Annotated in this window: 50 protein-coding genes and 2 tRNA genes (2 of these 52 only partly in view); 10 read left to right on the plus strand and 42 right to left on the minus strand. The window is 73.5% G+C overall.

The features are described from left to right. Positions 1-1,527 carry the 5' portion of an NAD-dependent DNA ligase LigA gene (ligA, locus tag G6553_RS04020; RefSeq protein ID WP_166189390.1) on the minus strand. The gene continues 627 nt to the left of window position 1, outside the view, so only the first 1,527 of its 2,154 coding nucleotides appear in the window; it begins with the start codon at positions 1,525-1,527; its stop codon lies beyond the left edge, outside the window. Between the two features lie 163 nt (positions 1,528-1,690). Here ligA and G6553_RS04025 point away from each other — a divergent pair, with 163 nt between their 5' ends. Further along, positions 1,691-2,296, plus strand: coding sequence for a TetR/AcrR family transcriptional regulator (locus G6553_RS04025; protein ID WP_166189392.1), 606 nt, complete (start codon positions 1,691-1,693; stop codon positions 2,294-2,296). Between the two features lie 17 nt (positions 2,297-2,313). Then, the gene (locus G6553_RS04030; protein ID WP_166189394.1) at positions 2,314-3,969 is read left to right on the plus strand and encodes an MFS transporter; all 1,656 of its coding nucleotides are present in this window, start codon (positions 2,314-2,316) and stop codon (positions 3,967-3,969) included. Positions 3,970-3,979: 10 nt separating this feature from the next. Here G6553_RS04030 and G6553_RS04035 read toward each other — a convergent pair whose 3' ends face one another. From G6553_RS04035 to G6553_RS04085, 11 genes are all read right to left on the minus strand, one after another. Next, on the minus strand, positions 3,980-5,014 hold the full coding sequence (locus G6553_RS04035) for a methionine synthase (RefSeq protein ID WP_166189396.1): 1,035 nt from the start codon (positions 5,012-5,014) through the stop codon (positions 3,980-3,982). Next, positions 5,011-6,129, minus strand: a complete 1,119-nt coding sequence (gene mnmA, locus G6553_RS04040) for a tRNA 2-thiouridine(34) synthase MnmA (protein WP_166189397.1) — start codon at positions 6,127-6,129, stop codon at positions 5,011-5,013. The genes G6553_RS04035 and mnmA overlap by 4 nt, the downstream gene beginning before the upstream one ends. Then, a complete protein-coding gene (locus G6553_RS04045) occupies positions 6,126-7,313 on the minus strand; it encodes a cysteine desulfurase family protein (RefSeq protein WP_166189399.1) in 1,188 nt (395 codons plus the stop codon). The genes mnmA and G6553_RS04045 overlap by 4 nt, the downstream gene beginning before the upstream one ends. A gap of 315 nt (positions 7,314-7,628) precedes the next feature. After that, positions 7,629-8,633, minus strand: a complete 1,005-nt coding sequence (locus tag G6553_RS22010) for an endonuclease/exonuclease/phosphatase family protein (RefSeq protein WP_166189400.1) — start codon at positions 8,631-8,633, stop codon at positions 7,629-7,631. A gap of 10 nt (positions 8,634-8,643) precedes the next feature. Then, positions 8,644-9,759: a glutamate 5-kinase gene (proB, locus tag G6553_RS04055; protein WP_166189505.1), complete on the minus strand. Its 1,116-nt coding sequence runs from the start codon at positions 9,757-9,759 to the stop codon at positions 8,644-8,646. 16 nt (positions 9,760-9,775) lie between these two features. Next, positions 9,776-11,305 carry a GTPase ObgE gene (gene obgE / locus G6553_RS04060; RefSeq protein ID WP_166189402.1) on the minus strand — a complete coding sequence of 510 codons (1,530 nt, stop codon included), beginning with the start codon at positions 11,303-11,305 and terminating at the stop codon, positions 9,776-9,778. A 98-nt stretch (positions 11,306-11,403) separates the two neighbouring features. Continuing rightward, positions 11,404-11,658, minus strand: a complete 255-nt coding sequence (rpmA, locus tag G6553_RS04065) for a 50S ribosomal protein L27 (RefSeq protein ID WP_166189404.1) — start codon at positions 11,656-11,658, stop codon at positions 11,404-11,406. A 43-nt stretch (positions 11,659-11,701) separates the two neighbouring features. After that, entirely contained in the window at positions 11,702-12,010 is a 309-nt protein-coding gene (gene rplU / locus G6553_RS04070) for a 50S ribosomal protein L21 (RefSeq protein ID WP_166189507.1), read from the minus strand. 164 nt (positions 12,011-12,174) lie between these two features. Continuing rightward, the gene (locus G6553_RS04075) at positions 12,175-15,576 is read right to left on the minus strand and encodes an Rne/Rng family ribonuclease (RefSeq protein ID WP_166189406.1); all 3,402 of its coding nucleotides are present in this window, start codon (positions 15,574-15,576) and stop codon (positions 12,175-12,177) included. A gap of 296 nt (positions 15,577-15,872) precedes the next feature. Beyond that, a complete protein-coding gene (locus G6553_RS04080) occupies positions 15,873-16,601 on the minus strand; it encodes a TIGR03936 family radical SAM-associated protein (RefSeq protein WP_166189408.1) in 729 nt (242 codons plus the stop codon). 61 nt (positions 16,602-16,662) lie between these two features. Continuing rightward, positions 16,663-17,826 (minus strand): winged helix DNA-binding domain-containing protein, encoded by a 1,164-nt coding sequence (locus tag G6553_RS04085; RefSeq protein ID WP_166189409.1) that lies wholly within the window; start codon positions 17,824-17,826, stop codon positions 16,663-16,665. Between the two features lie 18 nt (positions 17,827-17,844). Here G6553_RS04085 and G6553_RS04090 point away from each other — a divergent pair, with 18 nt between their 5' ends. Genes G6553_RS04090 through G6553_RS04100 form a run of 3 tightly spaced genes read left to right on the plus strand, consistent with a single transcriptional unit; the run spans position 17,845 to position 21,425 of the window. Further along, the gene (locus G6553_RS04090; protein ID WP_166189411.1) at positions 17,845-18,840 is read left to right on the plus strand and encodes an endonuclease/exonuclease/phosphatase family protein; all 996 of its coding nucleotides are present in this window, start codon (positions 17,845-17,847) and stop codon (positions 18,838-18,840) included. Next, positions 18,837-20,048: an MFS transporter gene (locus G6553_RS04095; RefSeq protein ID WP_347565475.1), complete on the plus strand. Its 1,212-nt coding sequence runs from the start codon at positions 18,837-18,839 to the stop codon at positions 20,046-20,048. Before G6553_RS04090 ends, G6553_RS04095 begins: the two co-directional genes overlap by 4 nt. 33 nt (positions 20,049-20,081) lie before the next feature. Further along, positions 20,082-21,425, plus strand: a complete 1,344-nt coding sequence (locus G6553_RS04100) for a glycoside hydrolase domain-containing protein (protein WP_166189413.1) — start codon at positions 20,082-20,084, stop codon at positions 21,423-21,425. Between the two features lie 154 nt (positions 21,426-21,579). Here the strand turns inward: G6553_RS04100 and G6553_RS04105 are convergent, their stop codons facing one another. Next, positions 21,580-23,571, minus strand: a complete 1,992-nt coding sequence (locus G6553_RS04105; protein WP_166189415.1) for a TIGR03960 family B12-binding radical SAM protein — start codon at positions 23,569-23,571, stop codon at positions 21,580-21,582. An 80-nt stretch (positions 23,572-23,651) separates the two neighbouring features. On the opposite strand from G6553_RS04105, the gene G6553_RS04110 reads away from it, so the two are divergent. After that, positions 23,652-24,773, plus strand: coding sequence for an ionic transporter y4hA (locus G6553_RS04110; RefSeq protein ID WP_166189417.1), 1,122 nt, complete (start codon positions 23,652-23,654; stop codon positions 24,771-24,773). A gap of 144 nt (positions 24,774-24,917) precedes the next feature. On the opposite strand, the gene rodA is transcribed toward G6553_RS04110, so the two are convergent. The 7 genes from rodA to G6553_RS04145 all read right to left on the minus strand — a co-directional run bounded on the left by rodA (position 24,918) and on the right by G6553_RS04145 (position 32,272). Next, positions 24,918-26,147: a rod shape-determining protein RodA gene (gene rodA / locus G6553_RS04115; RefSeq protein WP_347565476.1), complete on the minus strand. Its 1,230-nt coding sequence runs from the start codon at positions 26,145-26,147 to the stop codon at positions 24,918-24,920. Further along, positions 26,144-28,312, minus strand: coding sequence for a penicillin-binding protein 2 (mrdA, locus tag G6553_RS04120; RefSeq protein ID WP_166189419.1), 2,169 nt, complete (start codon positions 28,310-28,312; stop codon positions 26,144-26,146). Before mrdA ends, rodA begins: the two co-directional genes overlap by 4 nt. Positions 28,313-28,331: 19 nt before the next feature. Next, on the minus strand, positions 28,332-28,844 hold the full coding sequence (gene mreD, locus G6553_RS04125; protein WP_166189421.1) for a rod shape-determining protein MreD: 513 nt from the start codon (positions 28,842-28,844) through the stop codon (positions 28,332-28,334). Next, positions 28,841-29,833 carry a rod shape-determining protein MreC gene (gene mreC, locus G6553_RS04130; RefSeq protein ID WP_166189422.1) on the minus strand — a complete coding sequence of 331 codons (993 nt, stop codon included), beginning with the start codon at positions 29,831-29,833 and terminating at the stop codon, positions 28,841-28,843. Before mreC ends, mreD begins: the two co-directional genes overlap by 4 nt. After that, positions 29,833-30,861: a rod shape-determining protein gene (locus G6553_RS04135; RefSeq protein WP_166189424.1), complete on the minus strand. Its 1,029-nt coding sequence runs from the start codon at positions 30,859-30,861 to the stop codon at positions 29,833-29,835. The genes mreC and G6553_RS04135 overlap by 1 nt, the downstream gene beginning before the upstream one ends. 291 nt (positions 30,862-31,152) lie before the next feature. Beyond that, positions 31,153-31,566, minus strand: a complete 414-nt coding sequence (ndk, locus tag G6553_RS04140) for a nucleoside-diphosphate kinase (RefSeq protein WP_166189426.1) — start codon at positions 31,564-31,566, stop codon at positions 31,153-31,155. A gap of 10 nt (positions 31,567-31,576) precedes the next feature. Continuing rightward, on the minus strand, positions 31,577-32,272 hold the full coding sequence (locus tag G6553_RS04145; protein ID WP_166189428.1) for a pyridoxamine 5'-phosphate oxidase family protein: 696 nt from the start codon (positions 32,270-32,272) through the stop codon (positions 31,577-31,579). Between the two features lie 68 nt (positions 32,273-32,340). Between G6553_RS04145 and G6553_RS04150 the strand changes: the two genes are divergently transcribed. After that, positions 32,341-33,690 carry a PLP-dependent aminotransferase family protein gene (locus G6553_RS04150; RefSeq protein ID WP_166189429.1) on the plus strand — a complete coding sequence of 450 codons (1,350 nt, stop codon included), beginning with the start codon at positions 32,341-32,343 and terminating at the stop codon, positions 33,688-33,690. Between the two features lie 24 nt (positions 33,691-33,714). On the opposite strand, the gene G6553_RS04155 is transcribed toward G6553_RS04150, so the two are convergent. Together G6553_RS04155 and G6553_RS04160 are read right to left on the minus strand one after the other, a co-directional pair. Further along, entirely contained in the window at positions 33,715-34,101 is a 387-nt protein-coding gene (locus G6553_RS04155) for a DUF4233 domain-containing protein (RefSeq protein WP_166189431.1), read from the minus strand. Continuing rightward, the gene (locus G6553_RS04160) at positions 34,098-35,477 is read right to left on the minus strand and encodes a folylpolyglutamate synthase/dihydrofolate synthase family protein (RefSeq protein ID WP_207619334.1); all 1,380 of its coding nucleotides are present in this window, start codon (positions 35,475-35,477) and stop codon (positions 34,098-34,100) included. The genes G6553_RS04155 and G6553_RS04160 overlap by 4 nt, the downstream gene beginning before the upstream one ends. Positions 35,478-35,544: 67 nt before the next feature. Between G6553_RS04160 and G6553_RS04165 the strand changes: the two genes are divergently transcribed. Then, positions 35,545-36,654: an NAD(P)-dependent alcohol dehydrogenase gene (locus G6553_RS04165; RefSeq protein WP_166189434.1), complete on the plus strand. Its 1,110-nt coding sequence runs from the start codon at positions 35,545-35,547 to the stop codon at positions 36,652-36,654. Between the two features lie 19 nt (positions 36,655-36,673). Here the strand turns inward: G6553_RS04165 and G6553_RS04170 are convergent, their stop codons facing one another. Further along, entirely contained in the window at positions 36,674-37,588 is a 915-nt protein-coding gene (locus G6553_RS04170) for a GNAT family N-acetyltransferase (RefSeq protein ID WP_166189435.1), read from the minus strand. Between the two features lie 79 nt (positions 37,589-37,667). Between G6553_RS04170 and valS the strand changes: the two genes are divergently transcribed. Then, the gene (gene valS, locus G6553_RS04175) at positions 37,668-40,298 is read left to right on the plus strand and encodes a valine--tRNA ligase (RefSeq protein ID WP_166189437.1); all 2,631 of its coding nucleotides are present in this window, start codon (positions 37,668-37,670) and stop codon (positions 40,296-40,298) included. A gap of 40 nt (positions 40,299-40,338) precedes the next feature. On the opposite strand, the gene G6553_RS04180 is transcribed toward valS, so the two are convergent. The 16 genes from G6553_RS04180 to metG form a co-directional block, all read right to left on the minus strand. After that, positions 40,339-40,917 (minus strand): hypothetical protein, encoded by a 579-nt coding sequence (locus G6553_RS04180; protein WP_166189438.1) that lies wholly within the window; start codon positions 40,915-40,917, stop codon positions 40,339-40,341. A 191-nt stretch (positions 40,918-41,108) separates the two neighbouring features. Continuing rightward, on the minus strand, positions 41,109-42,392 hold the full coding sequence (clpX, locus tag G6553_RS04185) for an ATP-dependent Clp protease ATP-binding subunit ClpX (protein ID WP_166189440.1): 1,284 nt from the start codon (positions 42,390-42,392) through the stop codon (positions 41,109-41,111). A gap of 86 nt (positions 42,393-42,478) precedes the next feature. Beyond that, the gene (locus G6553_RS04190) at positions 42,479-43,093 is read right to left on the minus strand and encodes an ATP-dependent Clp protease proteolytic subunit (RefSeq protein WP_166189442.1); all 615 of its coding nucleotides are present in this window, start codon (positions 43,091-43,093) and stop codon (positions 42,479-42,481) included. A gap of 4 nt (positions 43,094-43,097) precedes the next feature. Next, entirely contained in the window at positions 43,098-43,703 is a 606-nt protein-coding gene (locus G6553_RS04195; RefSeq protein WP_154616936.1) for an ATP-dependent Clp protease proteolytic subunit, read from the minus strand. A gap of 105 nt (positions 43,704-43,808) precedes the next feature. After that, positions 43,809-44,318, minus strand: a complete 510-nt coding sequence (locus G6553_RS04200; RefSeq protein ID WP_166189444.1) for an SRPBCC family protein — start codon at positions 44,316-44,318, stop codon at positions 43,809-43,811. Continuing rightward, positions 44,315-45,493: an alpha/beta hydrolase gene (locus G6553_RS04205; RefSeq protein ID WP_166189446.1), complete on the minus strand. Its 1,179-nt coding sequence runs from the start codon at positions 45,491-45,493 to the stop codon at positions 44,315-44,317. The genes G6553_RS04200 and G6553_RS04205 overlap by 4 nt, the downstream gene beginning before the upstream one ends. Positions 45,494-45,558: 65 nt before the next feature. Further along, entirely contained in the window at positions 45,559-46,959 is a 1,401-nt protein-coding gene (tig, locus tag G6553_RS04210; protein WP_166189448.1) for a trigger factor, read from the minus strand. A 59-nt stretch (positions 46,960-47,018) separates the two neighbouring features. Further along, positions 47,019-47,091: transfer RNA gene (locus tag G6553_RS04215), tRNA-Pro, on the minus strand. A gap of 36 nt (positions 47,092-47,127) precedes the next feature. Next, positions 47,128-47,198, minus strand: a tRNA-Gly gene (locus tag G6553_RS04220). Between the two features lie 104 nt (positions 47,199-47,302). Then, positions 47,303-48,394, minus strand: a complete 1,092-nt coding sequence (locus G6553_RS04225) for a PP2C family protein-serine/threonine phosphatase (protein WP_166189450.1) — start codon at positions 48,392-48,394, stop codon at positions 47,303-47,305. Between the two features lie 79 nt (positions 48,395-48,473). Continuing rightward, positions 48,474-49,316, minus strand: a complete 843-nt coding sequence (locus tag G6553_RS04230) for an Fpg/Nei family DNA glycosylase (RefSeq protein WP_166189451.1) — start codon at positions 49,314-49,316, stop codon at positions 48,474-48,476. 10 nt (positions 49,317-49,326) lie between these two features. Beyond that, positions 49,327-49,833 carry a ribose-5-phosphate isomerase gene (locus tag G6553_RS04235; protein ID WP_166189453.1) on the minus strand — a complete coding sequence of 169 codons (507 nt, stop codon included), beginning with the start codon at positions 49,831-49,833 and terminating at the stop codon, positions 49,327-49,329. 13 nt (positions 49,834-49,846) lie between these two features. Then, entirely contained in the window at positions 49,847-50,716 is an 870-nt protein-coding gene (locus G6553_RS04240; protein WP_166189455.1) for an alpha/beta hydrolase, read from the minus strand. 11 nt (positions 50,717-50,727) lie between these two features. Next, on the minus strand, positions 50,728-51,297 hold the full coding sequence (locus tag G6553_RS04245) for a hypothetical protein (RefSeq protein ID WP_166189456.1): 570 nt from the start codon (positions 51,295-51,297) through the stop codon (positions 50,728-50,730). Positions 51,298-51,362: 65 nt separating this feature from the next. Continuing rightward, positions 51,363-51,641, minus strand: coding sequence for a hypothetical protein (locus G6553_RS04250; RefSeq protein WP_166189458.1), 279 nt, complete (start codon positions 51,639-51,641; stop codon positions 51,363-51,365). Positions 51,642-51,658: 17 nt separating this feature from the next. Beyond that, on the minus strand, positions 51,659-53,455 hold the full coding sequence (metG, locus tag G6553_RS04255) for a methionine--tRNA ligase (protein WP_166189459.1): 1,797 nt from the start codon (positions 53,453-53,455) through the stop codon (positions 51,659-51,661). A 73-nt stretch (positions 53,456-53,528) separates the two neighbouring features. Between metG and G6553_RS04260 the strand changes: the two genes are divergently transcribed. After that, on the plus strand, positions 53,529-54,203 hold the full coding sequence (locus G6553_RS04260) for a GPP34 family phosphoprotein (RefSeq protein WP_166189461.1): 675 nt from the start codon (positions 53,529-53,531) through the stop codon (positions 54,201-54,203). A gap of 12 nt (positions 54,204-54,215) precedes the next feature. On the opposite strand, the gene G6553_RS04265 is transcribed toward G6553_RS04260, so the two are convergent. The 3 genes in view from G6553_RS04265 to G6553_RS04275 are tightly spaced (at most 60 nt apart) and all read right to left on the minus strand, a layout consistent with a single transcriptional unit that may run on beyond the window. Then, complete coding sequence (locus tag G6553_RS04265; RefSeq protein ID WP_166189463.1) at positions 54,216-54,818, minus strand: DsbA family protein; 603 nt, start codon at positions 54,816-54,818, stop codon at positions 54,216-54,218. 36 nt (positions 54,819-54,854) lie between these two features. Beyond that, on the minus strand, positions 54,855-56,207 hold the full coding sequence (gene chrA, locus G6553_RS04270; protein ID WP_347565477.1) for a chromate efflux transporter: 1,353 nt from the start codon (positions 56,205-56,207) through the stop codon (positions 54,855-54,857). 60 nt (positions 56,208-56,267) lie between these two features. Beyond that, a protein-coding gene (locus G6553_RS04275) for a CHAP domain-containing protein (RefSeq protein ID WP_166189465.1) crosses the window boundary here: on the minus strand, positions 56,268-57,186 show its 3' portion. 719 nt of this gene lie beyond the right edge of the window; only the last 919 of its 1,638 coding nucleotides appear in the window; its start codon lies off the right edge, out of view — the gene reads right to left on this strand; its stop codon occupies positions 56,268-56,270.

Here is a 57,186-nt window from a genome sequence, read left to right on the forward strand (position 1 = left end):
GACCGGTCCGTCGCCCTCGCCCTTCTTCGGCGCGCGGGTGAACAGCGGCGCCTTCAGCAGCGCCTCCTCGGCGAGGTCGAAGACGTCGCCCTCGTTGCCGATGACGCCGGCGTCGAGCAGCGCGGTCGCCGCCTCGTAGCCGAGCCCCTCGATGTCGAAGGCCCCTCGGCCGGCCACGTGGTAGACCCGCTCGCGCGCCTGGGCCGGGCAGAACTGGTGGTTGGGGCAGCGCAGGTCCCGGTCGCCCTCCTTCTGCTGGTAGAGCGGGGTCCCACAGGCCGGGCAGTCGGTCGGCATCTCCCACTCCGCCAGCCCCTCGGGGCGCAGCGCCAGCACCGGCCCGACGATCTCGGGGATGACGTCGCCGGCCTTGCGCAGGATCACGGTGTCGCCGGGGCGGACGTCCTTGCGGCGCACCTCGTGGGCGTTGTGCAGCGTCGCCTTCTCGACCGTCGAGCCGGCGACCCGGGTGGGCTCCATCAGCCCGAACGGCGAGACCCGGCCGGTGCGCCCGACCTGCACGTCGATGGCGAGCAGCCGGGTGTTGACCTCCTCGGGCGGGTACTTGAACGCGATCGCCCACCGGGGCGCCCGGCTCGTCGACCCGAGCCGCCGCTGCAGCCCGACGTCATCGACCTTGAGCACCACGCCATCGATCTCGTGCTCCACGTCGTGGCGGTGCTCGCCGTAGTGCTCGATGAACTCCTGCGCCTCGGCCAACGAGTCGACCACCCGCACCCGGTCCGACGTCGGCAGCCCCCACGCGCGCAACGCGTCGTACGCCGTGGACTGGGCCCGCGGCTCGAAGCCCTCGCGCTTGCCCAGGCCGTGGCAGACCATGCCCAGCGCGCGGGTGGCCGTCACGCGCGGGTCCTTCTGGCGCAGCGACCCGGCCGCGGCGTTGCGCGGGTTGGCGAAGACCGGCTTGCCCGCATCGGTCATCGCCTCGTTGAGCCGCTCGAACGCCTCGACCGGCAAGAACACCTCGCCGCGCACCTCGACCAGCCGCGGGACCGGGTGCTCGTCGGTGCCGGTGAGCCGGTCCGGGACGGTGTCGATCGTGCGGACGTTGGGCGTGACGTCCTCACCTGTGCGGCCGTCGCCGCGGGTGAGCGCGCGGACCAGCCGGCCGTCCTCGTAGAGCAGGTTGATCGCCAGGCCGTCGACCTTGAGCTCGCACAGCAGCGCCGGGTCGTCCACGCCGTCGCGCCGCAGGCGGGTGTGCCAGGACTCGAGCTCCTCGAAGGAGAAGGCGTTGTCCAGGCTCTCCATCCGCTGGAGGTGGTCGACGGCGGTGAACTCCGTCGAGACCGCCCCGCCGACCTTCTGCGTCGGGCTGTCCGGCGTGCGCAGCTCCGGGTGCTCCTCCTCGAGCTCCTCGAGCCGTCGCATCCGGGCGTCGAAGTCGGCGTCGGAGAGGGTCGGGGAGTCCAGGACGTAGTAGCGCCAGCGGGCGTCGTCGATCTCCTCGGACAGGCGCCGGTGCTCCTCGCGCGCGTCCTCGCTCGCCGGGGTCGGGTCGGTCATGGGCACATCTTGCCGGTGCCCGCCGACAGCCCGAGCAGGGCGCACCGCGACGGCGTACGACGCGCTGGTCCAGACCGGCGGAATGCGGCGAGCGGCGCCCCTGTTGCAGCCCGATGGAACGGAACCGTTCCGTTCCATCCCGGTGACGAGGAGCGAGTGGCCGATGAGCCCGACCGACGGCGACCAGATCCCCCGACCGCGCGTCGAGGGCGACCGCGAGCAGGAGATCCTCGCGGCCACGCTGGAGGTCCTCGGCGACGTCGGCTACGACCGCCTCACCATGGACGCCGTCGCGGCCCGGGCCCGGGCCTCGAAGGCGACCCTCTACCGCCGCTGGACGAACAAGGCCCGGCTGGTCGTGGACGCCCTCCACTCCACCAAGACCCCCAGCGAGGTGCCCGACACCGGCAGCCTCCGCGGCGACCTCGAGCAGCTCTTCTGCGGGGCCTCCCCCGGGGACGGGCTGATGGACCCCGCACAGGTCGCGCTGCTCGGCAGCGTGGTCACCGCGATCGCCCGCGACGCCGACTTCGCCACCGCGTGGCGCGAGCAGGTCGTGAGTGCCAAGCGCGCCGTCTCCCACCTGGTGTGGGAGCGCGCCCGCGAGCGCGGTGAGGTCGCCGCCGACGCCGACCTCGACCTCCTCGAGACCGCGCTGCCCGGGATCGTCCTGCACCGCGTCTTCGTCCTCGGCGACGAGCCCTCACCCGAGCTCGTCGCCCGCGTCATCGACCAGATCGTCCTGCCCGCCGCGACCCGCGGCACCTGAGAGGAAAGGGACCACCCATGTCCGACCCCACCACCACCGAGCCCGCCGCCGGCGGCACCGCGGTGGCCGAGCCCGCGTCGGGACGCAGCCAGCACCTGGGCTGGGCGCTCGTGCTGATCTCGGTCGCCCAGCTGATGGTCGTGCTCGACGCGAGCATCGCCAACATCGCGCTGCCCTACATCGGCGCCGACCTCGACATCGGCGAGGCCAACCTGACCTGGATCGTCACCGGCTACGCGCTCGCCTTCGGCGGGCTGCTGCTGCTCGGCGGGCGCCTCGGCGACCTCTACGGCCGCCGCCGGATCTTCATCCTCGGCCTCCTGGTCTTCTCGGTCGCCTCGTTGCTCGGCGGCTTCGCGACCAACGAGCCGCTGCTGCTCGGCGCCCGCGGGCTGCAGGGCCTCGGCGCGGCGCTCGCCTCCCCCGCCGCCCTGGCGCTGATCACGACGACGTTCCCGGCCGGCCCGAAGCGCAACCGCGCGTTCGCGGTGTACGCCGCGATGTCCGGCGCCGGTGCGGCGGTCGGCCTCATCCTCGGCGGCTGGCTGACCGGGCTGGACAGCGTCTTCGGCATCGACAGCCTCCTCGGCGTCGACCTCAACGGCTGGCGGCTGACGTTCCTCATCAACGTCCCGATCGGCATCGCCGCGGCGCTGCTCGCCCCGCGCTTCCTGCCCGAGTCCGAGTCGCACCCCGGCCAGCTCGACGTGCCCGGCGCCCTCGCCGGCACCCTGGGCCTGCTCGCGCTGGTCTTCGGCTTCACGCGGGCCGGCGAGGAGGCGCACGGCTGGGGTGACCCCACCACGATCGCCTCGCTCGCGGCCGGCGTCGTGCTGCTCGTGGTCTTCGCGGTCGTCGAGTCGCGGGTGAGCCACCCGCTGCTCCCGGTGCGCATCCTGCAGAGCCGCACCCGGGCCACCAGCTTCGTCGTCATGATGCTCGTCCCCGCGGCGATGTTCGCGATGTTCTACTTCCTCAGCCTGTTCATCCAGCAGGTCGTGGGCTACAGCCCGCTGCGGACCGGCTTCGCGTTCCTGCCGTTCTCCCTCGGCATCGTGCTCGGCGCGGGCATCTCCTCGAACCTGGTCAGCCGGATCGACGCCCGCTACATCGCCGGCACCGGCACGCTGATGGCGGCGATCGCGCTGTTCGGGTTCTCCCGGCTCGACGTCGACGACTCGGCCTCGGCGCTGCTGCAGGCCGCGGCCGCCAACGGCCACGTCGGCTCGGACCTCAACTACTGGACCTCGCTGTTCCCGTTCATCGTGCTGATGGCGGTCGGCATGGGGCTGACCTTCGTGCCGATGACCCTGACCGCCGTGCACCACGTCAAGGCGGAGGACTCCGGGATCGGCTCGGGCGTGCTCAACACCATGCAGCAGGTCGGCGGCGCGCTTGGCCTGGCGGTCCTCAGCACCGTCTCCCTGCACTTCGCCACCCGCACCGGCGACGACCTGGCCCCGCGCCTGGCCGAGGCGTCGGGCGGCAGGCTCGACCCGGAGGCCATCGGCGGGCTGACGTTCGTCGGGTCGTTCACCGACGGCGCCTCGGCGGCGTTCCTCACCGGCTCGGTGATGATCCTGATCGGCTCGGCGCTCATCTGGACGCTGCTGAACGTCAAGCACACCGAGCTGGCCACCGACGGCCCCGAGGGCGGGGTCCACGTCGGCTAGCGACGGAGGCTCAACCCGACTGCACGTTCGCGGCGCTCGTCCTGACCAGGGCGAGCGCCGCGCGTGCGTACGCCGCGTCCGCGCCGGCCAGCCCGCAGGCCGGGGCGACCACCAGGCCCGGCACCTCGGCCGGGTCGAGGCCGAGCATGTCGAGCCAGCGCAGCACCCGCTCGGTGACCTGCGCGTCGCTCGGGACCGCGGCCGGGCGGGTGCCGGGGACCACGCCGAGCGCGACGGACTCCCCCGCCTCGAGCGCCTCGGCGAGCACGTCGTGGTCGGCCGCGTCGAGCACGCCCAGGTCGACCGACAGCCCACGCGCACCGGCGCCGCGCACCAGGCCCCACGGCGTACCCGGCGCGCAGGCGTGCACCCACGGCTCCGCCCCGGCCTCGGTGACCGCGGCCAGGACCCACTCGAGCGCCTGCGAGGCCTCCGGCAGGTCGACCGAGCGGTGGCGGGAGAAGCCCGACGCGGTCGGCACGGAGCCGGACAGCACGGCGGCCAGCGCCGGCTCGTCGACCTGCACGACCAGTCGATCGAGCGACGGCAGCCGGCGGCGCACGTCGGCGACGTGGGCGCCCACGCCCTCGGCCAGTGCCTGCGCCAGCTCGCGGCGGGCGCCATGGTCGGCGAGCACCTTGTCGCCGCGGGGGCGCTCGACGGTCGCCGCGAGCGTCCAGGGGCCGGCGACCTGGACCTTGAACGTGCCGCCCGTCGCCGGCAGCACGTCCCCGGCCTGCTCCTCGAGGGTGTCGAGGTCCTGCGCGAGCAGGCTGCGCGTCCGGCGGTGGTCGACGCCCGGCGAGCCGGAGGAACCGGTGAGTCGCCAGCCGGCCGGCTGGAGGTCCGCGTCGAGGCCGTCGAGCACGGCCAGCCCGCGGCCGGTCATCGTGGCGGTGGCGCCGCGGCCGGGCACCTCGGGGAGGTACGGCAGGCCGGGGTCCTCCCCCAGCTCGCCGAGCACCACGCGGACGGCCTCGTCGAAGGCGTGCTGGTCCTCACCCGGGTGCGAGCCGACGCCGGTGGCCGTGGTCGTGGCACTCATGCGGGGACCCGCTCGGTGGCGGCGATGGTGGCCGAGCCGACGACCCGCGTGCCGTCGTAGACGACGACGGCCTGGCCGGGGGCGATGCCGTACGCCGGGTCGAGCAGCTCGACCTCCACCTGGGTGTCGGGGCCGTCGGGCGTGACGACGACGCGGGCGCGGTGCTCGTCGCCGTGGGCGCGCAGCTGGACGGTCACGCCCGGCCCCTCGAGGGTGCCGGGCACCGTGCCGCACCAGCGCGGGCGGATGCCGCGCAGGCCGGTCACGGCGAGCCGCTCGCGCGGGCCGACGCGGACGGTGCCTGCGACCGGCTCGATGTCGAGGACGAAGCGCGGCTTGCCGTCCGGTGCGGGCGTGCCGATCCGCAGCCCCTTGCGCTGGCCGATCGTGTAGCCGTAGGTCCCGCCGTGCTGTCCGAGCACCTCGCCGGTCGCGTCGTCGACGATGTCGCCGCCGTGGTTGGGGGCGCGGTCGCCGAGCTTCTCGCGCAGCCAGCCGGCGTTGTCGCCGTCGGCGACGAAGCAGATGTCGTGGCTGTCGGGCTTGTCCGCGACGAGCAGCCCACGGCGGGCCGCCTCCACGCGCACGAGCGCCTTGGGGGTGTCGCCGAGGGGGAAGAGCGAGTGCCGCAGCTGCTCCTGGTCGAGCACGCCGAGCACGTAGGACTGGTCCTTGCCGCCGTCGACCGCGCGGTGCATCTCGACCAGGCCGTCGGCGCCGGTGCGCAGCTGCGCGTAGTGCCCGGTCGCCACCGCGTCGAACCCGAGGGCGAGCGCCCGGTCGAGCACCGCGGCGAACTTGATCTTCTCGTTGCACCGCAGGCACGGGTTGGGCGTGCGCCCGGCGGCGTACTCGTCCATGAAGTCCTCGACCACGTCCTCGTGGAACCGGTCGCTCATGTCCCAGACGTAGAACGGGATGCCGATGACGTCGGCCGCGCGGCGCGCGTCGTTGCTGTCCTCGATCGTGCAGCAGCCGCGGGCGCCGGTGCGGTACGACGCGGGGTTGCGCGAGAGGGCCAGGTGCACGCCGGTGACCTCGTGACCGGCCTCGGCGGCCCGCGCGGCGGCGACGGCGGAGTCGACGCCGCCGGACATGGCGGCGAGAACCCTCATGCGCGTGCGGCCCGCGCCCGCTCGACGACGGGCGCGATGGCCGCGACGACCGCGTCGACGTCCGCCGCGGTGCTGGTGTGGCCGAGCGAGAAGCGGAGCGAGTGGCGGGCGGACTCCTCGTCGCAGCCCATCGCCAGCAGCACGTGGCTGGCCTGCGGCACGCCCGCGGAGCAGGCCGAGCCGGTCGAGCACTCGATGCCGCGCGCGTCGAGCAGCATCAGCAGCGAGTCGCCCTCGCAGCCGGGGAAGCCGAGGTGGGCGTTGCCGGGGAGCCGGCCCGTCCCCGCGCCGTCGAGCGGGGATCCGTGCAGGTGGACGTCCGGCACCTCCTCGACGACGCGGCGGACCAGGTCGTCGCGGAGGGCGGAGACGCGAGCGGCGTGCTCGGCCTGGTTCTTGACCGCCAGCTCGACCGCGGCGGCGAAGCCCGCGATCGCCGGCACGTCGAGCGTGCCGCTGCGGATGTCGCGCTCCTGCCCGCCGCCGTGGACGATCGGGGTCACGCCGAGCTCGCGACGCACGACGAGCGCGCCGACGCCGCAGGGACCGCCGAGCTTGTGCCCGGTCAGCGTGAGCGCGTCGACGCCGGTGCGCGCGAAGTCGACCGGCACCTGCCCGACGGCCTGGACGGCGTCGGTGTGCACGGGGATGCCGTGCGGGCCGACGATCGCCACGACCTCCTCGAGCGGCTGGAGGCTGCCGACCTCGTTGTTGGCCCACATCACCGAGACGACCGCGACGCTGGCAGGGTCGCGGTCGACCGAGGTCCGCAGCGCGTCGAGGTCGAGCACGCCGTGGGAGTCGACCGGGAGCAGCTCGACCTCGGCGCCCTCGTGCTCCTCGAGCCAGTGGACGGTGTCGAGCACGGCGTGGTGCTCGATCGCCGTGGTCAGCACGCGGGTGCGGCGCGGGTCGGCATCGCGGCGGGCCCAGAAGACGCCCTTGACCGCGAGGTTGTCGGCCTCGGTGCCGCCGGAGGTGAACACCACCTCGCCGGGCCGGCAGCCGACCGCCTGCGCGATCGTCTCCCGCGACTCCTCCACGACCCGGCGCGCCTGCCGGCCCGAGGCGTGCAGCGAGCTGGGGTTGCCGACCTCGAGCATCCGGGCCGTCATGGCCTCGACCGCCGCGGGGACCATCGGGGTGGTCGCGGCGTGGTCGAGGTAGACGGTCCTGCTGGTCATGACGCCCCCAGCCTACGGCGCCCCCTACACCCCCGCCGAGGTGGCACTCCCGCAGGGCCGAGGTGGCGCTCCCGCAGGGCCGAGGTGGCGCTGGCGCAGGGCCGAGGTGGCGCTCCCGCAGGGCCGAGGTGGCGCTCCCGCAGAGACCGGACCTGCCGTCCTGCCACCCCGACCCTGCACGGGTGCCACGTCGACCCTGCACGGGTGCCACGTCGACCCTGCACGGGTGCCACTCCGACCCTGCACGGGTGCCACTCCGACCCTGCACGGGTGCCACGTCGACCCTGCACGGGTGCCACTTGGGCGGGAAGGGGGCTACTTGCGGGCAAGCTCGGCGACGACGGCGCGGTGGTCGGTGCCGCCGAGGGCGACGGTGCGGGCGGAGCGGGCGGCGAGGTCCTCGCCGACGAGCACGTGGTCGATCGCGACGAGCGCGGGGAGGAACCGGAGCGGGCCGAAGAGCCCGTTCTCCGGCCAGGTGGGCTGGAAGCCGGCGTTGGCGAGCTCGACCGCGTCGCGGTAGCCCGCATCGACCAGCCGCCGCAGCGGGGTGTGGTCGAGGGTCGCGTTGAGGTCGCCGACGACCAGGTCGGCGTCCGACCGCACGGCCGCCCGGCGCACGGTGCGGTGGTCGCGACGCCAGTCCGCGGCGTCCGTCGGCGCGGAGGGGTGCACCGCGAGCAGGGTCAGCCCGCCCGGTCCCCCGACGTCGACCTGGTACGACGCCAGCGGGGTGTCGAGCCGGACCGCCTCGGACAGCGGGACGCGGCTGAAGACCATCGTGCCGACGGTCGGGTCCGCCTCGGGCCGGCCGACGGAGTACGGCAGCACGTCGGCCAACCCCGCCGCGCGCATCCGTCGCAGCGCCGGCCCCGTGACCTCGTTGACCACGAGCAGGTCGGCCTGCTCGGCGCTCGCCAGCTCGACCAGCCCGAGCGCGTCACCCTCGCCCCCGAACAGGTTCGACGTGACGACCACGATCGGCTCGGCGCCGCCTGGAGCGGGCGGGTTCGGGCCGAGCCAGTACGGCGCGACCCACCAGCCGTGCGCGGCGAGGCCGGCCGCGGCGAGCACCACCGGCACGAGCCGCAGCCTGGTCCGCCACCGGGCGTGGCCGATCCCGGCGACGACCAGCGCGGCGGCGTACACCGGCAGGGCGTAGGGGACGAAGGACGTCAGCCGCACCGCCGGTCCCCAGGTGGCGTCGGTCAGCCGCAGGGTCGTGAGCACCGCCGCGGGGAGGAGCAGCAGGAGCAGGACCACCGGGCCGGCGTGGTCGCGCAGCCACCACCCGACCGCCGCGAGCGCGCGTCGGACCACCGGGCGGGCCTCAGACCAGGACGAGGTCGTCGCGGTGGACGACCTCGCGCTCGTACGCCGCGCCCAGCTCGCGTGCCAGGTCGTGCGAGGAGCGACCGAGCAGGTCGGGCAGCTCCTCGGCGTCGAAGTTGACCAGCCCGCGGCCCACGACGGTGCCGTCGGGGCCGACCACGTCGACCGGGTCGCCGGCGTGGAACGAGCCGGTCACGCCGGTGATCCCGGCCGCGAGCAGCGAGGCACGGCGCTCGACGACCGCGCGGACCGCCCCCGCGTCCAGCACCAGCGAGCCCATCGGCTCGGTCGCGTGCGCCAACCACAGCAGCCGGGTCGGGCGGCGCCGACCGGTCGCGTGGAACAACGTGCCGACCTGCTCGCCGGCCAGCGCCGAGCCGGCCCGGTCGGCGGAGGTGAGCACGACGGGGATGCCGGCTCCGGTGGCGATCCGCGCGGCGTCGACCTTGGTCCGCATGCCGCCGGTGCCGACGCCGGCCGTCCCGGTGCCGCCGATGTCGACCGCGGCCAGGTCGGCGTCGGAGACCACGTCGGCGAGCAGCCGGCTGCCGGGGCTGGACGGCGCGGCGTCGTACAACCCGTCGACGTCGGAGAGCAGCACCAGCAGGTCGGCGTGGACCAGGTGGGCCACCAGCGCGGCGAGGCGGTCGTTGTCGCCGAAGCGGATCTCGGTGGTGGCGACCGTGTCGTTCTCGTTGACGATCGGGAGCACGCCGAGCTCGAGCAGCTTGGCGAAGGTCTGGTGAGCGTTGCGGTAGTGCGAGCGCCGCGTCACGTCGTCGACGGTGAGCAGCACCTGGCCGGCGACGACGCCATGCCGCGCGAGCTCCTCGGTGTAGCGGTGGACGAGCAGTCCCTGCCCCACCGACGCGGCGGCCTGCTGCGCCGCGAGGCCGCGCGGGCGCTTGCGTAGCCCCAGCGGGGACAGCCCCGCCGCGATGGCGCCGGAGGAGACCAGCACGACCTCGGCACCGCGGGCCCGGGTCGCCGCGAGCACGTCGACGAGCCGGCTGACCCGCTCGGGGTCGATCCCGCCGGCCGCCGTGGTCAGCGACGACGAGCCGACCTTGACCACCACGCGGCGCGCGTCGGTGACCGCCGCACGGTCCGCCACGGCCGTGCTCACCGGCTCACTCACCCGGGTCGTCCTCGGCCCAGTCGGGGTCGTCCGCGCTGCCGATCTCGTACGACGTCGGGCCGCCCGGCCGGTCGAGGCGGCGGGCCACGTCGGCGCGCGTCTCGTTCTCGTCCCGCTCGTCCATCAGCTCGTCGATCGCCCGGCGGCGGCGCGCCGCCGGTCGCGACTCGTCGAAGCGCTGGTCCTCGCCCCGGCGGCCGAGCATCTCCGCGCCGGCCTCGATGCCCGGCTTGAAGTCGAAGACGACGGCGTTGTCCGGGTGGCCGATGAGGACGGTGTCGCCCTCCTCCGCGCCGAGCTTGACCAGCCGCTCCTCGACGCCGAGGCGGTTGAGCCGGTCGGCGAGGAAACCGACGGCCTCGTCGTTGCTGAAGTCGGTCTGGCGGACCCAGCGCTCGGGCTTGGTGCCTCGGACGCGCCAGCCCTCGTTGGTCGCGGTGACGGTGAAGTCGTCGCCGCCGTCGACCGCGGCCGGGCGGATGACGATCCGCTCGCCCTGCACGACCGGCTTCTCGGCGCGAGCGGCCTCAACGATGCCGGCCATGGCGAAGGTCAGCTCGCGCAGCCCGGCGCCCGAGGCGGCCGAGACCGGGATGACCCGCAGGCCGCGGGCGCGGAGGTCGTCGATGGTGATGTCGGCGAGGTCGGAGCCGTCGGGGACGTCGGTCTTGTTGAGCGCGACGAGGCGGGGCCGGTCCTCGAGGCCGCCGTACCGCGCCAACTCGTTCTCGATGACGTCGAGGTCGTCGAGCGGGTTGCGGCCGGGCTCGATGGTGGCGGTGTCGACGACGTGGACGATCGCCGCGCACCGCTCGATGTGGCGCAGGAAGTCGTGGCCGAGGCCGCGGCCCTCGCTGGCGCCCTCGATCAGGCCGGGCACGTCGGCGACGGTGAAGGTGGTGTCGCCGGCGGTGACCACACCGAGGTTCGGCACCAGCGTGGTGAACGGGTAGTCCGCGATCTTGGGCCGGGCCCGCGAGATCGCGGCGATCAGGCTGGACTTGCCGGCGCTCGGGAAGCCGACGAGGCCGATGTCGGCGACGACCTTGAGCTCGAGGACGATGTCGAGCTCCTCGCCGGGCTCGCCGAGCAGGGCGAAGCCGGGCGCCTTGCGCTTGCTGCTGGCCAGCGCCGCGTTGCCGAGCCCGCCGCGACCGCCCTGGGCGATGACCAGCTCGGTGCCGGCGCCGACGAGGTCGGCGAGGACCGTGCCGTCGCGCAGGCTGACGACCGTGCCGTCGGGGACCGGCAGCACCAGGTCGGCACCGTGGCCGCCGTTGCGGTGCGCGCCCGCGCCGTGGCCGCCGTGCTCGGCGCGGCGCTTGGGGCTGTGGTGGTAGTCGACCAGCGTGGTGACCTGCGGCTCGACGCGGAGGATGACCGACCCACCCGGGCCGCCGTTGCCGCCGTCGGGGCCGCCCAGCGGCTTGAACTTCTCGCGGTGGACGGACGCGACGCCGTTCCCACCGCGCCCGGCTGCGACGTGCAGGGTCACGCGGTCGACGAACGTGGGGACGGCCATGGTGCTACCTACTTCGGGGAGAAATGACGGAGGGCGCCCCGGAACCGGGGCGCCCTACGGTGGTCGGCACGGGCCGACCGACGATGTGTCGCCTCAGGTCACTCGCCCGGGACGATGTTCACGACGCGACGACCACGGCGGGTGCCGAACTCGACCGCACCGGGAACCAGCGCGAACAGCGTGTCGTCGCCGCCACGGCCGACGCCGCTGCCCGGGTGGAAGTGGGTGCCGCGCTGGCGGACGATGATCTCGCCGGCGTTGACGGCCTGGCCGCCGAAGCGCTTGACGCCCAGACGCTGCGCGTTGGAGTCGCGACCGTTCTTGGTCGACGCCGCGCCCTTCTTGTGTGCCATGTCGTGTCCTTGGGTGTGGGTTGCTGACCTCGAGCGGTGAGGCTCAGAGGGAGATGTCGGTGACCTTGACCTGGGTGTACTTCTGGCGGTGACCCTGGCGCTTCTTGTAGCCGGTCTTGTTCTTGTACTTCTGGATGATGATCTTCGGGCCCTTGGTGGCACCGACGACCTCGACGGTCACCGACGCCTTGTCCAGCGCCGCGGCGTCGGAGGTGACGGTCTCGCCGTCGACCACGAGCACGACGGGGAGGGTGACCGAGTCACCGGCGGCCGTCGCGACCTTGTCGATCTCGATGACGTCGCCCACGGCAACCTTCTGCTGCTTGGCGCCTGCGCGCACGATCGCGTACACCGCGGTCTCCTTCGTCGGTCTCTGCATTACGTCGGGGTCCCCGGGCGCGCACGCTTGCGCGCCGCACGGAGAGAGGGCGCGCCGTCCAGCGCGCACCGAGGGTCAATAGTACGGACGCGGGGCGGCCACCGCAAAACGCCGGTACGCCGCCCCGCCCCTGCTGGCTACCGCTTGCGCGGGCCCTTCTTCTTCACCGGCACGTGCTCCACCGACGCCGCGTCGGCGTCCTCGGCGGACTCGGTGCCGTCGGTCGCGGGTACGCCGTCGGCCGGGCCGTCGTGGCCCGCGGCCCCGCTCGCGGAGCCACCGGCCGCCCCGGCCGGCGGGCCGGCCGGACGGGTGGCACTGCGGCCGCGGGTGCGGGTCACGACCTTCGGCGCCGGCGGCGCCGCCGTCTCCGCAGCGGCGGGTGCGGCGGCGACCGGCTCGGCCTCCGCCGTGGCGGGCTCGCTCGCCACGACCGGCTCGGGCGCGGTCACGGTGGCCGGCTGGCCCGCGGGCCGGCTGGCCGCGCGGCGGCGCGTCCGGGTCACCACGCGCGGCGCGGCGGGCTCGGCCGGCGGCTGGGTCGCCTCCGGCTCCGGCTCGGGCTGCTCCGGAGCGGCCTGCTCGGGGGCTGCCGGCTCCGGGGCTGCCTGCTCGGCCTGCTCGGCCTGCTCGGCCGGGGCTGCGCCCCCGCGACGGCGTCGGGTGCGGGTCACCACGCGCGGCGCGGCGGGCTCGGCGGCCTGCTCCGGCTGCTCCGGCACCGCGGTCACGTCGCTGCCGGCCGTCGTCTCGGCGGGCTCGTCCCCGCCCTTGTCGGCGGGCCTGTCGGCAGGCTTGTCCTCGGGCTTGTCCTCGTGGCGCGCCATCGCGGCGAGCTCGGCGGGCGTCGGCACCTTGCCGGCACCGCCCTGACCGCCACCGTTCTGGCTGCCGTTCTGGCCGCCGCGGCCGGACTGCTGCCCGGACTGCTGGCCGGACTGCTCGTCGTCGCCCTTGCCCTTGCCGCCGCGCCGGCGACCGCCGCCACGGCTGCCACCGCGGCCGTCGTCCTCGCTGCGGGGGGCGACCGGGGCGTCGTGGATGACGACGCCGCGGCCCTGGCAGTGCTCGCAGTTCTCGCTGAACGACTCGACCAGGCCCGTGCCGATCCGCTTGCGGGTCATCTGCACCAGGCCGAGCGAGGTGACCTCGGCGACCTGGTGGCGGGTCCGGTCGCGGCCCAGGCACTCCACCAGGCGGCGGAGGACGAGGTCGCGGTTGGACTCCAGGACCATGTCGATGAAGTCGACGACGATGATGCCGCCGATGTCGCGCAACCGGAGCTGGCGCACGACCTCCTCGGCCGCCTCCAGGTTGTTCTTGGTGACCGTCTCCTCGAGGTTGCCCCCGGAGCCGGTGAACTTCCCGGTGTTGACGTCGATGACCGTCATCGCCTCGGTGCGGTCGATGATCAGCGACCCGCCGGAGGGCAGCCAGACCTTGCGGTCGAGCGCCTTGGCGATCTGCTCCTCGACCCGGTAGGTCGCGAAGACGTCCTTGCCGTCGTGCTCGGACGGCTCGTAGCGCTCGAGGCGCTCGGCCAGGTCGGGCGCGACGTGCTCGACGTACCCCTGCACCGTGTCCCAGGCGTCCGGGCCCTCGATGACGAGCTTGGAGAAGTCCTCGGTGAACAGGTCGCGGACCACCTTGAGGGTGAGGTCCGGCTCGCCGTACAGCAGCTGCGGGCCGCTGCCCTTGGCCTTCTTCTCGATGTCCTCCCAGCGGGCCTTGAGCCGCTCGACGTCGCGGGTCAGCTCGTCCTCGCTGGCGCCCTCGGCCGCCGTGCGCACGATGACGCCGGCGGAGTCCGGGACGATCTCCTTGAGCAGCGTCTTGAGGCGGCTGCGCTCGGTGTCGGGCAGCTTGCGGGAGATGCCGCTGGTGGTGCCGTCGGGCACGTAGACCAGGAACCGGCCCGCGAGGCTGATCTGGCTGGTCAGCCGGGCGCCCTTGTGGCCGATCGGGTCCTTGGTGACCTGCACGAGCACCGACTGGCCCGAGGAGAGGACCGACTCGATCTTGCGGGGCTGGCCCTCGCGGTGGCCGAGCGCGGACCAGTTGACCTCGCCGGCGTACAGCACCGCGTTGCGGCCCTTGCCGATGTCGATGAACGCCGCCTCCATGGAGGGCAGCACGTTCTGGACCCGGCCGAGGTAGACGTTGCCGATGAGGGAGGTCTGCGACTCACGGGCGACGTAGTGCTCGACGAGCACCTTGTCCTCGAGCACGCCGATCTGGGTGAGCTCGTCGCGCTGGCGGATGACCATGACCCGGTCCACGGCCTCGCGGCGGGCGAGGAACTCCGCTTCGCTCACGATCGGGGCGCGGCGGCGGCCGGCCTCGCGGCCCTCGCGGCGACGCTGCTTCTTGGCCTCCAGGCGGGTGGAGCCGGAGACCGCGGTGATCTGGTCGTCACCGGTGCGGCTCTGGCGGGCGCGGGGGGAGGTCTTGTCCGACGACTCCTCGCCCTCGCCGTTGTCGCCACCGTTGTCCCCGGAGCGACGACGGCGCCGACGCCGACGCGAGGACGAGCCCTCGCCGGACTCCTGCTCGTCCTTGTCCTGCTCCTGGCCGCCCTGGTCGCCGGACTTGTCGGTCTTGCCTGCCTTGTCGGCCTTGTCAGCCTTGTCACTGGTCTGGTCGCCGGACTCGCCCTGCTGGCCGCCCTGGTCCGAGCCGTTCGCGTCGCCGGACTCGGCGTCGTCGGAGCCCCCGCCGGACTTGCGACGACGGCGTCCGCCACGACGACGGCGGCGACGGCCGGCGCCGTTGCCCTCGCCGTCCTGGCTCTCGTCCTGGTCGTCGTCCTGGTCGGTGTCCTGGTCGGTGTCCTGGTCGTCGGCCCCGGCCTCGGCATCCTCCGAGGTCTCGGCGGTGGCCTCCTCCTGGGCGGGCGGCTCGACCGTGGGCTCACCGGGGGCGACCTCGGTGAGCGCGGCGTCCTCGGCCTCGTCCTCGGTGGGCTCCTCCTCGAGCACGGGCTCCGGCTCGGGGGCGGGCGCGGCCTTCTTGCGGGTCCGGCGCGCGGGGGCCTTGACCGGCTCGGGCGCCTGGAAGAGCGGTACGGCGGCGGAGCGCGCGGCCGGCGCGGCCTCTTCCGCCGGCTGCTCGGCGGGCTGCTCGGCCTGCTCGGCGGCCTGCTCGGCGGCGGGGTCGGTCGCGCGCGGCTCGTCGGCCGGCTGCTCCGGCGCGGCGGCGGTCTTCTTCGCGGCGGCCTTCTTGGTGGTGGTCCGCTTGGTCGTCCGCTTCGCGGCGGCCTTCTTGGCCGGCGCCTCGGCCGGGGCCTCGAGCGGCACGTCGACGGACTCGGCCGGCGTGCCGGCGGGCGCGTCCTCGACGGCCGCGGCGGCGGCCTTCTTGGTGGTCCGCTTGGCCGGCGCCTTCTTCGCGGCGGCCTTCTTGGCGGTGGTCGTCTTCGCCGCCGTCTTCTTGGCGGCGGTCTTGCGCGCGGCGGCCTTCTTGGCCGGCGCGGCGTCCGCGGGGGCGTCCCCCGCGGCGGTGGTCTCGGTGGGGGCGACCTGCAGGTCGTCGTCAGCCATGTGCTGCTCCTCGGCCCGGTCCCCCGCAGGGCGGCCGGGCGGTCAGACGCCGCGGACCCGCGTGCACAAGGTCGACGGCGCAAAGCCTTCGGTGGCGGCGACACCCTCCGCGGTGTGCGTCACTGGGTGTGGGAGGTCACCTGCCGCGGTCGCTGGGCCCTGTCACGGCCGCGTCGCGGTCTGGCGACGACCTGCACCCACCGTGCTCGGCCCGCAGGCTGCGGGCCGGGCGAGAACGTCGTCGGGTCGACGGGGTCGACCGTCGCCGAGTATCGCACACCACACCCCCGTTGCAGTCATGCTCGGGGGCGCAGCGGGTCGCGGACCTCTCCGGTCGTGGTGTCGAGCGGACCCTGTGCGACGCGGGTCAGCAGCGGTGCCGGGCCGACCGCCAGCGCGGAGACCGCGGCGAGCCCGCTGAGCACGTCGTCGGGACGGATCGACGGCACGGCGTGTCGCAGCACCAGGTCGAGCCGGGCACCGGCCGGCGAGCCCTCCGGAGCGGGGCCGGCGACGAGCGAGACGACCGGCACCCGGCAGTCGAGCTCGCGCAGCCCCTTCTTCGTCATCCGCTCCACGACGACGGACTCCGCGGCCAGGAACGCGTCGATCGCGATCGCCGCCTCGGTCGGCTGCGCCGCGACGTCGGCCCACCAGTGGCTGGCCTCCAGCAGGTCGGCCAGCGACCCGCCCGCCGACTCGACGACCTCCAGCACGTCGAGGCCGGGCGGCAGGGCCTCCTCGAGGCTGGCATGGATGGAGGCCGGGTCGACGACCTCGGCCAACCCGATCTCGAGGTACTCCGCCTCGCTGGCCGACCCCGTCGGTGCGGCGCCGGCGTACGAGATGCGCGGGTGGGGGTTGAAGCCCGAGGAGTACGCCATCGGCACCCGCGCGCGGAACACCGCGCGCTCGAAGGCCCGGCTGAAGTCGCGGTGGCTGGTGAACCGGAGCCGGCCGCGCTTGGCGTACCGGATCCGCAGCCGCTGGACGGGCGGGGCCTGCTGCTCGGGCTGCTGACGCACCCGCGGATCCTACGGCCCGCGGTCCTCGCCCAGCGGATCGGCGGAGGTCAGGCGCCGTTCTTCACGACCGGTCCCTCATCGCCGGCGAGGGGTAGACGGTGCCGACCCGCTCCCCCGCGAGCCACGCCGTGAGCCGGGCCGCCTCGGCGTCGAGCTGCGCGCGGGCTGCGACGGGGACGTCCTCGACGAGCCGCACCGCCACCGTGCCGGCGGCGTCCTGCACCCAGCAGCCGACGACGCGGCCGTTCCACCAGGCGGTCGTGCCGGCATTGCCGTTGCGGTCGAAGAGCAGCGGGGCGTGCGGCCCGAGGTACCACCCGCGTTCCTTCCACCCCATCACCGCGGCGTCGAGCACCGGCAGCAGCGCGGCCCAGTCCGCGGGCGTGGCGACCGGCTCCAGGTCGTCGGGGAGCAGCCAGCCGGTGCCGCCGCCGTCGACCGTGACCTCGACGGCGCCGACGTCGGCGAGGGCGGCCCGGACGGCCCCCTTGGTCGCGCCGAGCCACCAGACCAGGTCGGCCTCGGTGCCGGGCCCGAAGGACCACAGCCAGCGGCGCACCAGCGCGGCGTACCCCTCCGCGGTCGGGAGCGGCGCGGGCACCTCGCCGAGCCAGTGCTCCACGAGCGTCCACCGGGGGCGGGAGACCCGCCAGTGCTGGGTGTTGGTGCCGCGGACGACGAGGGCGTCCGCGCCGAGGCCGGTGAGGGTGCGGTTGGTGTACGTCGGGCCGATGCCGCCCGCCGTGGCGACCGCGGCGAGGGCCGGCAGGCCGGCCCGGATCTCCGCGGCGGTCAGCCCGTCGGGCCGGGTGGCGAGCAGCGCGAGCACCTCGTCGCGGACCGCCCGCACCCACGTCTCGCCGTCCTCGACGTGCCCCTCGCGCACGACGTCCTTGACCATCCGGGCACGCTCGGTCGCCGCGACCCGTGCGGACGCGCTGCCCCACGCTGCCGGCAGCAGGTCGCGGGGGAAGACGAAGAGCGTCCGTCGCATCGCCAGCTGCTTGACCAGCGTCCGGTCCGTCTCGAGCGCCCGGTCGAGGTCGGCGCGGACGAAGCCCTCGACGCGCGCCCACAGGGAGAGGTACGGCGTCGCCGGCTCCGTCGAGTGCAGCACCGTGACCGCCGCCGTGGCCGTCTCCGGGTCCGGCAGCCGCGAGCCGGGCGCCAGCCCGTGCCGCACCCCCAGCCGCGCCCGCCTCTCCTCGTCGGTCACGTGGCGCACGGCGCCTATCCTGCACGAGTGCTTCGCTGGGTCCACGGGCTCTTCGCGCTCCTCGCCCTGGCGACGATCGTGGCGCTCGTCGTGCTCTGGCCCCGACCCGACCGCGTGCCCGACGGGCAGCCGGGACCGCCCAGCGCCATCCCGCAGCCGACCGGCCCGTCGGCCACCGGGACCCCCGGCGCGCCGTCCCCGAGCGGATCATCCGGGCCGACCGGGCCGCCGACCCTCCCCACCGAGCCGACCCAGACCTGCGTCGACCCGGCCCCCGACCGCGTGGTCGTGCTGAGCTTCAACATCCACGGCGGGCTCGGCGGCGGGGGGCTGAACCTCGAGCGGATCGCCCAGGAGATCGAGGCCTGGGACGCCGACGTGGTGCTGCTGCAGGAGGTCGACCGGTTCCGCGCGCGGTCGGCCTTCGTCGACGAGCCGACCTGGCTGGGCACGCGGCTGGACATGAACGTCGTCTTCGGGCGCAATGTCGTCCGCAACCCCGAGCGGCGCGGTGCCCCGAGGTCGGAGTACGGCACCGCGCTCCTCAGCCGGCTGCCCGTCGAGCGCTGGGAGAACCGGATGCTCCCCCGGTGGCCCGGCCAGGAGCAGCGCGGCCTGCTCCGCGCGACGCTCGACCTCCACGGCCGGTCGCTCGACGTCTACGGCACGCACCTCCAGCACACGCGCGGCAGCATCCGGATCGTCCAGCTCCGCGCGGTGCGCCGGATGGTGGCGCAGCGGTCCGGCTCGGAGGTGCCGTTCGTCCTCGGCGGCGACCTCAACGCCACGCCGGACTCCCCCGCGATGGACGTGGCGCGCACCTTCGCCCTGGACCCGTGGCCCGTCGTCGGCGAAGGGAGGGGGCTGACGGTCCCGCCCCGGGTGCCCCGACGGAGAATCGACTACGTGCTGCACTCCCCCCACCTCCTCCCGACGAGCGCGCAGGTGCTGCGCTCGGCGATCAGCGACCACCGCGCCGTGCGCGTGACCTTCGACGTGCCGCGACCCGGGTGCGGGCGGTGACCGCGCGGCGTACCTCCCTGCTCCTGGTCGCCGGCGTCCTGCTGCTCTCGCTCAACCTCCGCCCGGCCGCGGTCAGCGTCGGGCCGGTGCTGGGCGAGGTGCGCGACGCGTTCGGGATGTCCGGCGCGACCGCGGGCCTGCTGACCTCGTTGCCCGTCCTGGCGTTCGCGCTGTTCGGCGCGCTCGCGCCCACGGCCGCGCGGGTCGTCGGGGTGCACCGGGTGACCCTGCTGGCGCTGCTGGTCGTCGGCGGCGGGCTGCTCGGCCGCTCCGCCACCGACAGCGAGACGCTCTTCCTGGTGCTGTCGCTGCTGGCGCTGGCCGGGATGGCGATGGCGAACGTGCTGCTGCCGTCGCTGGTCAAGCTGCACTTCCCCGACCGGATCGGGGCGATGACCGCGGCGTACACCACCGCGCTCGCCGTCGGCCTGACCGCCTCGCTCGCGCTCACCGTGCCCGTCGCGGAGGCGGCCGGGAGCTGGCGCACCGGCCTCGGCGTCTGGGCTGTCCTCGCGCTCCTCGCGGCGCTGCCGTGGCTGGGGCTCGTCGCGCACGACCGGCGCCCGCCCGACGGCCCGGCCGGGCGCGCGGTGCGCTACCTCGACGTCGCGCGGACGCCGCTCGGCATCGCGATGGCGGTGTTCTTCGGGCTGCAGTCGCTCCAGGCGTACGCCGTGTTCGGCTGGTTCGCGCAGCTGTGGCGCGACAGCGGGTGGTCCCCGACGGCGGCCGGCCTGCTCGTCGCGCTGATCGCCGGCGTCAGCATCCCGCTCTCGCTGTGGCTGCCGCGGCTGCTCGCCTCGCGGGACAACCCGCTCGGCGTGCTGCTCGCGGTCATCGCCTGCTACCCGATCGGCTACGGCGGGATGCTCGTCGCGCCCTACTCCCTCGCCCCGCTGTGGGCGGTGCTCGTCGGCACGGCCGCCTGCACCTTCCCGCTGATCCTCACGCTCGTCGGCCTGCGCGCCCGCACCGCCGAGGGGACCGCGACGCTGTCGGCGTTCACCCAGTCGGCCGGCTACCTGCTCGCCGCCCTCGGTCCGTTCGCCATCGGGGTGGTCCACGACGCCACCGGCGGCTGGGACTGGCCGGTCGCCCTGCTGCTCGTCCTCAGCCTGCCGCTGGGGTTGCTCGCGGCGTACGTCGCCAAGCCGCACGCGATCGAGGACCAGCTCGACCGGCGCACCCCGGAGCGTGTCGCGTCGTAGGGTGACGCGACGCTAAGGCCTCGGGAGGCTTCGATGACCGGTCCGCTCCGACCGCCGCTCGGCGTGTTCGTCGCCGCTCTCGCGATGCTGGCGCTGCTCGGCGGCCTGCTGGCGCCGGCCTCTGCGGCGCCCCCCGGCCCGGCGGCGCGGCCGATGCCCGGTGCGTTCACGGGGTACGCCTTCGACGCCCGGTGCGCGCCGACCCAGGCCGAGATGGACGTGTGGCGCCGGCACTCGCCGTTCTGGGGAGTCGGGGTGTACGTCGGCGGCTCGACGATGGCGTGCCGGCCCGACCCCGCCGACCCGGCCTCCGGGCAGCCCCACCTGGACGCGACCTGGGTGCGGCGCCAGACCGCCGCCGGCTGGCGGGTCCTGCCGATCTGGGTCGGTCCGCAGGCCTCGTGCTCGGGCTACGCCGACCGGATCGACCCCGCGCCCGCCGGCGCATACGCCGCGGCGGACGCGCAGGGCCGTGCCGAGGCGACCGCGGCGGTCGAGCGCGCCCGCGCGCTGGGCATCGACGCCCGCAGCACGCTCTGGTACGACCTCGAGGACTTCGACCTCGCCGGCGACGACTGCCGCCGCTCCGCGCTGCGGTTCCTCTCCGGCTGGACCGAGGCACTGCACGACCTCGGCCACCGCTCGGGGGTCTACTCCAACATCGCCGCCGGCATCCACGCGCTCGACAACGCCGACAACCTCTCCCCCGGCTCCTACACGATGCCCGACCAGGTCTGGTTCGCCTGGGCCAACGGCCGCGCGGACACCGTCGTCTCCGACAAGGTCCGACCGGGCAGCTGGGCCGGCGAGCGCGTGCACCAGTACGCCCTCGACGAGACCGCGACGTACGGCGGCGTCACCCTGACCATCGACCGCAACTACCTCGAGGTCGGCGGTGGCTCGGTCGCTCCGCCGGCGCCGCGCGCCTGCGGCGGGGTGCGGTTGGACCGCGTCTCCTACCCGACGCTGGCGAAGGGTCGCCGCGGCCAGGTCGTCCGCACCGCGCAGTGCCTGCTGCGCAAGGCCGCGGCGTACCGCGGCAAGGTCGACGGCCGGTTCGACGCCGACGTCGCCCGCGTGGTCCGCCGGCACCAGCGGCTGACGGGGCTGCCCGTCTCCGGCCGGGTCGACCGCCGCACCTGGGTCTCGCTGCTGGCCCGCGGCCAGGCTCCCCTGCTCAAGGAGGGCTCGGCCGAGGACGCCGTGCGCCGCCTCCAGCGCTCGCTCGTCGCCACCGGCGCCCGGCTCCGCGTCACCGGCGTGCTCGACCGGGCGACCTCGCGCGCGGTCGCGACCTACCAGCGCCGGGCCGGGCTCACCGCCGACGGCGTCGTCGCGCCCGACACCTGGGCGGCGCTGCGTCGCGGGCGGGTCTGACCGCTCGGCTCAGGCGCCGCCGGCCTGGGGGCGAGGTGGCTCCTCGGGCGACACAACCGCGCCATTGCGCTGGAATGTCGCGCCACCGGCTCAGACCGGCGCTACAACCGCGCAATTGCGCCGGAATGTCGCGCCACCGACCGCCAGCGACAGCTCAGACGACCGAGAGCGGAAGCAGCTGCCGGCCGGTGGGACCGATCTGGATCTCGGTGCCCATCTCCGGGCAGACGCCGCAGTCGTAGCAGGGCGTCCAGCGGCAGTCCTCGACCTCGACGTCCGAGGAGCCGTCGGCGACGGCGAGGGCGTCCTCCCAGTCGGCCCACAGCCAGTCCTTGTCGAGGCCGGAGTCGAGGTGGTCCCAGGGCAGGACCTCGTCGTAGCCGCGCTCGCGGGTGGTGTACCAGGCGAGGTCGACGCCCGTGCCCGCCAGCGCCTGCTCGCACGCGGCGACCCAGCGGTCGTAGGAGAAGTGCTCGCTCCAGCCGTCGAAGCGGCCGCCGTCGCGCCAGACCTGCTCGATGGCGCGGCCGACGCGGCGGTCGCCGCGGGAGAGCAGTCCCTCGATGGTGCCGGGCTTGCCGTCGTGGTAGCGGAACCCGATCGCGCGGCCGTACTTCTTGTCCTCGCGGACGGTGTCGCGCAGCTTGCGCAGCCGCTCGTCGGTGGTCTCGTGGTCGAGCTGCGCGGCCCACTGGAACGGCGTGTGCGGCTTGGGCACGAACCCGCCGATCGAGACCGTGCACCGGACGTCGTTGCGCCCGGAGACCTCGCGGCCCTTGGCGATGACGCGCTTGGCGAGGTCGGCGATCTGCAGGACGTCCTCGTCGGTCTCGGTGGGGAGGCCGCACATGAAGTAGAGCTTCACCTGCCGCCAGCCGTGGGAGTACGCCGCGGCGACGGTGCGGATGAGGTCCTCCTCGGTGACCATCTTGTTGATCACCTTCCGCATCCGCTCCGACCCGCCCTCGGGGGCGAACGTCAGTCCGGAGCGGCGGCCGTTGCGGGAGAACTCGTTGGCCAGGTTGATGTTGAACGCGTCGACGCGGGTCGAGGGCAGCGAGAGCGAGACGTTCTGACCCTCGTAGCGGTCGGCCAGGCCCTTGGCGACCTCGCCGATCTCGGTGTGGTCGGCGCTGGAGAGCGACAGCAGGCCGACCTCCTCGAAGCCCGACTTCCGGATGCCGTTCTCGACCATCGCGCCGATCGTCTCGATCGAGCGCTCGCGGACCGGGCGGGTGATCATGCCGGCCTGGCAGAAGCGGCAGCCGCGGGTGCAGCCGCGGAAGATCTCGACGCTGAACCGCTCGTGCACGGTCTCGGCGAGCGGCACCAGCGGCTTGGCCGGGTAGGGCCAGGCGTCGAGGTCCATCAGCGTGTGCTTCGTGACGCGGAACGGCACGCCGGGGACGTTCGGCACGACCGAGGAGATCGCGCCGTCGGCGCCGTAGGTGACGTCGTAGAACTTCGGCACGTAGACCCCGCCGCTGACCGCGAGCCGGCGCAGCAGCTCATCGCGAGCGGTGGGCATCTCGCCGGCGGGGCGGCCCTGCGCCTTCCACTCCCGGATCACCTCGGAGATCGCCAGCACGACCTCCTCGCCGTCACCGAGGACGGCCGCGTCGAGGAAGTCGGCGATCGGCTCGGGATTGAACGCCGCGTGGCCGCCGGCCAGCACGACCGGGTCCTCGTCGGTGCGGTCGACCGCGTGCAGCGGGATCCCGGCGAGGTCGAGGGCGTTGAGCATGTTCGTGTAGCCGAGCTCGGTGGAGAAGCTCAGGCCCAGGACGTCGAAGGCGCGGACCGGCCGGTGGCCGTCGACGGTGAACTGCGGGATCGGGCCGTGCTCGTCGCCCTCCCGCAGGACGCGCTCCATGTCCGGCCACACGGCGTACGTGCGCTCGGCGACGATCCAGTCGCGCTCGTTGAGCACCTCGTAGAGGATCTGGACGCCCTGGTTGGGCAGGCCGACCTCGTAGGCGTCGGGGTACATCAGCGCCCAGCGGACGGTCTCGCCGGCCTCGGTGGCGGCGCCGCAGTCCCAGTCCTTGACCGTGGAGTTGAGCTCGCCCCCGACGTACTGGATCGGCTTGGACACCGACGGGAGACGGGGCTCGAGCCGCGGGAAGACGGACTCAGGGGCGGACATGCGGGACCTCACGAGGGACGGCGGGGAGCGTGCTGGGGACCGGCCAAGCCTACGTGCGGGGACCGATAGGTTGGGAACTGATGAGTGCCCCCGCCGTCCGCGGCCCGTTCCAGTGGTCGGTGGTCGTCCCCGTCGTCGCCGCCGTCGTCCTCACCGCCACCTGGCTGCACCACGAGCACTGGGCGGTCCTGGTGGCGATCGGCGCGGCGCTGGTCGGCGCGGTGCTCGCCGCGGTCCACCACGCCGAGGTGGTGGCGCACAAGGTGGGTGAGCCGTTCGGGTCGCTGATCCTCGCGGTCGCCGTGACCGTCATCGAGGTCGGCCTGATCGTGATGCTGATGACCAGCGGCGGCGAGGGCACCAGCACCTACGCCCGCGACACGGTCTTCGCGGCGGTGATGATCACCCTCAACGGCATCGTCGGCATCTCGCTGCTGGTCGGCGCGCTCAAGCACCACCTGGTCAGCTTCAACCCCTCGGGCACCGGCTCGGCGCTCACCACCGTCGTCGCCCTGGCCTCGTTGACGATGGTGCTGCCGTCGTTCACGACGTCCGGGCAGGGGCTGGAGTTCTCCGGCTCGCAGCTGGCGTTCGCGGCGGTCGCCTCGCTGGTGCTGTACGTCGGGTTCGTGCTCACCCAGACCGTGCGGCACCGCGACTTCTTCGTGCCGGTCTCCAGCGACGAGTACGGCCTGATGACCGGGCTGCTCGACGCGGACGGCGACGACCACGCCGACCCGCCGTCGCGCCGCGAGACGCTGCTGAGCCTGGTCCTGCTCGTCGTCTCGCTGCTCTCGGTCGTCGGCCTGGCCAAGCTGCTCTCCCCCACGATCGAGGACGCCGTGCAGGCGATGGGTGCGCCGTACGCCGTCGTCGGCGTCGTCATCGCACTGCTCGTGCTCGCGCCGGAGTCGATCGCGGCCGTCCGCAACGCGTCCCGCGACCGCGTGCAGGTCAGCCTCAACCTCGGGTACGGCTCCGCGATGGCCTCGATCGGCCTGACCGTCCCCACCATCGCCGTCGCCTCGATCTGGCTGGACGGCCCGCTCGAGCTCGGCCTGGAGACCACCCAGCTGGTGCTGCTGTGCATCACCGTCGTCGTCTCGGTGCTCACCGTCGCCCAGGGCCGGGCCAAGGCGCAGCAGGGGCTGGTGCACCTGGTGCTGCTCGGCGCGTTCCTGTTCCTGTCCGTCGTGCCCTGACCCCGGCCTCCAGCGGCCCCGCGGCGCGAGGCGACCGCGGCGCCCAACCCGAGGCCGGGGGTCGTGTGCCTCGGGACGCGGGTCGGCACGTCCCCAGGCACACGACCCCGTCGCGCGACGTTCCCAGGTCGACCCGGGGCGGGGTCAGCGGCCGGACAGGCCCGCGAACCGGGTGGCGGCGGGGGCGGTGGCGCGCAGGTGGATGTTCTGCAGCAGGCCGACGGCGAGCATGCTCGCGAACATCGAGGAGCCGCCGTACGACACGAACGGCAGCGGCACGCCGGTGACCGGCATGATGCCCAGGCACATCCCGATGTTCTGGAACGCCTGGAAGCCGAACCAGCAGGCGATGCCGGCGGCCGCGACCCGGCCGAAGACGTCGTCGGTGCGGGCGGCGATCACGAGCGCCCGCCACAGCACGACGACGAGCAGGCCGATGAGCGCGCCCGCGCCGAGCAGGCCGAGCTCCTCGCCGGCGACGGTGAAGATGAAGTCGGTGTGCTGCTCGGGCACGAACCCCGAGCGGGTCTGCGAGCCGTCGAAGAGCCCCTGGCCGAAGAGGCCGCCGTTGCCGACCGCGATGCGTGCCTGCTCGACGTTGTAGCCGGCGCCGCGGGGGTCGAGGTCGGGGTTAGTGAAGGCGAGGAACCGGTCGACCTGGTACTGCTTCAGCGCGCCGCCGGCCACCGCTGCGACCGCCGCGGTGACGCCGCCGCCGACCAGCAGCACCAGCCAGCGGCGCGGTGCGCCGGACACGGCCAGCACGCCGAAGACGGTGGCGGCGAGGACGAGCATCGTGCCGAGGTCGGGCTGGAGCATGATCAGCGCGGCCGGCAGCGCGGCGATCGCCAGCATGCCGACGACCTCGCCGAGCCCGACGCGGGCGCGCCAGCGGCCCTCGGCCCGCTCGGCGACGACGAGCGCCATGCCGATGACGACCGCGAGCTTGGCGAACTCCGAGGGCTGGATCGACATGCCCCCGAGGTCGATCCACGACCGGGAGCCGTTGATCGTGCTGCCCAACGGCGAGAGCACCAGCCCGAGCCCGACCACCGAGCCGAGGTAGACCAGTGGCGCGACGATCCGCACCCACCGGTGGTCGGTCGCCATGACCAGCACCATGAGCACGACGCCGATGGCGACATTCGTGACCTGCTTGGAGAGGTACGCCGTGGAGTCACCGCCGGTGAGCGTGTCGCGCGCCGACGTCGCGGACCAGACGAGCAGCGTGCCGACGACCACGAGCGCGGCGACGGCGCCGAGCAGCCACCAGTCGAGGCCGGGCGCGCGGACGCTGGTGCGCACCGCGGTGCGGGTGGCGCCGCGGTTCGCGGGCTGGACGGGGACGCGGGGGCTGAGCCGGGTGACGGTCACCGGTCGCCGCCCTTCTTGCCGGCCGTCGCGTCGGCCTCGTCGGAGTCGCGGCGGCCCGGCGGCAGGATCGATCCGTCGGCGGTGAACGTGGGCAGCTCGGCCGGCGGCTTCGTGCCGGGAATGAACGCCCTGCGCGGGTCGACGGTCGATCCCTCGACGCCGTACAACGCCTCGTAGATGCGGCGGATCGAGTCACCGTTGCGGCCGGAGCCGGTGCCGCCCTGGCTCACCATCATCACGACCACGTAGTCGTCGGTGTAGGAGGCGACCCACGAGGTCGACTGCTTGCCGTAGACCTCCGCGGAGCCGGTCTTCGAGCGGATCTGGACCTCTTCGAGCGGGAAGCCGGGCAGCTTCCAGGCCATGGTCCCGCGGCTGCTGACGCTCTTCAGCGCGGTGTCGATGTAGGAGAGCACGGACTTCGGGAGGTCGACCGTCCCGGCCTTCTTCGGCTTGATCTCCTTGATCGTCCGCCCGGTCGGGTCCACGATCGCCTTGCCGATCCGCGGCTCCCACAGGGTGCCGCCGTTGGCCAGCGCGGCGTACGCCCGGGCCAGCTGGAGCGGGGTCACGATCGTGTCGCCCTGCCCGATCGAGAAGTTGACCGCGTCACCGGCGCGGTAGGCGAAGCCCTCGATGCAGAACTCGCGGGCGAACCTGTAGACGAAGTCGGACGTCTTGTCGTCCTGCGGCTTCTCGCTGATGCCGCAGTAGTAGTCCTTCATCGAGTCGTAGTAGGCGCGCTTCCACGTCCGGTCCGCGATCCGGCCCGACGCCTCGCCGGGCAGGTCGATGCCGGTCTCGTCGCCGAAGCCGAAGTCCTTCGCCTCCTCCACCAGCGGGTCCTTGGCGTCGACGTCGTCGACGTCGGAGCCGAAGCGCTGCCAGTAGTCGTAGCCGATCCGGTAGAAGAAGGTGTTGCACGAGACCTCGAGCGCCTTGTCGAAGCCGATGTGGCCGTAGGCGCCGGACTCGTAGTTCTTGAACACCCGGTTGCCGACCTGGAAGCCCGAGGAGCAGGCGAGCCGGGCGTCGGTGGTGTAGCCGTTGGTCAGCGCGCCGGACGTCATGAACGGCTTCCACGTCGACCCCGGCGCGAACTGGCCCTGGGTCGCGCGGCCGAGCAGCGGGGTTCCGGCGGCCTCGGAGTAGAGCCGGGCGAGCTGCTTCTTGGTGATGCCGCCGACCCACACGCCGGGGTCGTACGTCGGCTGGCTGGCCATCGCGACGACGCGACCGGTCCCCGCCTCCATGACCACGACTGCGCCGGAGTCGGCCTCGTACTTCCGCCCGGTCACGGTGTCGGTCTCGGTGCGGGCCTTCGCGATCGCGCCGGCCAGCTCCTTCTCCACCAGCCCCTGCACGCGCGCGTCGATCGAGGTGACCAGCGTGGCGCCCGGCGTGGCCTCGACCTCGCCGTCGTCGCCGAGCACGCGGCCCATCGAGTCGACCGCGACGCTGCGGTAGCCGGGCATCCCGCGCAACCACGCGTCGTACTGCTTCTCCACGCCCGCGCGGCCGACCGAGGAGGCGCCGTTGACCGAGTCGTCCTCGTCCTCCTCCGCGGCGTCGAGCTCGTCCTCGGTGATCGGGCTGAGGTAGCCGAGGACGTGGGCGAGGTTCACGCCGTAGGGGCGCGGGTAGTTGCGGACGGTCTGCTGCTCGGCGAGCACGGCCGGGAAGTCCTCGGGCTGCTCGAGCACGCGCAGCGCGACCGACTGGTCGACGTCGGTGGCGACGGGGACCGGCTGGTAGGGCGAGCCGTTCCAGCAGGCGCCGGTCACGCTGCCCTCGTCGCCGCAGGTCACCAGCCGCTTGCGGATCATCGCGGCGCGCACGCCGGTCACCTGCGCGACCCGCTCGACGAGCTTGTCCTGCTGGGGCTCGGTCATCTTGTCGAGCATGCTGCGGTCGATCGAGACCACCCACGCGGTGCGGTTGGTGACGAGCGGGCGGCCCATGTCGTCGACGATGAGGCCGCGCTGCGGCTGCACCACGATGTCGCGCACGGACTGGTTGGCCGCCTGCGCGGTGTACTGCTCACCGCTGACCACCTGCAGGTAGTACAGCCGCACGAACAGCGTCGCGAAGAGCGAGAACACCAGCGCCTGCACGACCACCAGGCGCAGCCGGCTGCGGCGGCTGGCCGCCTCGGCAGCACTCATGACGGCTCCTGCCGGGCGCTCATGCCGTGGCCCGGACGGGCTCGAGCCGGCGGAAGGTGCCCATCACGACCGGCAGCACGAACGGGGTGAGGAGGACGTCCAGGAAGACGCCGATCGCGATCACCTGGAGCACCTCGCCGACGCCGAGGGCCGGGTCCTGCAGGAGCACGCCGGTGAGCGCGAAGACGGAGGTGCCGACGAAGGAGCACGCCGCGACGGTCGCCACGACCGAGCCGGCGGTGGGCCGGACGTCCTGGCGCACCCGCCCGGCGACGTAGCCCACGACGACGAGGGCGAGCGCCCAGCGGCCGGCCACGTGGTCGGCCGGCGGGGCGAGGTCGAGCAGGACGCCGGCGACGAAACCGAGCACCATGGCCGCCTGCGCGCCGCGGACCAGCCCGGTGGCGACGACGACCAGCAGCACGAGATTCGGCACGACGCCGGCCCACGAGACGTGGGAGAAGACCGTCACCTGCAGCACGAGCGCCACGACGACGGCGGCGAGCGCGACGGCGGCGCGTCCGGGGTTCATCGAACGCTCCCGTCGGCCTCGATGACGGCGCGGTCGCTGGCGGTGCCCGAGGGGACGACGACGCCGACGAGGTCGAGCGCGGCGAAGTCGACGTACGGCTCGACCACCGCGCGCTGCGCGGTCTCGCGGAGGCTGGAGTAGACGGCCGTGACGCGGCCGATCGGGACGCCGGCGACGTACGGCGCGCCGCCCTCGCTCCCCCACGTGACGACCGCGTCGTCGCGCTTCGGCACGTCCGAGGAGTCGATCAGCTCGAGGTCGAGGCGGCCGGTGGAGCCGAGCTGGCCCCGGCCCTCGACCGACCCGAGCTCCATCGACGAGCCGACGCGGCCGCCGACGACGGAGTCCGCGTCGACGATGAGCAGCACGGTGGCGGTGGTGCGGGTGACGCGGACGACCCGGCCGACGAGCCCGTCGTTGTTGAGGACCGTCATGTCCGGGCGCAGGCCCGACTGCGAGCCGGCGTCGATGGTGACCGTGCTCGAGAACGACTGCGCCGGGCCGAGCCCGACCACGCGCGCCGGCACCAGCGAGTAGCCGAGGTCCTCGGCGGAGGCGGTGAGGCCGTCGTACTCCTTCAGGCGGTTGCGGTCGTAGTCGGCGGTGTTGACCTCGGTGCGCAGGCGGGCGTTCTCGGCCTCGAGGTCGCCGATCTCGCCGCGCAGGTCGGCGTGGGTGCGGAACCAGGACGGCACCGCGACGAAGGGGCGTACGACGGCGGCGGCGCCGACCTCGACCGGGCCGAGGACCTCGCCGACCGCGCGGCGCACCGGCTCGACGGGCGAGTCGTCCCCGGCCGTGGAGTCGAGGGTGATCAGGCTCAGGCAGGCCAGCACGAGGGCGACGACCAGCGAGCGGGACGGCCGTCCGCGGTCCTCGAGCCGCTCGGTGACGCGCCAGCGGCGCTCGCGCTTCATCGGGCCGCGGGGCGGCTGCTGTCCCTGGCCGCTGCGCTGCCGGGTCGGTCGCTCGAAGAGGTCGACCGCCATCAGAACCGCCTCGGCTCGGTGACCAGCACCTGCTGGAGCGCCTCGAACTCCTCCACGCACTTGCCGGCGCCCAGCGCGACGGAGCTGAGCGGGTCCTCGGCGACGTGGACGGGCATGCCGGTCTCGTGCCGGATCCGCTCGTCGAGACCGCGCAGCAGCGCTCCCCCACCGGTGAGCACGATGCCGCGGTCCATGATGTCACCGGCGAGCTCCGGCGGGGTCTGGTCGAGCGTGGCGCGGACCGCGTCGACGATCGCGTGCAGCGGCTCCTCGAGCGCTTGGCGGATCTCCGAGCTCGACACCACGACGGTGCGCGGCAGTCCGGAGACCATGTCGCGCCCGCGGATCTCCGCCTCGGGCTCCTGGGCCATCGGGAACGCCGAGCCGAGGGTCGTCTTGACCTCCTCGGCGGTGCGCTCGCCGAGCATGAGGGAGTACTCCTTCTTCATCCACGCCACGATCGCGGCGTCGAGGTCGTCGCCGGCGGTGCGGATGCTCAGGCTGGTGACGATGCCGCCGAGGGAGATGACCGCGACCTCGGTCGTGCCGCCGCCGACGTCGACCACCATGTTGCCGGTGGCCTGGTGCACCGGGAGTCCGGCGCCGATCGCGGCCGCCATCGGCTCCTCGACGATGTAGACCCGGCGCGCGCCGGCCTGGTAGCCGGCCTCCTTGACCGCCCGCTGCTCCACCGCGGTGATGCCGCTCGGCACGCAGATGACCATGCGCGGCTTGGCGAAGTACCGCCGCTTATGGACCTGCTGGATGAAGAACCGTAGCATCTGCTCGGTCGCCTCGAAGTCGGCGATCACGCCGTCCTTGAGCGGCCGGATCGCGGTGATCCCGTCCGGCGTGCGCCCGATCATCCGCTTGCCCTCGTGGCCGACCGCCAGCACCTCGCCGGTCGCGACGTTCATCGCCACCACGCTCGGCTCGTCGAGCACCACGCCCTTGCCGCGGACGTAGACCAGCGTGTTGGCGGTGCCGAGGTCCACGGCCATGTCGCGGCCGATGAAGCTGTTCGCCATGCCGAGTGCCTCGCAGGTCCGTCGCGTCCGGGGAAGTCGCGGGCGCGGCGTACCCCTCGGTGCGTGCCGTGGTGCCTACGTCGGCGCCCACCGGGAGCGTAAGGACCGGACCACCTCTGCCTCGGGAGGCACGCCGGGGTTCGGGGCGTGTCTGCTGCGGAGACGGGTGTGGCTCGTGGGGCTGATGTGGCGGCGCGCGGCGCAATGTGCGGCCATTGCCGCCACTTCTCGGCCGTTGCGATGGCCGCAAAGCGTCAGCATCCCAAGTCAACTTGGGATGCTGACCCCGTCCTACAGCGCCAGCTGCGGGAACCAGATCGCGATCTCGCGGGCGGCGGAGTCGGGCGAGTCGGAGCCGTGGACGAGGTTCTCGCGGTTGGAGAGCGACAGGTCGCCGCGGATGGTGCCGGGGGCGGCCTTGCGGCCGTCGGTGGCGCCGTTGAGGGCGCGGACGACCTCGATCGCCTCGTCACCCTCGAGGACCATCGCGACGAGCGGGCCGCTGGTGACGAAGTCGCGCAGCGGCGGGTAGAAGTCGCGCTCGACGTGCTCGGCGTAGTGCTCGTCGGCCTTGGCGGCGTCGATGTGGCGCAGCTCCATCGCGACGATGGACAGCCCCTTGGCCTCGAAGCGGGACAGGACCTCGCCGACCAGGCCGCGGCGGACGGTGTCGGGCTTGAGGAGGACCAGGGTGCGCTGCGTCATGGCCCGGACCCTACCGAGCGGCCAGCGCCGCGGCACGCGCGGCCACGTCGGCCGGCACCGGACCGGTCGCCTCGGGCGCCGGCACCACGGTTTCCGCGACGCGGCGCAGCGGGACGTGCCCGGCCCAGGTGCCGGCGGCGACGTCCTCGGGGTCGTCGCCGGGGCCGCCGGCGCGAGCCTTCATCGACGCCTCGTGGAGAGGTACGGCGAGCACGGCGGTCGCCGCGAGCTCCTTGCGGGTGCTGGGGCGCAGCGTCGCGGCCCGGCCCGGCACCATCTGGTCGACGACCAGGTCGAGCGCCCGCCCCCGCTCGGCCTCGTCCTCGACCAGGCGGGCGCGGCCGATGACGACGGCGGAGCGGTAGTTCATCGAGTGGTGGAAGGCCGACCGCGCCGCGACGAGCCCGTCGAGCTCGGTGACGGTCACGCAGACCGTCGACCCGACGGCGTGCCGCAGCCACACCGAGGCGACCGACCCGTGCACGTAGAGCGAACCGCCCCCGTCGGGACCGGCCGGGTCGACGGCGTACGCGCAGGGCAGCACGACCGGGTGGTCGCCCACCACGACGCCGACGTGCGCGACGAGCGCCTCGGCCAGGAACGCGTGCAGCTGCTCGCGGTCGTCGACCACGCGGTGCTTGCCGCGCTGGACGGTCGTGCGGTCGGTGGGCGAGAGCGGGGCGAGCGGGGCGGCGTTCCTGGTCACACGCCCAGCATGGCCGACGAGTGGCCTAGGCTCAGCAGCCACTTCGCCAGCAAAGAGGAAGGCCACTCGTGCAGACCCTCGCCGTCGTCCTCGACCGCTCCGACCGGCGGGCGCTCGGCGTGCAGCTCGCCGACGAGATCCGCCGCCAGGTCGGCAACGGCCGGCTTCCGGTCGGCAGCCGCCTGCCCAGCTCCCGCGCGCTGGCCGGCGAGCTCGGCGTCGCCCGCGCCGTCGCCGAGCGCGCCTACGCGCAGCTGGTCGCCGAGGGCTGGCTCGAGGGCCGCCACGGGTCCGGGACGTTCGTGGCCGGCGGCACCGGCCTGGCGCCCCGTCCGCGGCGCCGCGGCTCCCCCGCGCCGGCGGCTCCGGCGCTCGTGCGCCTGGACACGGGCACGCCCTGGATCGATCCGCGGTACGCCGACGCGTGGCGCCGCGCCTGGCGCGACGTCGGTGCGGCGCGCCCGCCGGAGGGGTACGACGACCCGCGCGGCCTGCCCGCCCTGCGGGCCGAGCTGGCGACCCGGCTCGCGCGCGCCCGCGGCCTCGACGTCGAGCCCGACGACGTGCGGGTGACCGCCGGCACCGGCGACGGGCTCCGCCACGTCCTGACGGCGCTGCCGCCCGGGCCGGTCGGCGTGGAGGACCCCGGTTACCGGTCGGCGGCCGCCGTCGCCGGACTGGCCGGCCGCACCGTGGTGGACCTGCCGGCCGAGGACCCCGCCGGTTGGGACCTGCGCGGGCTCGCGGCGGCGTACGTCACGCCGGCCCACCAGCACCCGCTCGGGCACACGATGCCGGGCCACGCCCGCGTCTCGCTCCTGGCGGCGGCCCGGGCCGCCGGGACGCTCGTCGTGGAGGACGACTACGACTCGGAGTTCCGCTACGACGTCGCGCCGGTCCCCGCACTGGCGAGCCTCGACCGCGAGCACGTGGCGTACCTCGGGACGGCCAGCAAGACCGTCGCCCCGAGCATGCGCCTGGGCTGGCTGGTCGCGCCCCCGGCGGTGCTCGACCGGGTGGACCGGACGCGGGAGATCACGCACGACGCCGCCGCGTGGCCGGTGCAGCGGGCCTTCCTCTCCCTCCTGCGCGAGGGCTACGTCGACCGCGTGGTCCGGTCGGCTCGGCGTCGCTACGCCCAGCGAGCGGAGCGGGTCGCCGCGGCGCTCGGGCCGTACGGCGGGGTGGCCGGCCCGATCGCCGGGATGTACGCCACCATCCGGCTCGACGAGGCGCGAGCGGTCCGCGCACACGAGGCGGCGCGGGCGGCGGGGTTCGACGTCCCGCTCCTGGCCGGGTACGGCCGCAGCGCCGGGCTGCACGGGCTGGTCGTCGGGTTCGGCGGGTGCACGGACCAGCAGCTCGACGCCGCGCTGGGTGCCCTCACCGCCGCGCTCGACCGGCCCGACCGGGCCTGACCTGCGCGGGTCCGACGTCGCGGCTCAGGCCTCGGGCGCGGCCTGCTCCGCAGCGAAGGCGGCGTACGCCTCCGCGCGCTCGCGCTCGATCTTGCGGCCGAGGAAGTCGGCGGTGCCCCACAGCAGCGCGAAGATGCCGCCGAGCACGAACATGATCGGCACGACGAAGCCGAGCCCGACCGCCGCGACCTGCACGAGCCAGCCGGCGGTGTAGGCCCACGGCTTGCGGAGCATGCCGGCGAGCAGCAGGCACGCGAGCGTCAGGCCGAGCCCGATCGCGAGCGCGAGGCCGGTGTCGACGTCGGCGATGGTGATCATCACCGGCGTGGTCAGGCCGAGGGCGATCGCCTCGAGGCACAGGATCGCCGCGCACATGCCGCGACGCGGCGAGCGCTGCTCGGGGTTGCTCATCGGGGTCCTCCCAGCAGGGTGCGGGCCTCGCCGACGGTGACGACGGAGCCGGTCACGAGCACGGCGCCGGAGCCGAGCGGGCTGCCGAGCGCCTCGCCGGCCTCGGCCAGCGCGGCGGCGGCGTCGATCGCGTCGGCCAGCCGCGGAGCGACGGTGACCCGGTCCTCGCCGTAGATGCCGCGCGCGACCTCGGCGAGCTCCTCGGCGGGCATCGCGCGCGAGGTGCTGTTCTGGGTGACGACCAGGTGGGCGAGGGCCGGCTCGAAGGCCGCGAGCAGCCCCTCGGCGTCCTTGTCGCCCATCACGCCGACGACGCCGATCAGCGGGGAGAACGTGAAGGAGTCCTCGAGGGCCGCGGCGGTCGCCTCGGCGCCGGCGGGGTTGTGCGCGGCGTCGAGCACGATGCTCGGCGAGCGGCGCACCACCTCGAGGCGGCCCGGCGAGGTCACCTCGGCGAACGCCCCGCGGACAAGCTCCTCGTCGAGCGGCTCGCCGGCGTCACCGCCGGAGAGGAACGCCTCGACGGTCGCCAGCGCCACCGCCGCGTTCTGCGCCTGGTGAGCGCCGTGCAGGGGCAGGAAGACGTCGTCGTACCGACCGCGCAGCCCCTGCAGCGACAGCAGCTGGCCGCCGACGCCGGGCACGCGGGAGATCACGCCGAAGTCCAGCCCCTCGCGCACCACCGTCGCGCCCACCTCGGCGGCCCGCTCGAGCAGCACGACGGCGGCCTCCTGCGGCTGCTGCGCCAGCACGACCTGGGCGCCGGGCTTGATGATGCCGGCCTTCTCCTGCGCGATCGCGGCGACCGACTCCCCGAGGTAGCGAGCGTGGTCGACGGCGATCGGCGTGACCACCGCGACCGCCCCGTCGGCGACGTTGGTGGCGTCCCACGAGCCGCCCATGCCGACCTCGACGACCGCGACCTCGACCGGGGCGTCGGCGAACGCGGCGTACGCCATGCCCACCACGGTCTCGAAGAAGGACAGCGGGTGCGGCTGGTCCTCGTCCACGAGGTGGGTGTACGCCGCGACGTCGTTGAAGGCGCGCACGAACGCCTCGTCGTCGAGCGGCTCCCCGTCGATGCTGATCCGCTCGGTCATCCGCTCCACGTGCGGGCTGGTGAAGCGGCCGGTGCGCAGCTCGAGGGTGGTCAGCAGCGCGTCGACCATGCGGGAGGTGGACGTCTTGCCGTTGGTGCCGGTCAGGTGGATGACCGGGTAGGACCGCTGCGGGTCGCCGAGCACCTCGGTGAACGCGCGGATCCGGTCCAGCGACGGCTCCAGCCGGGTCTCGGGCCACCGGGAGAGAAGAGCGTCCTCGACCTCGGCGTAGGTCTCGGCGAGGCGGGGGGCGTCGGGCGCGCTGGAGTCGGTCATCGTGCTCCCGAGTGTAGGGAGCGGAGAACGGATGACAGGAGTTGGAACACGTTCTAGGTTGACCGCCATGCGAACCACCGCCGCCGTCGTGAACGGCCCTGGTCAGGACTTCGTGCTCGAGGACGTCGAGCTCGAGGGCCCGCGCGCCGACGAGGTGCTGGTGCGGATCGTCGCCACCGGCCTGTGCCACACCGACGTGACGATGGCGTCGATGCTGCCCGCCGAGATGTACCCGAACGTCTTCGGCCACGAGGGCGCCGGCGTCGTCGAGGCGGTCGGGCCGGACGTGACCGGCATCGAGCCCGGCGACCACGTGGTGCTCAGCTTCCGCTCGTGCCGGCAGTGCGACCGGTGCCGCGCCGGTGAGGTCGGCTACTGCGACTCCTCGCTGCTGCTCAACTACATGGGCATGCGCATGGACGGCTCGACCGCCTACTCCCGCGAGTCGGGACCGGTCTTCTCCAACTTCTTCGGCCAGTCCTCGTTCTCCCGGCACGCGATCGCGTACGCCGACAACTGCGTCGTCGTCGACGAGCAGCTCGACCTGACGCGGGTCGCGCCGTACGGCTGCGGGTTCCAGACCGGCGCCGGCACCGTGCTCAACGTGCTCCGGCCCGGCCCGTCCGACAGCCTGGTCGTCTGGGGCGCCGGGGCGGTCGGCCTCGCGGCCATCGCCGCGGCCGCCACGACCGGCACCGGGACCGTCGTCGCGGTCGACCTCGTGGACAGCCGGCTCGAGCAGGCCGCCGCGCTCGGCGCGCTCGTCGTGAACCCGTCCGCGCTCGGGACCGAGGAGGGCGCGCCGTCGGTCGTGGACCGCGTCAGGGAGCTGACCGGCGGCGGGGCGACGTACGCCATCGACACGACCGCGGTCCCGGCTGTCGTCAAGCAGGCGCAGCAGGCGCTCGGCATCCGCGGCGAGCTCGTGGTGCTGGGCCTCGGCGCCGAGGAGTACCAGCTCGACGCCATCGACATGCTGCAGAACGGCAAGGTCGTCAAGGGCTCCATCGAGGGCGACTCCGACCCGCAGGAGATGGTGCCCCGGCTGATCGCGATGAACGCGGCCGGGGAGTTCCCGGTCGACGACTGGATCCGCACCTACCCCTTCGAGGAGATCGGCACGGCCGTCGCCGACCTGCACGACGGCAGGGTGGTCAAGGCCGTCCTGGTCTGGTGAGCCCGGCCCGGCCGGACGGTCACCGCAGCACGAGGTTGGCGGTCTCCGCGACGGGTCGGTAGCCGATCGCGGCGTAGATCTTGTTCGAGGTCGGGTTCGCCCGGTCGGTGAACAGGCACGCCCGGTCCCCCGCCTCGAGGACGCGACGGGTGACCTGCGCGACGGCGGCACTCGCGTAGCCGTGGCCGCGGTGCTGGCGCGGGGTGTAGACGGGGCCGACCCGGACCACGCCGTACGCCGACCCCGTGTGCGCCGTCAGGTGCACGACCTCGCCCCCGGGCGACTCCCACAGCCGCACCAGCCCGGCCGCCACCCGCTGCGCCATCCCCTCCTCGGTCGCACGGTCCATCGGGTGCGCACCCTCGCGGCCGCCCTGCTCGGCGGAGTCGACGGCGAAGGCGTCCCACCACCGCACGCACAACGGCACGTCGTCGGGCTCCGCGGCGCGCAGCCGGCCCGGGGCGTCGTGGTCGACCAGCGCGGCCAGGCCTGGCAGCTCCCACAGGACCAGGTGCTCGTCGACGACGGCCTCGGCCCCGGCAAGCGCGGCCGCCTCGTCGGCGACCACCCGGGCGGCCGGCAGCGCACCGTTGACCCCGTCGAGGCGCTCGCCGCGCTCGTGGACCGCGCGCGCCAGTGCGCGGGCCGCCTCCTCCGGCATCGGCAGGACGTACGCCGGGTGCGGCTCGAACGGCGCGGTCCGCATCGCCGCGCCGACCACCGTCCCGGCGCCGTCGCGCACGACCGCCCACCACCGCGGGTGGTGGGGCGCCGGGTCACCGGCCGCGTCGGCGGCGACCGCCTGCTGGGTCACCGTCGCGACCACCGAGGTGACGACCGGGTCGGCCGCGAGGAGGTCGCTGGCCTCGCGCAGGAACGCCGCCGGGTCGGTGGTGAGCGTGACGGCGTACGCCGTGCCGGGCGAGTCGGGCATGCCGCGGAGGGTATGTGCCACGGTCGCCGGAGTGGCAACCGGTTTCCGCAGGTCGGAGCGGCCGAACTAGGCTTCGCCCATGACCGAGACCCCGCAGCAGCAGGCCCCCGACACGCCGAGCGCCCCGCCCGCGCTCGCCGTACCGGAGAAGCCCGCGCTGGAGGGGCTGGAGCAGAAGTGGGCCGAGCGCTGGAAGGCCGATCGCACCTACGCGTTCGACCGCACCCAGCCGCGCGAGAACGTCTTCTCCATCGACACCCCGCCGCCGACCGTCAGCGGCAGCCTCCACGTCGGCCACGTCTTCTCCTACACCCACACCGACGTCGTCGCCCGCTTCCAACGGATGCGCGGCAAGTCGGTCTTCTACCCGATGGGCTGGGACGACAACGGCCTGCCGACCGAGCGCCGGGTGCAGAACTACTTCGGCGTCCGCTGCGACCCCTCGCTCCCCTACGACGCCGATTTCACGCCGCCGGCCAAGCCCGACCCGAAGAAGCAGGTGCCGATCAGCCGGCCCAACTTCGTCGAGCTCTGCGAGCAGCTGGTCCAGGAGGACGAGCAGGTCTTCGAGTCGCTGTGGCGCACCCTCGGCCTCTCGGTCGACTGGGAGCAGCACTACACGACGATCGGCCCGAAGGCGCAGACCGCCAGCCAGCGCGCGTTCCTGCGCAACTTCGCCCGCGGCGAGGCCTACCTCCAGGAGGCGCCGACCCTCTGGGACGTCACCTTCCAGACCGCGGTCGCCCAGGCCGAGCTCGAGGCGCGGGAGTACGCCGGCGCCTACCACCGCGTGGCCTTCCACCGCACTGACGGCGAGCCTGGCCAGGAGACGGTGTGGATCGAGACCACCCGCCCCGAACTCGTCCCGGCCGTCGTCGCCCTGATCGCGCACCCCGACGACGAGCGCTACCAGCCGCTCTTCGGCTCCACGGTCACCTCGCCGGTCTTCGGCGTCGAGATCCCCGTCGTGGCGCACCCCGCGGCCGAGATGGACAAGGGCGCCGGCATCGCCATGTGCTGCACCTTCGGGGACCTGACCGACGTGCAGTGGTGGCGCGAGCTGCAGCTGCCGGTCCGCACCGTCATCGGCCGCGACGGCCGCCTGCTCCGCGAGACCCCCGAGTGGCTCGCGGCCGCGCCCGCCACGGCGGCGTACGAGCGCCTCGCCGGCAAGACCACCTTCTCCGCACGCGAGGAGATGGTCACCATGCTGCGCGAGACCGGCGACCTCGACGGCGACCCCAAGCCGACGCAGCGGATGACGAACTTCTTCGAGAAGGGCGACAAGCCGCTCGAGATCGTCGCGACCCGCCAGTGGTACATCCGCAACGGCGGCCGCGACACCGACCTGCGCGACGAGCTCGTCGCGCGCGGCTCCGACATCACCTGGGTCCCGACCCACATGAAGCACCGGTACGACAACTGGGTCGGCGGCCTCAACGGCGACTGGCTGATCTCGCGCCAGCGCTTCTTCGGCATCCCGTTCCCGGTCTGGTACCCGCTCGACGACCAGGGCGAGCCCGACTACGACCACCCGCTCCTCCCGTCAGAGGCGGAGCTCCCGATCGACCCCTCGACCGACGCCCCGCGCGGCTACGCCGAGGACCAGCGCGGCAGGGCCGGCGGCTTCATCGGCGACCCCGACGTCATGGACACCTGGGCGACCTCCTCGCTGACGCCCCAGATCGCCGGCGGCTGGGAGGAGGACCCGGACCTCTTCGAGAGGGTCTTCCCGATGGACCTCGCCACCCAGGCGCACGACATCATCCGCACCTGGCTGTTCTCCCGCGTGGTCCGCGCCCACTTCGAGCAGGGCGTCACCCCCTGGAGCCACGCTCTGATCTCCGGCTTCGTGGTCGACCCCGACCGCAAGAAGATGTCGAAGTCCAAGGGCAACGTGGTCGTCCCGACCGAGATCCTCGACAAGTTCGGCGCCGACGCCGTCCGCTGGCGCGCTGCGATGTCCCGCCCCGGGCTGGACTCGCCCTTCGACGAGAGCCAGATGAAGGTCGGTCGCCGGCTGGCGATGAAGGTCCTCAACGCCTCGAAGTTCGTCCTCGGCGGCGTGGGTGCCTCCGCGCTCAACCCGTTCGAGGTCTCCGAGCCGATCGACTGCGCGCTCCTGGGCCGCCTCGCCGAGGTCATCACGAAGGCCACGGAGGCGTTCGAGGCCTACGACTACACGACGGCGCTCGAGACGATCGAGAAGTTCTTCTGGGAGTTCTGCGACGACTACCTCGAGCTGGTCAAGGAGCGGGCGTACGCCGAGGACGGCGGCACCGCGACCGCCTCGGCGAAGGCGACGCTGGCCATCGCCCTGCACAAGCAGCTGCGCCTGCTCGCCCCCTTCCTGCCCTACGTGACCGAGGAGGTCTGGTCGTGGTGGCAGGAAGGCTCGGTCCACCACGCCTCCTGGCCCGGCGTCCTCGAGCTCGGCTCCCCCGCCGCCGCTGACGCGGCGACGGTCGACGCCGTCGCCGCCGCCCTGGCGGGCATCCGCGGCGCCAAGTCGCAGGCGAAGGTCTCCATGCGAGCCGAGCTGTCCCGGGTCGAGGTGAGCGGTCCCGAGACGCTCGTCCGCGCAGCCGAGCTCGCCGCCGACGACCTGCGCCGCAGCGGCAAGGTGACCGGCGACCTGGTCTTCACCGTCGACGGCTCCGCCACCGAGCTGTCCGTCGCCGCCGAGCTGGCCCCGGTCGCCCAGGACTGACGTCGGCGCGTCGGCCGCTGGCCCCCTGCGGCCGGCCGGCTCAGGGAGTCGGCGCGGTCGAGGTCGGGGTCGAGCTGGGCTCGACCGGACGCTCGGCGCCCGAGGTCGCGGTGGGGCTGGTCGAGCCGGACGGCGACGCACCGGGCGACGGCTCACCCGACGGGGCGGGCTGCTCGCTCGGCGGCGTGGTCGGGCCGGGCGACGGCGAGGGCCCGCTGGTGCTGCCGAGGTCGATGCCGGGCGACGGCTGCTCCGGCTGGAAGGACGGGCTGGGTGCGCTGTCTCCGGTGAGGAACGCCGCGAGCCCGGGGATGGCGCCGAAGACCTCCACCGGCAGCACGGGGCGTACGTCGCCGGGCCGGTCGGCGGGGGCGGCCGCGGTCGAGGAGCCCGGCATCGTGGGGGCCGACGTGCGGACCGAGGTGGGGACGCCGGTCGGGGTCGGCGCGGCGGACCCGTTCGTGCTCGGCCGGCTGGTCGGTGCGACGGTCGTGACGGCCACCGTCTCGTCGACGTCGGGTCGCGGGTCGTCGCCGGCCAAGGACTGCACGACGACGCCGCCGGCGATCATCGTCACGAGGGCGAACGCGGCCAGGGGCGCTCGGTGCTGGTCGCTCACGGGCGGTTCCTCCTCCCGGCGCTTGGTCCGCCGACGGACACGAGTCTCCCCCACCCCGAGTGTGGGCGCGACATCACCGATGCGTCCATGGCCTGAACGGGCCATGACCAGCCGGTAGCGGAGCGGCCTCGTTCCGGGTGCCGTCCGTGGTGCCTGTTCCGTGGTGGGGGCGCCCGCGGGTCGGCCCGGGCTCAGGCCGACTTCTTCTTCTTCGTCTCGATCTCGCGGGGGACGAGCGTCGGAGCGGCCTCGCCCATGACGACCTCGCCGGTGAGGACCACCTTGGCGACGTCCCCGCGCGACGGCACGTCGTACATCACGTGGAGGAGGACCTCCTCGATGATCGCGCGCAGGCCGCGGGCACCGGTGCCCCGCTCGAGCGCCTTGTCGGCGATCGCGGCGATGGCGTCGGGGGTGAACTCCAGCTCGACGCCGTCGAGCTCGAAGAGCTTCTGGTACTGCTTGACCAGCGCGTTGCGCGGCTCGGTGAGGATCTGGACCAGCGCCTCCTGGTCGAGCTTGTTGACGCTCGCGATCAGCGGCAGGCGGCCGATGAACTCGGGGATCAGGCCGAACTTGGTGAGGTCCTCGGGCCGGACGTGCTGGAGCAGGTCGTCGGCCTCGCGCTCGGTCTGGCCGCGGACGTCCGCGGTGAAGCCGAGCGTCTTCTTGCCGACCCGCTGCTCGATGATGTGCTCGAGCCCGGCGAAGGCACCACCCACCACGAAGAGGATGTTGGTGGTGTCGATCTGGATGAACTCCTGGTGCGGGTGCTTGCGCCCGCCCTGGGGCGGCACCGAGGCGGTGGTGCCCTCGATGATCTTCAGCAGGGCCTGCTGCACGCCCTCGCCGGAGACGTCGCGGGTGATCGAGGGGTTCTCCGCCTTGCGGGCCACCTTGTCGATCTCGTCGATGTAGATGATGCCGGTCTCGGCCTTCTTGACGTCGTAGTCGGCGGCCTGGATGAGCTTGAGCAGGATGTTCTCGACGTCCTCGCCGACGTAGCCGGCCTCGGTCAGCGCCGTGGCGTCGGCGATGGCGAAGGGGACGTTGAGCATCCGCGCGAGGGTCTGGGCGAGGTAGGTCTTGCCGCAGCCGGTCGGTCCGATCACGAGGATGTTGGACTTCGCGACCTCGACGACCTCCTCCTTGCTGTGCTTGCCTGCGACGGGCTGGAGGCCGGCCTGCACCCGCTTGTAGTGGTTGTAGACCGCCACCGCGAGAGACTTCTTGGCCTGCTCCTGGCCGATCACGTAGGAGTTGAGGAACTCGAAGATCTCACGCGGCTTGGGCAGCTCCTCGAGGCTGACCTCGGCGCCCTCGCTGAGCTCCTCCTCGATGATCTCGTTGCACAGGTCGATGCACTCGTCGCAGATGTAGACCCCGGGGCCCGCGATGAGCTTCTTGACCTGCTTCTGGCTCTTTCCGCAGAAGGAACACTTCAGCAGGTCACCTCCGTCACCGATTCGCGCCACGGCCGGTCATCCTCCTCAACAGTGCTGAAACTCAGGAGACGGTACCCCGTGCCGGCCCCGCGAGGGGGCCGACACGGGGTGACGCGTCAGGACGTGGCGAACGCCGGGGTCGCCTTGCGGGACTCGACGACCGTGTCGATCAGGCCGTAGTCCAGAGCCTGGTCGGCGGTGAGGATCTTGTCGCGCTCGATGTCGCGGCTGACCTGCTCCATGTCCTTGCCGGAGTGGGTGCTGATCATCTGCTCGAGCAGCTCACGCATCCGCAGGATCTCGTTGGCCTGGATCTCGATGTCGGAGGTCTGGCCGAAGGTGCCCTCGGTGTAGGGCTGGTGGATCAGGATGCGGCTGTTGGGCAGCGCCAGGCGCTTGCCCTTGGTGCCGGCGGCCAGCAGGATCGCCGCGGCCGAGGCGGCCTGGCCGATGCACACCGTCTGCACGTCGGGCTTGATGAAGTTCATCGTGTCGTAGATGGCCGTCAGCGCGGTGAACGAGCCACCGGGGCTGTTGATGTAGATCTGCACGTCCTGGTCGGGGTTCATCGACTCCAGGCACATGAGCTGGGCGATGACCGCGTTCGCGACGTCGTCGGAGATCGGCGTGCCGAGGTAGATGATGCGGTCCTCGAACAGCTTCGCGTAGGGATCGATGCGACGGAAGCCGTAGGAGGTGCGCTCTTCCCACTGCGGGATGTAGTAGTTCATGCGTTCAGTCCTTCTGGTGGGCCGGACGGCCCTCGTCGGCGGCGTCGCGGGCAGACTTCACGACCTGGTCGACCAGGCCGTACTCCATCGCCTGCTGGGCGGTGAACCAGCGGTCGCGGTCGGCGTCGGCCTCGACCTGCTCGCGGGACTGGCCCGTGTGCTCGGCGATGAGGTCGAGCAGCACCTGCTTGATGTGCAGCGACTGCTGGGCCTGGATCTTGATGTCGGAGGCGGAGCCGCCCATGCCCGAGGAGGGCTGGTGCATCATGATCCGCGCGTGCGGCAGGGCGTAGCGCTTGCCCTTGGTGCCGGCGCACAGCAGGAACTGGCCCATCGAGGCGGCCAGACCCATGCCGACGGTCGCGACGTCGTTGGGGATGTAGTTCATCGTGTCGTAGATCGCCATGCCGGCGTCCACGGAACCACCCGGGCTGTTGATGTGCAGGAAGATGTCGGCCTCGGGGTCCTCCGCCGAGAGCAGCAGCAGCTGGGCACAGATCGCGTTGGCGTTCTGGTCGCGGACCTCCGAGCCGAGGAACACGATCCGCTCGCGCAGCAGGCGCTGGTAGATGTGGTCGTCGAGGACGTTCAGGCCTGCGCCACCGTTCATCTCAGGGGCGCCGGAGAGGCTGGGGTTCTGGGTCACGTCGTCGACCCTAGCCCGCAGCACCGACACTTCCACGGGTTGTCCCCCGCTGTTCGCCGACAGCGGATTTCACCCGGCCCGCACGCCCTCCGCAGCCGCCTTGAGCCGCCCGACCGTCTGGACCATGGCCTGCTCCAGCTCGTCGGCGTGCGCTGCGGAACCGCCGAGCGCGAGCGGCGCGAAGACCTTGCTCACAGCGGTCAGCCGACGCGGCACGGGGCGGCGGTGGACCACGCGCGTGGACCGCCCGTCCGGCCCCTCCGGCGACAGCTCCCACACCCACCGGGCGCCGCTCGAGGTCGTCAGCCAGGCGAGCGTGCTGCCGGGCACGAGCTCGTCGACCACGTTGCGGGTGGGCCACACGGCCAGGCCGCGGCGGTTGATCCCGAGGTACCACTGCCCCACCCGCAGCCCGCCGCGCTTGAGCGGCACCATCCGCACCAGCTCCGGGCTGCGCTCCGGCATCCGGTCGAGGTCGGTCAGCAGGTCCCACACGGCGGCGGGCGGGGCCGCGACGACGGTCTCGGCGCGCAGCTCACGGTCGGGGGCGCCGGTCGAGCCGGCGAGAGGGGCGGTCACGGCAGCCATCGTCGCAGGGCGCGGTGGACCTCGGGGTGGTTGAGCAGGCCGAAGTGGTCGGTGCGGCCCACGTGCAGCACCTCCCCGCCCGGGAACAGCGTGCGCCCGCGCCGGTCCCGGCCGTACGCCGATCGCGGCCGCACCAGCAGGTCGCCGACCACGTCGCCCACCGGGTGCCGCTGCGACCTCGTCAGCGTCGCCGCGACCAGGCGATAGCGGGCGTGCGGCAACGGCGGCACGTCGTGGGCGAGGCCGGCGACCAGGTCGTGCACCCCGACCGAGCGCCAGTCGAGGATCCGGCCGAACGCGGCGGTCTCCGGGAGCACCCCGAGCCCGCGGCTGCCGTGGCCGATGCCCCACGCGATCGGCGCGCCGAGGTGCGGGGTGCCCAGGGTGACCACGTCGGTGACCCGCTCGGTCCACGGCCGCTCGGCCTCCGTCGCCACCGCTCCGGCGGCGCGCACCACCAGCCCGCCGAGCGAGTGCCCGACGAGCGCGACCTGCTCGACCTCGACCGGCCAGCCGTCGACCAGCCGCTGCATGAGCCCGGCGAGCGCGACGCCGTTCTCGCGCAGGCCGAGCCCGGTGTTGGCGCGGAGGAAGACCGGCGTCCACCCGCGGCCCGCCAGCGCCTCGCCGTACGTCGTGCCGGTGCGCTCGCGCCAGCGGTTCCAGTACGACTCGTTCTCGCACAGGCCGTGGAGGAGCACCACGACCTTGCCGGTGGCGGCCGGGAACGCCTCCGCCAGCCCGTCGAGCGGCACGTCGCGGCCGCCCCTGCGCACGGCCATCGGGATCGCCATCTGCGGCCGCTCGCGCAGCAGCCGGTCCCCGATCAGGCCGTTGACCGCGGAGCTGACGAACCGCCCTCGCGGCCCGTCCTCCAGACGAGGACCCACCCCGGTCGCCGCGGCCCTGTCGAGCCCGGTCGAGGCGGCGCGCAGGCCGGCCGACACCCCGGCGTACACCGCGCCGGCGATGCCACGGTGCAGCCGCTCGGGCACGCTCGCGGCGCCTCCGGTCGCGGGGCGCGCCACGGCATGGACCCGGTCGGCCCAGGCGGTGTGGGTGTCGCGGACGCTGCGCACGACCAGCTCGTCGGCGACCTGGCCCAGCAGCGAGAGCGCGTCGAGGTACGTCGGGCCGGCTGCCGCGGGGGCGTGCGGAACGGGCATGGGACGACGATACCCGCCTGGGTGCACACATGTGCACCCAAGCGGGCATCGGCGAGGCGTGGGGGTCAGTCGTCCTTCGAGGACTCCTCCTCGGTGGTCTCCTCGGCGGCGGCGTCGCCCGTCTCCTCGGTGACCTCCATGATCGTGCCGTCGGGCTGCAGGTTCTTCAGCTCGACCACGTTGCCCGAGGCGTCCTTGACGACCGCGGTCTCGACGATCGTCGCGAGCGCCTTGCCGCGCAGGATCTCCTGCACGAGGTCGGGGATGTGGTTGTGCTCGAACATGTGGTTCGCGAACTCCTGCGGGTTCTGCCCCGACTGCTGGGCACGCCGCACGAGGTGCTGGGAGAGCTCCTGCTGGTCGACGCCGAGCTCCTCGTTCTTCGCGATCTCGTCGAGGAGGAACTGCGCGGCGACGGCGTCGCGGACCCGGCGCTCGAGGTCGGCCTCGAACTCGTCCTGGGTCTGGCCCTCGTCCTCGAGGTACTTCTCCATCGTGATGCCGGCGAACGCGAGCTGCTGCTCGATGTTCTGGCGGCGCGCGTTGAGCTCGTCGGTGACGATGCCCTCGGGCAGCGGCACCTCGACCTTCTCGAGCAGCGCCTCGAGGACGGCGTCGCGGGCCTCGGCGGCCTGCTCGAGGCGCTTGCCCCGGCCGAGCCGCTCGCGCACGTCGGCGGTGAGCTCGTCGATGGTGTCGAACTCGGAGGCGAGCTGGGCGAACTCGTCGTCGTACTCCGGCAGCTCCTGCTGCTGGACCTGGGTGACCTTGACCCGGACCTCGACCTCCTGGCCGACCAGGTCGCCGCCCACGAGCTGGGTGGTGAAGGTCTTCTCCTCGCCGGCGGCCATGCCGGTCAGCGCCTCGTCGAGCCCGTCGATCATGCCGCCGCGGCCGACCTGGTAGCTCATGCCGCTGACCTCGGCGCCGTCGACGACCTCGCCGTCCTTGGTGGCGACCAGGTCGAGCACGACGAAGTCGTCCTCGGCAGCCGGGCGCTCGACGTCGGACAGGGTCGCGAAGCGCTCGCGCAGGGCCTTGACCTGCTCCTCGACGTCCTCGTCGGAGATCTCGACGTCGTCCACGGAGGCCTCGAGACCCTCGTAGGAGGGGAGGTCGATCTGCGGACGGATGTCGACCTCGGCGGTGAACTCGAGGACCTCGTTGTCCTCGAACTTCGTGACCTCGATCTCCGGCTGCGCCAGCGGGCTCAGCGAGTTCTCCTCGAGCGCCGCGACGTACTGCTTCGGCAGCACGTCGTTGATCGCCTCGTCGAGGACGGCGCCGCGCCCGACCTGGCGGTCGATGACCATCGGGGGCACCTTGCCGCGGCGGAAGCCGGGCACGTTGATCTGCTGGGCGATCTTCTTGTACGCCGCGTCGAGGCTCGGCTTGAGCTCCTCGAAGGGCACCTCGACGGTCAGCTTGGCCCGGGTCGGGCTCAAGGTCTCGACGGCGCTCTTCACAGGTTGTCTCCTGTCAATCGTTTCTCGGTCACCGGTCGGTGAGGGTGGTGTGTGGTGCGTCGGGGCGACAGGACTCGAACCTGCGGTCTCCTGCTCCCAAAGCAGGCGCGCTAGCCACTACGCTACGCCCCGCCAAGAGGCCCACCGGGGGTCCGGCCGGCTCCTGAGAGCGGATGACGGGAATCGAACCCGCGTAGCCAGTTTGGAAGACTGGGGCTCTACCATTGAGCTACATCCGCGCGCCGTCATCAGGGCATGCGAGCACGCCTGAGTCCTGCTCGGGTCATCGTGCCACACGGCCGCGGGCCGCTCCCAAACGGCCTCAGGGCACGCTCCGACACGCTCAGCGCCGGTTGACCACGACCACCGCGCGGTCGTCGTCGCGGGAGCCGAGGGCGGCGACGAGCTTGTCGGCCGCGCCGCGGAAGTCGCCGCGGAGCAGGCGCTCGGCCTCGCCGAGCATCCGGTCGATGCCGAGGTCGATGTCGCGCTGGGGCTCCTCGACCATGCCGTCGGTGTAGAGCAGCAGCGCGTCGCCGGCCTGGAGGTGCCCGGTGGCGGCGGTGAACACGGCCTCGTCGATGAGCCCGAGGAACGGGCCGCTGCTGTCGAGCACCGACCAGCGGCCGCTGCCGGCGGCGCGGACCACGGCCGGCGGGTGGCCGGCCGAGCGGACGGCGTACGCACCGGTGACGAGGTCGAGGGAGAGGTGGACGGCGGTCGCGAACCCCTCCTCCCACTCCTGCTGGAGCAGGTAGGCGTTGGCGGCGGGCAGGAACTGCTCGGGCGGGAGGGCGCCGAGGAGCCCGCCGAAGGCGCCGGAGAGCAGCAGGGCACGGGTGCCCGCCTGCTCGCCCTTGCCCGAGACGTCCACGACCACGACCTCGAGCCGGTCGGTGCCGTGGGGCCGCACGGAGACGACGAAGTCACCGGCGAACGGGGTGCCGCCGGCCGAGCGCAGCGCCGTCTGGACCTGCCAGCCGTCGGGCAGGTCCGGGCCCCCGCCCTGGTTGAGGATGCGGTCACGCAGGTCGACGAGCATCGACTCCCCCAGCACGTTCGCCACGCCGAGCCGCGAGCGCCGGAACGACGTGAGCAGCACGATGAAGCCCATGACGAACTGGATGCTGACCGTGCCGACCGTCCGCGCCGTGATGGTGTCCTGCACAGCCAGCGAGACGGTGAGCAGCAGCATCACCACGATGACGAACCACGGCAGCGTCCGCGGGCCGAGCACCAGGCTGCCGAGCAGCAGCGGCACCATCTGCGCGGACAGCGGCATGCCGTCCGGGTAGAGCGCGACCAGCACGGTCGAGAGGACCCCGAGCCCGATCAGGCCCACCGCCCACCGGGTCTCGAGCGGGAAGCGGCGGCGGAGCACGGAGGCGTACCCGCGACGGGAGGCCACGCGCCGGGCGTCGTGCGCAGCCGTCATGGTCGCCTCGCGGGAGTCGTGTGGTTCCGGGGGGCCGACGCGACGGCGCCGAGCGCCGTCCGCGCAGGTGGGGGCGGGTTCACTGTACGGCGCGGGAGCGGAACGTCGGCTGACAACGCGGGCACCAGAACACGTTGCGTGCCTGGAGCACCTCGGTGCGCACCTTCGCGCCGCAGACCAGGCAGGGCTGGCCGTGGCGGCGGTAGACGTAGACCTCGCCGCCGTGGTCGTCCTTGCGGGGCGGACGGCCCATCGCCTCGGGGGTGTGCTCCGGGCGGACCGTGTCGATCCGGCCGGTGCGCACGCCCTCGGCCATCAGCACCACCAGGTCGTCCCACATCGCCTGCCACTGCGACTGCCGCAGCGTGCTGCCCGGCCGGAGCGGGTGCATCCGGTGCCGGTAGAGCAGCTCGGCGCGGTAGACGTTGCCGACGCCGGCCAGCACGGTCTGGTCCATGAGCAGCCCGCCGATGGGCGCGCGGCTGCGACGGATCCGCTGCCAGGCGCGGTCGGGGTCGGCGTCCGGGCGGATCGGGTCGGGCCCGGACCGCGCCACGACGAGGTCGCGCTGCTCGGCGGTGACCAGCTCGCACGTCGTCGCGCCGCGGAGATCGGCGTACGCCGTGCCGTCGGCGCGCACCAGGCGCATCCGCACCTGGCCGACCGGGTCGGGCACCTCCTCGACGCCCGTGCGGACGTCGAGCTTGCCGTAGAGCCCCAGGTGCACGTGCACGAACCGCTCGCCGGCGAACCCGACGAACAGGTGCTTGCCCCACGCCTCGGCGCCCTCGAGCACCTGGCCGTCGACCAGCGCCGCGGACTCCGCGAAGCGCCCCTGCGGGCTGCCGACGCGCACGACGCTGCCGGCGAAGGCGTCGGTCAGCTCCAGCGCGAGCCGGTGGAGGGTGTGTCCCTCGGGCATCGCGGTTGGGTCAGCCCTGCTCGTGGCCGCGCGCCGAGTCCGGCAGCGGCGGCAGCTCGCGGGTGGTCTCGTACGACGCCAGCTGGCCGATCCGGCGCACGTGCCGCTCGTCGCCGGTGAAGTCGGTGCCGAGGAACACCTCGACGAAGCGGGTCATGTCGTCGACGGAGTGCATCCGGCCCCCGACCGACACGACGTTGGCGTCGTTGTGCTCGCGGGCCAGCACGGCGGTCTCCTCCGACCACACCAGCGCGCAGCGGACGCCCTGGACCTTGTTGGCCGCCATCTGCTCGCCGTTGCCCGAGCCGCCGATCACCACGCCGAGGGAGTCCTCCCCCGCCACGCGCTCCGCCGCGACCGCCTCGGCCGCGCGCAGGCAGAAGACCGGGTAGTCGTCGAGCGCGTCGTGGACGAACGGGCCGTGGTCGACCGGCTCGTGCCCCTGCTCCCGCAACCAGGCGACCAGGTGGTCCTTGAGCTCGAGGCCGGCATGGTCGGAACCGAGGTGCACGCGCATGGCCCCGATCCTCTCAGGGGACGTGCTGGCGGACGAAGCCGGCCACCTGGCCCATCATCGGCTCCGCGGCCGGGAAGACCGACGGGTGGCGCCAGAAGCCGTGCAGCTGTCCCTGGTAGCGGGTCGAGACGACCTCGACGCCCTCCTCCGCGAGCCGCAGCGCGAGGTGCTCCGCCTCGTCGCGGAGCGGGTCGTGCTCGGCGGTGACCACCAGGGTCGGCGGGAGCGTGCCGAGCCGGTCCGAGCGGAGCGGCGCCAGGTCGGGGTGCTCGAGGTCGGCCGGCGTGGCGGCGTACTGCTCCCAGTACCAGGCGGCCTCGCGCGGGTCGAAGCCGTCGGTCGCGGTCGCGTAGGAGTCGAAGCCGGCCGTCGGGTCGAGGAAGGGGTAGATGAGCACGGCCGCGGCGAACGCCCCGGGGTGCCGGAGCGCGGCCACGAGCGCCAGGTTGCCGCCGGCGCTGTCGCCGTGCACGACGAACGGCCCGGGCTCGTGCGCCTGCAGCCAGCCGAGCGCGGTCGAGACGTCGTCGGGCGCGGCGGGGAACGGGTCCTCGGGCGGTCGGCGGTAGTCGACGCTCAGCACGGCCAGCCCGGTGCGGTTCGCGAGCCGGCGGGCCGAGGCGTCGTGCACCTCGACGTCGTGGAAGACGAAGCCGCCGCCGTGCAGGTGCACGACCACGCCGGGGCGGGCGCCCGCGGGGCGGTAGAGGCGGCACGGCACGCCGTCCGCGTCGACGTCGACGACCTCGGCGACGTCCTCGCGCGGCTCGGCGAGGGCTTCCTCGCGCGCCCGGGCCCGCTCGGCCACCAGGTCGTGCTCGTCGGACCACGCCGGCGGGCCGGACGGCTGCTCGAGCGCGCGGCGGGACTCCGGGAAGAGCATCGTCGTCCTCCTCAGCGCTGCATGAGCGCGTCGAGGCCGACCGCGATCGCCGCGGCGACGCGGAAGTCCACCCGCTGGTCGGGCACGTTCACGGTGTACTTGTCGCGCATCGAGGCCTGCCGCTCGACGCTGAGCAGCGGCTGCCCGTCGCTGCCCACGAAGTCGAAGTGGATCGGCAGGAACGGGATGTCGGTGAACCGCCGGACCAGCGCCACCGCCTGGCTGCGCTCCTGGCCGGTGCCGGCGTAGCCCGGACCCTCCACGTGGAACGTCGAGCGCATCAGGCTCGCCCCGAAGTCCTTGCGGAAGAACCCGATCTGCTGGCCGGTCTCGTCGGTGATGTCGTAGCCGGCGTTGAGGTCGAGCTTGCGGCGCGCCTTGAACGCGAAGACCGCCCGGCTCTTGCTGGCGTCGCTGAAGAACGTCACCTGCTCCTTGAACGCCAGCCGCTTCTGCTCGGCCAGGCCGTACAGCTGTCCGAACGAACCGTCCGGGTTCGCGGCGTACAGCTCGTAGCGGTTGGTGGTCATCGCGAGCTTCTGCTTGACGTAGAACGTCGGCAGGTACATCTGCGCCGTCATGCCCCGCAGCCTAGGGGCACAGCCGCCGCGCGCCGCGCGCCGGCGGGCGGTGGGGTCCAGGTGGTTCAGGCGCCGCCGTTGTCCCCGCCGAGGGAGCCGGGCGTCGTGGGCTCCTCGTCCGCCGGGACGGGCTCGAACGACAGGTGGTGCCCCGAGCGGATCGCACGGACGACCTCGCGCACCCACGAGTCGTCGTCCAGCGCCATGCCGCGCTGCGCCATCTCCCGGCGCAGGGTGTCCTCGAGGTCGATCGAGGCGTCCTCCGTGTACGCCGTCGCGGTCGCGTCGACCGCCTGCTGCGTCGCCGTGCGCAGGTCGTCCTCGTCGGTGCGTTCGCTCGTCATGACGGTCCGGTACCCCCTCACTCGCCCGCGAGGCGGGCGAGCTCCTCGTCCACGACGGACGGGTCGAGCTTGGTGAACACCGGCGTCGGCTTGGCGACCGGGGTGCCGGCGACGACGGGACGCCGCTCCCACCGCGGGGTCGCGGAGTAGTCCCCGGTGATGATCGGGTAGCCCGCACCGCCGTCGAGGTCCTCGACCTCCTCCAGCCGCGGCATCGGCGCCACGTCCCCCGCGCCGCCGAGCGCCTGGTCGACGAGGTTCGCCGAGAACGGCAGGAACGGTGCGAGCACGAGGTTGAGGTCGGCCACGCACTGGGCCATCACGTGCAGGATCGTCGCGAGCCGCTCGCGCTGGTCCTCGCCCTTGAGCTTCCAGGGCTCGGAGTCCGAGACGTACTTGTTGACCTCGGCGACCGCGCGCATCGCCTCGCCGATCGCCTGCTTCTGGCGGTGCCGGCCGATGAGGTCGCCGACCGTGCCGAAGGCCTCCTCGACGACCGCGAGCACGGCTTCGTCCTCCGGCGCGAGCGGGCCAGCGGCCGGGATCTCGCCGAAGTTCTTCGCGATCAGGTTGGCCGTGCGGTTGACCAGGTTGCCCCAACCGGCGACCAGCTCGTCGTTGGTGCGCCGGACGAACTCCGACCAGGTGAAGTCGGCGTCCTGGTTCTCCGGGCCGGCCGCCGCGACGAAGTAGCGGAACGCGTCCGGCTGGTAGCGGCTGAGCAGGTCGCGCACGTAGATGACGACGCGCTTGGAGGAGGAGAACTTCTTGCCCTCCATGGTGAGGAACTCCGAGGAGACGACCTCGGTCGGCAGGTTGAGCTCGCCGTACTCCCGCGGCTCGCCGCCCTTGGCCCCCTTGCCGGCGTAGGCCAGGAGCTCGGCCGGCCAGATCTGGGAGTGGAAGGTGATGTTGTCCTTGCCCATGAAGTAGTACGACAGCGCCTCGGGGTCGTTCCACCAGTCCCGCCAGCGGTCCGGCTCGCCGAGGCGGCGCGCCCACTCGATCGAGGCCGAGAGGTACCCGATGACGGCGTCGAACCAGACGTAGAGCTTCTTGGTCGGGTTGTCCTGCCAGCCCTCGAGGGGGACGGCGATCCCCCAGTCGATGTCGCGCGTCATCGCGCGCGGACGGATCTCCTTGAGGATGTTCTGGCTGAACCGGATGACGTTCGGCCGCCACAGGCCGGTCGCCTCCCGCTCGTCGAGCCACTCCCCCAGCGCCTCGGCCAACGCCGGCAGGTCGAGGAAGAAGTGCTGGGTCTCGACGAACTCCGGGGTCTCGCCGTTGATCCGCGAGACGGGGTTCTTCAGGTCGGCGGGGTCGAGCTGGTTGCCGCAGTTGTCGCACTGGTCGCCGCGCGCGCCGTCGTACCCGCAGATCGGGCAGGTGCCCTCGATGTAGCGGTCGGGCAGGGTGCGCCCGGTGGACGGCGAGATGGCGCCGTACGTCGTCTGCTCGACGAAGTAGCCGTTCTGGTGGACGCCGAGGAAGAGCTCCTGCACGACCGCGTGGTGGTTGCGCGTGGTGGTGCGCGTGTAGAGGTCGTACGACACGCCCAGCGCCGCGAGGTCCTCGGCGATGATCCGGTGGTTGCGGTCGGCGAGCCCCTGGGGCGACAGCCCGGCCTCGTCGGCGGCGATGAGGATCGGGGTGCCGTGCTCGTCGGTGCCGGAGACCATGAGGACGTCGTGCCCGGCCATCCGCATGTAGCGGCTGAAGACGTCGGAGGGCACACCGAAACCGGCCACGTGGCCGATGTGGCGCGGGCCGTTGGCGTACGGCCAGGCGACGGCGGACAGGACTCGACTCATGGGCCGATCCTAGGGTCGTGGCCCGCTCGCTCCCGCGCCGGTGCGGGGCGCGGACGGCGCTAGCGTGACGTGCATGACGCTCATCGCGGAGGACCTGCTGCTCCTGCTCCTCGACGACGAGAAGGGGACGCTCGCCGCGAGCAGCTACCTGCAGTCCGCGCTCGGCGGCGCGCTGCTGGTCGAGCTGGCCCTCGCCGGCGCCGTGGAGGTCGAGGAGAAGCGCGGCTTCTGGCACTCCGCCAAGGTGCGGGCCACGAGCACGGCGACGCCGACGGACCCGCTGCTCGCGGCGGCGCTGGCGACGGTCAGCGAGAAGGAACGCAGCGCCCAGGACCTGGTCAACCGGCTCGGCAAGGACGTCAAGGACGACCTGCTCGCGAGCCTCCAGCGGCGCGGGATGGTCGAGCCACGGCGCGACAAGGTCCTCGGCCTGTTCCCGCGGACCACCTGGCCGGCGGTCGACTCGACCCACGAGGACGCGGTACGCCGTGCCCTCACCGCCGCGCTCGTCTCCGGCGCCGAGCCGGACGAGCGGACGCGGGCACTCGTCGCCCTGCTCGACGCGCTCGGTCGCGCGCACAAGAGCGTCGAGCACCAAGGCATGTCCGCCGGCGAGGTCCGCAAGCGGGCGAAGGCGCTCGCCGACGGCGACTGGGCGGCGAAGGCGGTCAAGGACGCCATCGCCGCCTCCACCGCTGCCATGACCGCCGCCGTCGCCGCCGGCGGCGCCGCGGCCGGGTCGTCCTGAGGCGCCGCGCGGCTAGCTGAAGTCGAGCTCGGCGTTCCGCGAGCGCTTGAGCTCGAAGAAGTGTGGGTAGCCGGCGAGCAGGACCGCGCCGTCCCAGACCTTGCCGGCTTCCTCCCCCTTGGGGATCGAGGAGAGCACGGGGCCGAAGAACGCGGTGCCCTCGATGGCGATGGTCGGCGTGCCGACCTCGTCGCCGACCTGGTCCATGCCGAGGTGGTGGGACTTCTTGATGGCCTCGTCGTAGGACGAGTCGTCCATGGCGTCGGCCAGCGAGGTGGGCAGGCCGGCCTCCTCCAGCGCGGACTCGATGACCTCGCGGGTGAAGTCCTGCTCCCGGTTGTGCCGGCGGGTGCCGAGGGCGGTGTAGAGCGGCAGCAGCGCCTCCTTGCCGTGGGCCTGCTCGGCGGCCATCACGACCCGCACGGGCTGCCACGCGGTCTTGAGGAACTCGCGGTACTCCTCGGGGATGTCCTTGTCCTGGTTGAGGTAGGCCAGCGACATCAGGTGCCAGGTGACGGAGATGTCGCGGACCTTCTCCACCTCGAGGATCCAGCGCGAGGTGATCCACGCGAACGGGCAGGCGGGGTCGAACCAGAAGTCGGCGTTGGTCGTCATGACCGCAGTCAACACCGGGCGCCCAGCGGCTGTTCCTCAGCCCGTCGCCAGGTGAAGCGCCAACCCGAGGAGCGCGCACACGCCGAGGGTCCGCAGCACCGACCACCGCAGCCGCAGCACCAGCACCAGCGCGACGGCGACGACGACCATCGCCGGCCACGACCACGACGACCACACGGGCAGCTCGAGGCCGAGGTGGTCCCGGCCGACGCGTCGCGTGTCGGAGAAGAGCGTGTGGACGGCGAAGAACAGCGCGAGGTTCGCGATGACGCCGACGACCGCGGCCGTCACGCCGGCCAGCGCGGCGGTGAGACCGGCGCTCCCGCGCAACCGCTCGACGTACGGCGCGCCGAGGTAGATGAACAAGAAGCTGGGCACGAACGTCACCCACACGACCAGCAGCGAGGCGACGACCGCCCCGAGCCAGGGGTCCAGGCCGCCGGGGTCGCGGTGACCGCCCAGGAAGGCCACGAACTGCACGACCATGATGAGCGGCCCGGGCGTCGACTCGGCGAGCGCGAGCCCACGGGCCATCTCGCCCGCCCCGAGCCAGCCGTAGGTCTCCACGGCCGCCTCCGCGACGTAGGACAGCACCGCGTAGGCGCCCCCGAAGGTCACCAGTGCCATGCCGCCGAAGAACACCCCCTGGTCGGTGTAGACGCTGCGTCCGCCCCCGAGCGCCCAGGCGAGCACGACGGGTGTCACCCAGAGGACGACGCCGAGCGCGAGAACCACGACGTTGCGCCGCCACCCGGGCGCGGCGGTGTGGAGGGCGTCGTCCGGCACCAGCGGCGGCGGCGCGTCGGAGGCGGCCTTCGTTTGCGGAGCGGCCAGCGCCGGGACGCGGCGGCCCACGAGCCAGCCGACCAGGCCGGCGCCCAGCACGACGGCGGGGAACGGCACGTCGAGGACGGCCAGGCACAGGAACGCTGCGACGGCCAGTGCGACGAGGGCCGGGTGGCGCAGGGCCCGCCCGCCGATCCGCAGCACGGCCTGCAGGACGACCGCGACCACCGCCGGCGCGAGACCGAGGAACAGGCCGGTGACCACCACGGTGTCACCCTGGGCGACGTAGAGCCACGAGAGCCCGAGCAGGGCCACCAGGCCGGGCAGCACGAACAGCACCCCCGCCACCAGGCCGCCGAGCCAGCCGTTGAGGAGCCATCCGGCGTAGACGGCCAGCTGTTGTGCCTCCGGGCCGGGCAGCAGCATGCAGTAGCTCAGCGCGTGCAGGAACCGCCGCTCCCCCAGCCACCGCCGCTCGTCGACGAGCTCGCGCTGCATGACCGCGATCTGGCCCGCCGGGCCCCCGAAGGTCTGCAGCGAGATCCGGAACCACGCGCGGGTCGCCTCGCGCAGGGGGACGACCTGGGTCGCACGTCGGCTCACCCGGGGATCCTGACAGATCCCGGCCGGGCGCGAGCCCGGGTCCGGGCGTCGGGCCACGGCTCAGCGGACGACGACGAACCCCTCGGCGCGGCTGCTGCGGACGACGTCGGTGCCGCGGTAGAGCACGACGACCGGGAGCCGGCCGGCCTTGACGTTCCGGACGACGACGCGAGCGCGTCCGCCGGTGACCGTCGCCTCGACGATCCGCTTGGCGACCTTGATCTTCGCCGTGCCGTCGGGCGCGGCGACACCCGGTGCCGTGACGTCGACGACGACCACCGCGCGGCCCTTCTTGCCGTTGGTGCGCAGCGCGACCTCCGACGTCGTCGCGACCCGGCCGTCGGGGCGGACCGTGGTCGACGCGCTGCGGAAGTGGGGCGCGGTGAGGTCGACGCGCAGCGTGATCGCGTGACCGACGTCCTCGGGCGTGAGGTCGTACGACGTGCCGGTGCCGATGGGCGTGCCGTCGCGGAGCCACGTGTGCTCGACCTTCGCGTCGGCGGGCGTGTACGTGCCAGCCACGGCCTTGAGCGTGCGGCCGGTCCGCAGGACACCGCGGACGCCGAAGTCGCGGCGCACCTCGATCGTGCCCGCGATGACGCGGGGGGTGGGGCCGGTCTCGACGACGACCTTCTGGTAGCCCGCCGCCCGCGCCGTGACCCGCGCCGAGACGACGGTCCCGATCTGCTCCTGGCCGAGCACCAGCCGCTCGCCGGTCGCACCCGCGATCGGCCGCCCGTCGGCCAGCCACTCGACCTTGAGCTTCTCGGCCGCGGGCGTGAACGCCGGCTGCGAGAGCGTCAGCGTCTGGTCGACCTCGGCGGTGCCGCTGACCACCGGCCCGGCGGTCTGCGCGAGGACGCCCGGCGCCACCGCGGGCGCGGTCGGCGAGGTCGCCGACGCGGCGGCGTACCCCTTGCGCTGGGCGGTGACCTTGACCGCGAGCCGCTTGCCCTTGAGGTCCGGCGTCGGGGTGAAG

This window comes from Nocardioides sp. IC4_145 (assembly GCF_011250565.1).
Lineage (GTDB): Bacteria > Actinomycetota > Actinomycetes > Propionibacteriales > Nocardioidaceae > Nocardioides.

Bases quoted from the DNA above. Each gene is read 5' to 3' on its own strand.
- G6553_RS04025 (WP_166189392.1), top strand. From the start codon at position 1,691: ATGAGCCCGACCGACGGCGACCAGATCCCCCGACCGCGCGTCGAGGGC.
- G6553_RS04030 (WP_166189394.1), top strand. From the start codon at position 2,314: ATGTCCGACCCCACCACCACCGAGCCCGCCGCCGGCGGCACCGCGGTG.
- G6553_RS04035 (WP_166189396.1), bottom strand. From the start codon at position 5,014: ATGAGTGCCACGACCACGGCCACCGGCGTCGGCTCGCACCCGGGTGAG.
- mnmA (WP_166189397.1), bottom strand. From the start codon at position 6,129: ATGAGGGTTCTCGCCGCCATGTCCGGCGGCGTCGACTCCGCCGTCGCC.
- G6553_RS04045 (WP_166189399.1), bottom strand. From the start codon at position 7,313: ATGACCAGCAGGACCGTCTACCTCGACCACGCCGCGACCACCCCGATG.
- obgE (WP_166189402.1), bottom strand. From the start codon at position 11,305: ATGGCCGTCCCCACGTTCGTCGACCGCGTGACCCTGCACGTCGCAGCC.
- rpmA (WP_166189404.1), bottom strand. From the start codon at position 11,658: ATGGCACACAAGAAGGGCGCGGCGTCGACCAAGAACGGTCGCGACTCC.
- G6553_RS04075 (WP_166189406.1), bottom strand. From the start codon at position 15,576: ATGGCTGACGACGACCTGCAGGTCGCCCCCACCGAGACCACCGCCGCG.
- G6553_RS04100 (WP_166189413.1), top strand. From the start codon at position 20,082: ATGACCGGTCCGCTCCGACCGCCGCTCGGCGTGTTCGTCGCCGCTCTC.
- G6553_RS04105 (WP_166189415.1), bottom strand. From the start codon at position 23,571: ATGTCCGCCCCTGAGTCCGTCTTCCCGCGGCTCGAGCCCCGTCTCCCG.
- G6553_RS04110 (WP_166189417.1), top strand. From the start codon at position 23,652: ATGAGTGCCCCCGCCGTCCGCGGCCCGTTCCAGTGGTCGGTGGTCGTC.
- mrdA (WP_166189419.1), bottom strand. From the start codon at position 28,312: ATGAGTGCTGCCGAGGCGGCCAGCCGCCGCAGCCGGCTGCGCCTGGTG.
- mreD (WP_166189421.1), bottom strand. From the start codon at position 28,844: ATGAACCCCGGACGCGCCGCCGTCGCGCTCGCCGCCGTCGTCGTGGCG.
- mreC (WP_166189422.1), bottom strand. From the start codon at position 29,833: ATGGCGGTCGACCTCTTCGAGCGACCGACCCGGCAGCGCAGCGGCCAG.
- G6553_RS04135 (WP_166189424.1), bottom strand. From the start codon at position 30,861: ATGGCGAACAGCTTCATCGGCCGCGACATGGCCGTGGACCTCGGCACC.
- ndk (WP_166189426.1), bottom strand. From the start codon at position 31,566: ATGACGCAGCGCACCCTGGTCCTCCTCAAGCCCGACACCGTCCGCCGC.
- G6553_RS04155 (WP_166189431.1), bottom strand. From the start codon at position 34,101: ATGAGCAACCCCGAGCAGCGCTCGCCGCGTCGCGGCATGTGCGCGGCG.
- G6553_RS04160 (WP_207619334.1), bottom strand. From the start codon at position 35,477: ATGACCGACTCCAGCGCGCCCGACGCCCCCCGCCTCGCCGAGACCTAC.
- G6553_RS04165 (WP_166189434.1), top strand. From the start codon at position 35,545: ATGCGAACCACCGCCGCCGTCGTGAACGGCCCTGGTCAGGACTTCGTG.
- G6553_RS04170 (WP_166189435.1), bottom strand. From the start codon at position 37,588: ATGCCCGACTCGCCCGGCACGGCGTACGCCGTCACGCTCACCACCGAC.
- valS (WP_166189437.1), top strand. From the start codon at position 37,668: ATGACCGAGACCCCGCAGCAGCAGGCCCCCGACACGCCGAGCGCCCCG.
- G6553_RS04190 (WP_166189442.1), bottom strand. From the start codon at position 43,093: ATGAACTACTACATCCCGCAGTGGGAAGAGCGCACCTCCTACGGCTTC.
- G6553_RS04195 (WP_154616936.1), bottom strand. From the start codon at position 43,703: ATGAACGGTGGCGCAGGCCTGAACGTCCTCGACGACCACATCTACCAG.
- G6553_RS04205 (WP_166189446.1), bottom strand. From the start codon at position 45,493: ATGCCCGTTCCGCACGCCCCCGCGGCAGCCGGCCCGACGTACCTCGAC.
- G6553_RS04225 (WP_166189450.1), bottom strand. From the start codon at position 48,394: ATGACGGCTGCGCACGACGCCCGGCGCGTGGCCTCCCGTCGCGGGTAC.
- G6553_RS04230 (WP_166189451.1), bottom strand. From the start codon at position 49,316: ATGCCCGAGGGACACACCCTCCACCGGCTCGCGCTGGAGCTGACCGAC.
- G6553_RS04235 (WP_166189453.1), bottom strand. From the start codon at position 49,833: ATGCGCGTGCACCTCGGTTCCGACCATGCCGGCCTCGAGCTCAAGGAC.
- G6553_RS04240 (WP_166189455.1), bottom strand. From the start codon at position 50,716: ATGCTCTTCCCGGAGTCCCGCCGCGCGCTCGAGCAGCCGTCCGGCCCG.
- G6553_RS04245 (WP_166189456.1), bottom strand. From the start codon at position 51,297: ATGACGGCGCAGATGTACCTGCCGACGTTCTACGTCAAGCAGAAGCTC.
- G6553_RS04250 (WP_166189458.1), bottom strand. From the start codon at position 51,641: ATGACGAGCGAACGCACCGACGAGGACGACCTGCGCACGGCGACGCAG.
- metG (WP_166189459.1), bottom strand. From the start codon at position 53,455: ATGAGTCGAGTCCTGTCCGCCGTCGCCTGGCCGTACGCCAACGGCCCG.
- G6553_RS04260 (WP_166189461.1), top strand. From the start codon at position 53,529: ATGACGCTCATCGCGGAGGACCTGCTGCTCCTGCTCCTCGACGACGAG.
- G6553_RS04265 (WP_166189463.1), bottom strand. From the start codon at position 54,818: ATGACGACCAACGCCGACTTCTGGTTCGACCCCGCCTGCCCGTTCGCG.